At 61.3% G+C, this 56,456-nt stretch carries 55 protein-coding genes, 1 tRNA gene and 1 pseudogene (2 of these 57 running past the window's edge); 16 read left to right on the forward strand and 41 right to left on the reverse strand.

What is annotated here, in order from left to right:
• Positions 1 to 737, forward strand: the 3' end of a protein-coding gene (locus GGR13_RS03805; protein WP_183212103.1) for a phospholipase D-like domain-containing protein. The gene continues 775 nt to the left of window position 1, outside the view; 737 of the gene's 1,512 nt are visible here — the last part of the coding sequence; its start codon lies beyond the left edge, outside the window; the stop codon is at positions 735 to 737.
• 57 nt (positions 738 to 794) lie between these two features.
• Here the strand turns inward: GGR13_RS03805 and GGR13_RS03810 are convergent, their stop codons facing one another.
• The gene (locus GGR13_RS03810) at positions 795 to 983 is read right to left on the reverse strand and encodes a hypothetical protein (protein WP_183212104.1); all 189 of its coding nucleotides are present in this window, start codon (positions 981 to 983) and stop codon (positions 795 to 797) included.
• Positions 984 to 1,355: 372 nt separating this feature from the next.
• On the opposite strand from GGR13_RS03810, the gene GGR13_RS03815 reads away from it, so the two are divergent.
• Positions 1,356 to 2,633 carry a pilus assembly protein TadG-related protein gene (locus GGR13_RS03815; protein WP_183212105.1) on the forward strand — a complete coding sequence of 426 codons (1,278 nt, stop codon included), beginning with the start codon at positions 1,356 to 1,358 and terminating at the stop codon, positions 2,631 to 2,633.
• A 335-nt stretch (positions 2,634 to 2,968) separates the two neighbouring features.
• Here GGR13_RS03815 and GGR13_RS03820 read toward each other — a convergent pair whose 3' ends face one another.
• Positions 2,969 to 3,364 (reverse strand): response regulator, encoded by a 396-nt coding sequence (locus tag GGR13_RS03820; RefSeq protein ID WP_183212106.1) that lies wholly within the window; start codon positions 3,362 to 3,364, stop codon positions 2,969 to 2,971.
• Between the two features lie 545 nt (positions 3,365 to 3,909).
• Between GGR13_RS03820 and GGR13_RS03825 the strand changes: the two genes are divergently transcribed.
• Positions 3,910 to 4,887, forward strand: a complete 978-nt coding sequence (locus GGR13_RS03825) for a pentapeptide repeat-containing protein (RefSeq protein ID WP_183212107.1) — start codon at positions 3,910 to 3,912, stop codon at positions 4,885 to 4,887.
• 246 nt (positions 4,888 to 5,133) lie between these two features.
• Entirely contained in the window at positions 5,134 to 5,853 is a 720-nt protein-coding gene (locus GGR13_RS03830) for a cytochrome b/b6 domain-containing protein (RefSeq protein WP_183212108.1), read from the forward strand.
• Between the two features lie 26 nt (positions 5,854 to 5,879).
• Here the strand turns inward: GGR13_RS03830 and GGR13_RS03835 are convergent, their stop codons facing one another.
• The 5 genes from GGR13_RS03835 to GGR13_RS03855 are packed head-to-tail and all read right to left on the reverse strand — an operon-like array spanning position 5,880 to position 9,182.
• Positions 5,880 to 6,581, reverse strand: coding sequence for a VIT1/CCC1 transporter family protein (locus tag GGR13_RS03835; RefSeq protein ID WP_183212109.1), 702 nt, complete (start codon positions 6,579 to 6,581; stop codon positions 5,880 to 5,882).
• On the reverse strand, positions 6,578 to 7,606 hold the full coding sequence (locus GGR13_RS03840; RefSeq protein WP_343060289.1) for a sensor histidine kinase: 1,029 nt from the start codon (positions 7,604 to 7,606) through the stop codon (positions 6,578 to 6,580). Before GGR13_RS03840 ends, GGR13_RS03835 begins: the two co-directional genes overlap by 4 nt.
• Positions 7,603 to 8,253 carry a response regulator transcription factor gene (locus GGR13_RS03845; protein WP_246347651.1) on the reverse strand — a complete coding sequence of 217 codons (651 nt, stop codon included), beginning with the start codon at positions 8,251 to 8,253 and terminating at the stop codon, positions 7,603 to 7,605. Before GGR13_RS03845 ends, GGR13_RS03840 begins: the two co-directional genes overlap by 4 nt.
• 7 nt (positions 8,254 to 8,260) lie before the next feature.
• Positions 8,261 to 8,875 carry a cytochrome b/b6 domain-containing protein gene (locus GGR13_RS03850; protein ID WP_343060290.1) on the reverse strand — a complete coding sequence of 205 codons (615 nt, stop codon included), beginning with the start codon at positions 8,873 to 8,875 and terminating at the stop codon, positions 8,261 to 8,263.
• A 4-nt stretch (positions 8,876 to 8,879) separates the two neighbouring features.
• Positions 8,880 to 9,182, reverse strand: coding sequence for a PepSY domain-containing protein (locus tag GGR13_RS03855; protein WP_183212111.1), 303 nt, complete (start codon positions 9,180 to 9,182; stop codon positions 8,880 to 8,882).
• Between the two features lie 197 nt (positions 9,183 to 9,379).
• Between GGR13_RS03855 and GGR13_RS03860 the strand changes: the two genes are divergently transcribed.
• Both GGR13_RS03860 and GGR13_RS03865 read left to right on the forward strand, forming a co-directional pair.
• On the forward strand, positions 9,380 to 9,847 hold the full coding sequence (locus GGR13_RS03860; RefSeq protein WP_221230385.1) for a ferritin family protein: 468 nt from the start codon (positions 9,380 to 9,382) through the stop codon (positions 9,845 to 9,847).
• A 195-nt stretch (positions 9,848 to 10,042) separates the two neighbouring features.
• Positions 10,043 to 10,657 (forward strand): dual specificity protein phosphatase family protein, encoded by a 615-nt coding sequence (locus GGR13_RS03865; RefSeq protein WP_221230386.1) that lies wholly within the window; start codon positions 10,043 to 10,045, stop codon positions 10,655 to 10,657.
• 138 nt (positions 10,658 to 10,795) lie between these two features.
• On the opposite strand, the gene GGR13_RS03870 is transcribed toward GGR13_RS03865, so the two are convergent.
• Complete coding sequence (locus GGR13_RS03870) at positions 10,796 to 12,214, reverse strand: alpha-amylase family glycosyl hydrolase (protein ID WP_221230387.1); 1,419 nt, start codon at positions 12,212 to 12,214, stop codon at positions 10,796 to 10,798.
• A gap of 336 nt (positions 12,215 to 12,550) precedes the next feature.
• Between GGR13_RS03870 and GGR13_RS03875 the strand changes: the two genes are divergently transcribed.
• Positions 12,551 to 13,099: a sugar O-acetyltransferase gene (locus GGR13_RS03875; protein ID WP_183212112.1), complete on the forward strand. Its 549-nt coding sequence runs from the start codon at positions 12,551 to 12,553 to the stop codon at positions 13,097 to 13,099.
• A gap of 1,001 nt (positions 13,100 to 14,100) precedes the next feature.
• On the opposite strand, the gene GGR13_RS03880 is transcribed toward GGR13_RS03875, so the two are convergent.
• The 3 genes from GGR13_RS03880 to GGR13_RS03890 form a co-directional block, all read right to left on the reverse strand.
• Entirely contained in the window at positions 14,101 to 14,247 is a 147-nt protein-coding gene (locus tag GGR13_RS03880) for a hypothetical protein (protein WP_183212113.1), read from the reverse strand.
• A gap of 633 nt (positions 14,248 to 14,880) precedes the next feature.
• Complete coding sequence (locus GGR13_RS03885) at positions 14,881 to 15,171, reverse strand: hypothetical protein (protein ID WP_183212114.1); 291 nt, start codon at positions 15,169 to 15,171, stop codon at positions 14,881 to 14,883.
• Positions 15,172 to 15,182: 11 nt separating this feature from the next.
• Positions 15,183 to 15,374 (reverse strand): hypothetical protein, encoded by a 192-nt coding sequence (locus GGR13_RS03890; protein ID WP_183212115.1) that lies wholly within the window; start codon positions 15,372 to 15,374, stop codon positions 15,183 to 15,185.
• A 308-nt stretch (positions 15,375 to 15,682) separates the two neighbouring features.
• Here GGR13_RS03890 and GGR13_RS03895 point away from each other — a divergent pair, with 308 nt between their 5' ends.
• Complete coding sequence (locus GGR13_RS03895; protein WP_183212116.1) at positions 15,683 to 15,994, forward strand: TonB family protein; 312 nt, start codon at positions 15,683 to 15,685, stop codon at positions 15,992 to 15,994.
• A 79-nt stretch (positions 15,995 to 16,073) separates the two neighbouring features.
• Here the strand turns inward: GGR13_RS03895 and GGR13_RS03900 are convergent, their stop codons facing one another.
• Complete coding sequence (locus tag GGR13_RS03900; RefSeq protein ID WP_183212117.1) at positions 16,074 to 16,559, reverse strand: Ros/MucR family transcriptional regulator; 486 nt, start codon at positions 16,557 to 16,559, stop codon at positions 16,074 to 16,076.
• 317 nt (positions 16,560 to 16,876) lie between these two features.
• On the opposite strand from GGR13_RS03900, the gene GGR13_RS03905 reads away from it, so the two are divergent.
• The 3 genes from GGR13_RS03905 to GGR13_RS03915 all read left to right on the forward strand — a co-directional run bounded on the left by GGR13_RS03905 (position 16,877) and on the right by GGR13_RS03915 (position 19,185).
• On the forward strand, positions 16,877 to 17,332 hold the full coding sequence (locus tag GGR13_RS03905) for a response regulator (RefSeq protein WP_183212118.1): 456 nt from the start codon (positions 16,877 to 16,879) through the stop codon (positions 17,330 to 17,332).
• A 47-nt stretch (positions 17,333 to 17,379) separates the two neighbouring features.
• Positions 17,380 to 18,582, forward strand: coding sequence for a pilus assembly protein TadG-related protein (locus GGR13_RS03910; RefSeq protein WP_183212119.1), 1,203 nt, complete (start codon positions 17,380 to 17,382; stop codon positions 18,580 to 18,582).
• A gap of 387 nt (positions 18,583 to 18,969) precedes the next feature.
• Positions 18,970 to 19,185, forward strand: coding sequence for a hypothetical protein (locus GGR13_RS03915; RefSeq protein WP_183212120.1), 216 nt, complete (start codon positions 18,970 to 18,972; stop codon positions 19,183 to 19,185).
• A gap of 235 nt (positions 19,186 to 19,420) precedes the next feature.
• Here the strand turns inward: GGR13_RS03915 and GGR13_RS03920 are convergent, their stop codons facing one another.
• The gene (locus tag GGR13_RS03920) at positions 19,421 to 20,188 is read right to left on the reverse strand and encodes a recombinase family protein (protein ID WP_183212121.1); all 768 of its coding nucleotides are present in this window, start codon (positions 20,186 to 20,188) and stop codon (positions 19,421 to 19,423) included.
• A 582-nt stretch (positions 20,189 to 20,770) separates the two neighbouring features.
• Between GGR13_RS03920 and GGR13_RS16915 the strand changes: the two genes are divergently transcribed.
• Together GGR13_RS16915 and GGR13_RS03930 are read left to right on the forward strand one after the other, a co-directional pair.
• Positions 20,771 to 21,325, forward strand: coding sequence for a hypothetical protein (locus GGR13_RS16915; RefSeq protein ID WP_425486066.1), 555 nt, complete (start codon positions 20,771 to 20,773; stop codon positions 21,323 to 21,325).
• 254 nt (positions 21,326 to 21,579) lie between these two features.
• Positions 21,580 to 24,093, forward strand: coding sequence for a DEAD/DEAH box helicase family protein (locus tag GGR13_RS03930; protein ID WP_183212122.1), 2,514 nt, complete (start codon positions 21,580 to 21,582; stop codon positions 24,091 to 24,093).
• A 772-nt stretch (positions 24,094 to 24,865) separates the two neighbouring features.
• Here the strand turns inward: GGR13_RS03930 and GGR13_RS03935 are convergent.
• The 3 genes from GGR13_RS03935 to GGR13_RS03945 all read right to left on the reverse strand — a co-directional run bounded on the left by GGR13_RS03935 (position 24,866) and on the right by GGR13_RS03945 (position 29,913).
• Positions 24,866 to 25,354, reverse strand: coding sequence for a hypothetical protein (locus GGR13_RS03935; RefSeq protein WP_183212123.1), 489 nt, complete (start codon positions 25,352 to 25,354; stop codon positions 24,866 to 24,868).
• A gap of 137 nt (positions 25,355 to 25,491) precedes the next feature.
• Complete coding sequence (locus GGR13_RS03940) at positions 25,492 to 28,362, reverse strand: DNA polymerase (RefSeq protein ID WP_183212124.1); 2,871 nt, start codon at positions 28,360 to 28,362, stop codon at positions 25,492 to 25,494.
• Between the two features lie 621 nt (positions 28,363 to 28,983).
• Entirely contained in the window at positions 28,984 to 29,913 is a 930-nt protein-coding gene (locus tag GGR13_RS03945; RefSeq protein ID WP_183212125.1) for a hypothetical protein, read from the reverse strand.
• 150 nt (positions 29,914 to 30,063) lie between these two features.
• Between GGR13_RS03945 and GGR13_RS03950 the strand changes: the two genes are divergently transcribed.
• Positions 30,064 to 30,348, forward strand: a complete 285-nt coding sequence (locus GGR13_RS03950) for a helix-turn-helix domain-containing protein (protein WP_183212311.1) — start codon at positions 30,064 to 30,066, stop codon at positions 30,346 to 30,348.
• 10 nt (positions 30,349 to 30,358) lie between these two features.
• On the opposite strand, the pseudogene GGR13_RS03955 reads toward GGR13_RS03950, so the two are convergent.
• The 25 genes and pseudogenes from GGR13_RS03955 to hemC all read right to left on the reverse strand — a co-directional run.
• Positions 30,359 to 30,999, reverse strand: a pseudogene (locus tag GGR13_RS03955) (magnesium chelatase domain-containing protein); the annotation flags it as partial.
• A gap of 94 nt (positions 31,000 to 31,093) precedes the next feature.
• Complete coding sequence (gshB, locus tag GGR13_RS03960; RefSeq protein ID WP_183212126.1) at positions 31,094 to 32,038, reverse strand: glutathione synthase; 945 nt, start codon at positions 32,036 to 32,038, stop codon at positions 31,094 to 31,096.
• 104 nt (positions 32,039 to 32,142) lie between these two features.
• Entirely contained in the window at positions 32,143 to 32,958 is an 816-nt protein-coding gene (locus GGR13_RS03965; protein WP_183212127.1) for a transglutaminase family protein, read from the reverse strand.
• Entirely contained in the window at positions 32,955 to 33,386 is a 432-nt protein-coding gene (locus tag GGR13_RS03970) for a YraN family protein (RefSeq protein WP_183212128.1), read from the reverse strand. The genes GGR13_RS03965 and GGR13_RS03970 overlap by 4 nt, the downstream gene beginning before the upstream one ends.
• Positions 33,383 to 34,264, reverse strand: coding sequence for a 16S rRNA (cytidine(1402)-2'-O)-methyltransferase (rsmI, locus tag GGR13_RS03975; protein ID WP_183212129.1), 882 nt, complete (start codon positions 34,262 to 34,264; stop codon positions 33,383 to 33,385). Before rsmI ends, GGR13_RS03970 begins: the two co-directional genes overlap by 4 nt.
• A 102-nt stretch (positions 34,265 to 34,366) precedes the next feature.
• Positions 34,367 to 36,610 carry a polyribonucleotide nucleotidyltransferase gene (gene pnp / locus GGR13_RS03980; protein ID WP_183212130.1) on the reverse strand — a complete coding sequence of 748 codons (2,244 nt, stop codon included), beginning with the start codon at positions 36,608 to 36,610 and terminating at the stop codon, positions 34,367 to 34,369.
• 245 nt (positions 36,611 to 36,855) lie between these two features.
• Positions 36,856 to 37,125: a 30S ribosomal protein S15 gene (gene rpsO, locus GGR13_RS03985; RefSeq protein WP_077353982.1), complete on the reverse strand. Its 270-nt coding sequence runs from the start codon at positions 37,123 to 37,125 to the stop codon at positions 36,856 to 36,858.
• 89 nt (positions 37,126 to 37,214) lie between these two features.
• On the reverse strand, positions 37,215 to 38,147 hold the full coding sequence (gene truB / locus GGR13_RS03990) for a tRNA pseudouridine(55) synthase TruB (RefSeq protein ID WP_183212131.1): 933 nt from the start codon (positions 38,145 to 38,147) through the stop codon (positions 37,215 to 37,217).
• Positions 38,147 to 38,632 (reverse strand): 30S ribosome-binding factor RbfA, encoded by a 486-nt coding sequence (gene rbfA, locus GGR13_RS03995; RefSeq protein ID WP_183212132.1) that lies wholly within the window; start codon positions 38,630 to 38,632, stop codon positions 38,147 to 38,149. The genes truB and rbfA overlap by 1 nt, the downstream gene beginning before the upstream one ends.
• Positions 38,633 to 38,743: 111 nt before the next feature.
• Entirely contained in the window at positions 38,744 to 39,439 is a 696-nt protein-coding gene (locus GGR13_RS04000; protein WP_183212133.1) for a DUF2459 domain-containing protein, read from the reverse strand.
• 9 nt (positions 39,440 to 39,448) lie between these two features.
• Positions 39,449 to 39,967: a hypothetical protein gene (locus GGR13_RS04005; protein ID WP_183212134.1), complete on the reverse strand. Its 519-nt coding sequence runs from the start codon at positions 39,965 to 39,967 to the stop codon at positions 39,449 to 39,451.
• A gap of 227 nt (positions 39,968 to 40,194) precedes the next feature.
• The gene (gene infB, locus GGR13_RS04010) at positions 40,195 to 43,197 is read right to left on the reverse strand and encodes a translation initiation factor IF-2 (RefSeq protein ID WP_183212135.1); all 3,003 of its coding nucleotides are present in this window, start codon (positions 43,195 to 43,197) and stop codon (positions 40,195 to 40,197) included.
• A gap of 80 nt (positions 43,198 to 43,277) precedes the next feature.
• Positions 43,278 to 43,985, reverse strand: coding sequence for an RNA-binding protein (locus GGR13_RS04015; protein WP_183212136.1), 708 nt, complete (start codon positions 43,983 to 43,985; stop codon positions 43,278 to 43,280).
• Positions 43,986 to 44,003: 18 nt separating this feature from the next.
• Positions 44,004 to 45,779, reverse strand: coding sequence for a transcription termination factor NusA (nusA, locus tag GGR13_RS04020; RefSeq protein ID WP_183212137.1), 1,776 nt, complete (start codon positions 45,777 to 45,779; stop codon positions 44,004 to 44,006).
• Complete coding sequence (gene rimP, locus GGR13_RS04025) at positions 45,779 to 46,369, reverse strand: ribosome maturation factor RimP (protein ID WP_183212138.1); 591 nt, start codon at positions 46,367 to 46,369, stop codon at positions 45,779 to 45,781. Before rimP ends, nusA begins: the two co-directional genes overlap by 1 nt.
• A 117-nt stretch (positions 46,370 to 46,486) precedes the next feature.
• The gene (locus GGR13_RS04030) at positions 46,487 to 47,071 is read right to left on the reverse strand and encodes a hypothetical protein (protein WP_183212139.1); all 585 of its coding nucleotides are present in this window, start codon (positions 47,069 to 47,071) and stop codon (positions 46,487 to 46,489) included.
• A gap of 18 nt (positions 47,072 to 47,089) precedes the next feature.
• Complete coding sequence (gene trmB / locus GGR13_RS04035; protein ID WP_183212140.1) at positions 47,090 to 47,779, reverse strand: tRNA (guanosine(46)-N7)-methyltransferase TrmB; 690 nt, start codon at positions 47,777 to 47,779, stop codon at positions 47,090 to 47,092.
• A gap of 176 nt (positions 47,780 to 47,955) precedes the next feature.
• On the reverse strand, positions 47,956 to 49,143 hold the full coding sequence (metK, locus tag GGR13_RS04040; RefSeq protein WP_183212141.1) for a methionine adenosyltransferase: 1,188 nt from the start codon (positions 49,141 to 49,143) through the stop codon (positions 47,956 to 47,958).
• 67 nt (positions 49,144 to 49,210) lie between these two features.
• Positions 49,211 to 49,660: a hypothetical protein gene (locus GGR13_RS04045; protein WP_183212142.1), complete on the reverse strand. Its 450-nt coding sequence runs from the start codon at positions 49,658 to 49,660 to the stop codon at positions 49,211 to 49,213.
• Positions 49,661 to 49,709: 49 nt separating this feature from the next.
• The gene (locus tag GGR13_RS04050; RefSeq protein WP_183212143.1) at positions 49,710 to 50,180 is read right to left on the reverse strand and encodes a helix-turn-helix domain-containing protein; all 471 of its coding nucleotides are present in this window, start codon (positions 50,178 to 50,180) and stop codon (positions 49,710 to 49,712) included.
• Between the two features lie 232 nt (positions 50,181 to 50,412).
• Positions 50,413 to 51,354: a hypothetical protein gene (locus GGR13_RS04055; RefSeq protein ID WP_183212144.1), complete on the reverse strand. Its 942-nt coding sequence runs from the start codon at positions 51,352 to 51,354 to the stop codon at positions 50,413 to 50,415.
• Between the two features lie 196 nt (positions 51,355 to 51,550).
• On the reverse strand, positions 51,551 to 52,852 hold the full coding sequence (locus GGR13_RS04060) for a radical SAM protein (RefSeq protein ID WP_183212145.1): 1,302 nt from the start codon (positions 52,850 to 52,852) through the stop codon (positions 51,551 to 51,553).
• Positions 52,853 to 53,346: 494 nt separating this feature from the next.
• Positions 53,347 to 53,422: transfer RNA gene (locus GGR13_RS04065), tRNA-Thr, on the reverse strand.
• A gap of 41 nt (positions 53,423 to 53,463) precedes the next feature.
• Entirely contained in the window at positions 53,464 to 54,150 is a 687-nt protein-coding gene (locus tag GGR13_RS04070; RefSeq protein WP_183212146.1) for a uroporphyrinogen-III synthase, read from the reverse strand.
• A gap of 2 nt (positions 54,151 to 54,152) precedes the next feature.
• Positions 54,153 to 55,115 (reverse strand): hydroxymethylbilane synthase, encoded by a 963-nt coding sequence (gene hemC / locus GGR13_RS04075; protein WP_183212147.1) that lies wholly within the window; start codon positions 55,113 to 55,115, stop codon positions 54,153 to 54,155.
• 62 nt (positions 55,116 to 55,177) lie between these two features.
• Between hemC and tsaD the strand changes: the two genes are divergently transcribed.
• A complete protein-coding gene (tsaD, locus tag GGR13_RS04080; protein WP_183212148.1) occupies positions 55,178 to 56,320 on the forward strand; it encodes a tRNA (adenosine(37)-N6)-threonylcarbamoyltransferase complex transferase subunit TsaD in 1,143 nt (380 codons plus the stop codon).
• A 9-nt stretch (positions 56,321 to 56,329) separates the two neighbouring features.
• Positions 56,330 to 56,456, forward strand: partial view of a YdeI/OmpD-associated family protein gene (locus GGR13_RS04085; protein WP_183212149.1) — the 5' portion only. It continues 470 nt past the right edge of the window; 127 of the gene's 597 nt are visible here — the first part of the coding sequence; it begins with the start codon at positions 56,330 to 56,332; the stop codon falls past the right edge of the window.

The following is a 56,456-nucleotide window of genomic DNA, read 5'->3' on the forward strand; positions in this document are numbered from 1 at the left end:
TCGCGAGCGCTCGAACGAGCCTTTATCTCGAGAACCAGTATTTCACGTCTCCTCTTGTGGCTGAGGCTCTGGCTCAACGCCTGGAGGAGACGGACGGTCCGGAGGTCGTGCTGGTTTCGACCCAGCATTCGCCCAGCTGGTTTGATCAGATGACCATGGACAAGACGCGTTCCGTCTTTCTGCGAAGACTGGAGGATGCGGATCGTCATGGGCGGCTACGGGCCTACAGTCCTGTCACCAGGGACGGGATGACGATCATCGTCCACGCCAAGCTGGCCATCGTCGATGACCGTTTCATCAGGCTGGGGTCCAGCAACATGAACAACCGGTCTGAGGGGTTCGACAGCGAATGTGATCTGACCCTGGATGCGCTTGAAGCCAATGACGGGGAAGGGCAGACCTGCGTGGCGGTGTTTCGTAGCAGGTTGGTCTCTCACTGGCTTGGCTGCACAGAGGAGCAGATCGCGCAAGCAGAGGGACAGACGCTCGGGGAGCGGATCGAAACCCTGCGAGCGGCAGGCTTTGAACGATTGAGGCCGCTGCGGTCCCAGCCGCTGGGGGCTGCGGCCAAGTTCATCGCCACGTACCATCTGGGTGACCCCATCTCCGCAGCCGACAGCCTGAGACCCTGGAAGCGCCGCGCGCAGATGCGCCACAAGCTCGCCGCGACCGTGCATCGTCTTGAGCGTGGAAGGATCGCGGCACCAGAGGTGCGGCTTGAGGAAGGCTCGCTATAGCTGGACGCCTTACTAGCAGCGCAAAGTCACGCTGGTCGTTCTTGCTGCAAACTCGATTTAGCCGAGATCGAAGGCGCGTCCGCGATCGCCCAGGAAGTTCCAGCCGGCTTGGGTTGGCCAATAACCCTTCTTGCCACGACGCTCGGCATAGCCGAGCACGACAAGTTTCTCGCTGCAGTCGCGATTTTCACTTCGTGATTCATCCACGATGTCGAGAAGAGCTTCGATGCGGTCGGCTTCCGTCATCAGCCCACGATAGCGATGCGCGCTTGAGTGGCAAAGTCAAAAAACTGCGCCTCGGCCGGCGGTCGAGCTCCACCAATCACCGGTAACCGCACGCGGCTTTGGTGTGGACAGTTCGCTTTTTGGGCTCAGGGTCGAATGTCAGGTTTGCGCCGGCTAGATCATAACTGATCTGGTCAATAACGACACTTTTGAACCTCCACCTTCGAGCCGTCGGGCGAGTGTCCTGTATTGGACCTCAATCACCTGCAGTTAGCGGGACACAAAAATACGCCGCACCCACCGAGATCCAATCCTACAGGTCAATAATACAAAGTCTTTTCGCTAACACAGATATTCATCATTTCATAAATCGCGTCGACCCAATCTGGAGACATGTACTGTCTAAATACATTTAGTAAGCTTTGCATTAAGCGTTACGTTTCGGATCAGCGCGGAAGCGTTGCCATATTCTTCGCAATTGCCTTGCCTGCCGCTTTAGTCATTGGCCTCGGGGCCATCGAGCTGATGAACCTGACAAAGGACCGGTCGCGCCTGCAGGACATGGCGGATGCAACAGCGCTGAATGCCGCCTCACAGATGCGCCTTGCCGCAAATGACCAACTTCTGAGCCGGGCCGCTGCATTTGCGATTGCCAGCGACTCCGGCCTGACCGCCCGGATGGATGCGCCGGCGGTCAAGTTCATTCACGAGCGCGGTATACCCAGAGGCATCGAAGTGGCGCTGACAGCCCGGCGTCAATCCTTCTTCGGAAACCTGCTGCCCCCTGGCGGTTTTGTCATTCGGGCCGTCGCCCGGGCACAGCAACTAGGACGCACTCCGCTGTGCGTACTTGGAACCTCGGCCTCGAGGAGCAATGTTCTCAACTTGCCTTCGGGCTCGATCATTGCACGCGCATGTATGGTCTATTCGAATAAGGATATCTCGCTCGGTGTGGGAAGTCTGATCGATGCAGCAGCCGTCCAGGCGGCCGGGGCCATCAGCGGTGCCAACGTTGCGAATTCCGGGACCGGCGCAACGCCGCTGGAGGACCCTCTCAATGGGATGTTCATTTCCTCCAATCCCGGAGCGTGTCAGCACAGCGGAGGTGTGAAGGTCGATAAGGTCGGCCAGTCGGTACAGGTTGATCCTGGCATCCACTGTCGTCACTTCGACATCGAAAACGGCACGCTGTTCTTCCGTCCTGGTGTTCATCACCTGAAAAGCGGTCAGTTGCAGCTCAAGAAGGGCGCGAAGATTGAAGGCGAGAACGTCACGCTCGTGATCTGGAAGAATCTTGAAGTGAAGTTCGATGACGGACAGGTCCCTCTTCTCAGCCTGACAGGCTCGCAGGGCGGTGCGGGCGAGGCAGGTCACTGGGCGGGGTTTGCCTTGGCGATTGACCCAGCGAGGGGCGGAGACATGAGCCTTAACTTCCGGGAGATCCGAAAACTGGAGGGCGTCGTTTATGCACCCACGACTCGTCTCATCGTGCCGGGGGGTATCGACCCGGCGGAGGTCACGCCCTGGACCGTCATCGTTGCGCAGGATCTTCGGGTCGAAGGCGGGCGGAGGCTGCAGATCAACGCCGACTATGCATCGTCTGCGGTTCCGGTCCCGGACGGTGTCGGCAACAAGGCGGATGGCGGGGCACCCGTTCAGTTGACACACTGACAAGGTCCCCAAATTCTGATGGGGACGTCATCGCCTTCTCTTCGGAACCGCACGTAACGCAGTCTCACCTATGTCAGGGGTGGTTAAAGTTGGGGGCGAGGCCAACCCTTTCGAAGCCACACCGCAACCACGCTGCAGCTAAGTTCAACCCACCAATCGGCGAGGGTCTGGTCGATCCTTTTGCGGCGCTGCTGCTTCGGCTTATTCGCCTTCCGAAGAAGCACCATGCCTAGCTCTGTGCCTGCTGAAATCTCACGACCTAAACGAGTAAATGGAGAAGGCGTTGCGGCAATCCAGAAACTGATCAGTTCAATCGGCCGCTTCCAGCTCTGGTGTTAATGAGCGGTCGCCCGCGGCTCGGTGACACTGCCGGTGAGCTCCATGATGATATCGTGCAGCTTGCAGTGATTGACTGGCTTTCGAATAGTCGCCGTTGCACCGAAGGTTTTCGCTGCACCCAGGTAGTTGCCATAGCCGCTAGCCTCGGCTGCTGAAACGGCAACGATTGGGGCTGTGCAGTTCATATCTTTCAAGGCGAGAATTGTTTCCAGCCCATCCTTCTCGGGCATATGGATATCCAGGATGATCAGATCAAACTTGCCTTGTTTGGCAAGCTCGATCGCCCCAACTCCGTTCACGGCTGTCGTGATTTCGTGACCCCGGATCATCAACGCTAGGCTGATAATCTCCAAAAAGACTGGGTCATCGTCTGCGATAAGGATGTTGGCCATTCGAACTTCATGCAGCAGCTCGCGTGAAAAAAGATATAAGAAACAATGATATATATCTTTGTAAAGTCGGTTTTTCGAGTTACAGTGTCAGGCGAAAGTGCGAGACTTAGTTCTTTCAATAACTCCTAGCTGATCGACCCTTTTGGCAATGCCTCAGTCGTCTCCTGCGCAATCACGCATGCGAACCGGCATGAAATCGCCTGGGGAGAAATTTTTGCGCCGATAACACACCCGCCTACAGGTCCAGAACTAGAGCGCACATTGCGGTTATTTCTCTGCCCATAAGAAAAAAACCGTAGCCGCGGAAAATCTACCCAAAATGATGCGGACCAATCATTCTTTAAGAACGCTGCTTTACGGTCGATTTCTGTAAGAACTACGTACGGCGAAAGCGTGCCGTAGACGGACAATAAAAAGTGCCATCAGTCGCCCTCGCTGCCGAGAGAGCCAGAGCCGAGGTTCCGCCTTTTACACAAGCGATTCTTGATCGCTATCTGGACGCTCACGAGCGTTACGTCCGCCGAAACCCTGGCGGGCGGCGAGCTATGGTCAAGTATCTCCAAGCACCCCGCTTGGACTTCAGAAGCCGCCAGCTTTCTGAGGCCGACTTTACTGGAGCCAACTTCGAGCGCGCTGTCATGCTCAAGGTCGGTTTCGAGCGTGCTTCCCTCTATTGCGCAAACCTACGAGGGGTTGATGCACGGCAGGCTGATTTCCAGCGCGCGGACCTACGAGGGGCAAGCCTCCGTGCAGCAAACTTGTCTGGAGCAAACCTTGATGCCGCTGACATGCGCCAAGCCATGCTCGCACGTGCCGACTTGCCTGGGGGGTTCCACCTTTGGTTTGAAGGCCAAAATCCAGAGGCAAGTGAACAGCGTTTTTCGGTAGACCTGTCAAATTGCTCCATGAAGGGCGTCAAACTAAACAGCGCAAAGTTGAAGTGGGCGAACTTCAGCGGAGCTTTGCTCCAAGGCGCGGATCTCAGCGGCGCTGATTTGACCGGCGCCCAGTTTGCCGGGGCAGTTTTGACGAAGGCGAAGCTGGACCGGCTCAAGATTGATCCAGCAGCTTTTGCACATTCTGTCCTCGACCCTTCGCCGGTAGCGCTGGATAGGGTCCCGCTTCTGGAAAGAATGATCGTGGCTAATGCCCAGTGGGTCGAGACCAACGGAAAATCCGGAAAACCTGCAATCCTCAACGAAGAGGATCTCCGCCCGCCGAGCCTTTTGTTTAGCGGCCGAGCTTTAACTGCCATGTCTGCCAAGGGATCCTGCGCAATCGGGGTCGATTTCACCAAAGCGCAGCTTCAGGGTGCTTGTTTCGATAATGCCGATCTGCGAGACGCCAATTTCACGTCGGCAGATTTGCGAGGAGCATCGTTTAATGGTGCGCTGCTCTGGCACGCAAAGTTTGATGCTGCGGATATTCGTCCGCTCACGCTCGCTGGAGGTTTGGCGAGGCCATTTTCGTTCGCAGGTGCCCGATTTGCGCCTGGCTGTTTCCAGAACTGCGTTAGGAGTTGAACGCGTCCATAGTTCACCATTTGAGCAATGATTGCCCCAAAATGGGGAACGCTAAAGGCGCGCCGGGCACATGCGACGAACAATCAGCGATCAGAACTCGAACATAACGTCCACCTCCCATGACTGAGCATCTGGTATAACAGCGATTGCGGAACTTTGGCCGACGTTGAGAGAGTTGGCATCATTGAAGCTGTCAGGTCGGCGTCAGCTTCAGGGCGCAGATAACTCTGGAAACGGAGATGTCCCATGTCAGCCACGTCAGTTGCCCCCATTCGTACCATCAAGACCTGGGACCTCGGCGTCCGCCTGTTCCACTGGATCCTCGTCGCCAGTATCGCCGTAGCATTTCTCTCTTCGGAGGAAGGGAGTGGGCTTTCGGCCTGGCATGTACCGGCCGGCTGGGTCGCGGCCGTCCTGATCGCCTTTCGATTGGTCTGGGGGGTTATTGGCGGCGAACATGCCCGGTTCGCCAACCTGATCCGCCCTTCGAGAATGGCCGGGCATGTGAAGGGCCTCTTTGTCGGCAGGGTCCACGCCTCAATCGGTCACAATCCGCTGGGAGGCATCGCTGTCATCGGACTTCTCGTTCTTACGGCAGCTACAGTCTATTCAGGCTTAACCGGCGGCGAGGACATCCACGAGACAATCGCCTATGTCTTGCTGGGTATGATCGCTCTGCACGTGGCGGCCGTCATCGCCATGTCAGTCATGACGAGGGATAACCTGATCGGCGCGATGATCACCGGCAACAAGAAGACTACGCACTTCCCGAATGCACAGGATGCAGCACCGCCCGTTCGCCTTGCTGTGCCACTGGCAGCCTTGGCTGTTATCGGCTCGTCCTATGCCGCCACCCGTGTTGATCCTAGTGCCTTCACACCCGGTGTGCGGACTGAGGATGGCGAGGCCGGTGAGGGTAGAGTGGGCGCATCCGCTGAAGAAGGCGAGGAAGCCGGAGACGATTGAAGCCCTATCGCCGGATCGAGGCGCCGCTAGACGACGGTTCCAAAGATCCGGCCAATGCCGGCCGTGAGACCCATGGCGAGAGCGCCCCAGAAGGTGACCCTCACGACAGCCTTCCACGCCCCGGCTCCGCCCGCTTTGGCACCGAGCCAGCCTAGCAAGGCCAACCCTGCGAGAGCCGAGCCTGAGACGAGGCCAACCAGACCGGAAGCGGGCACAACAATGACGACAATCAGCGGGACTAGTGCGCCGATCGCGAATGTCCCCGCCGACGTCAGGGCCGCCTGGATCGGGCGTGCTGTCGTGTGTTCAGAGATTCCCAGTTCATCACGGGCATGGGCCCCTAGGGCGTCATTAGCCATCAATTGCCGGGCAACCGCTAACGCTGTTGCGGGATCGATCCCCCGCTCGCGATAGATCGCCGCAAGCTCTTCGGTCTCCGCTTCTGGATCAGCTTTAAGTTCGGCAGTCTCGCGTTCGAGGTCCGCCGTCTCGGTGTCCGATTGCGAGCTGACAGAGACGTACTCACCGGCTGCCATCGACATGGCCCCTGCAACAAGCCCGGCCACACCGGCGATGAGGATACCCGACTTGCTGGTCTGGGCGGCCGCTACACCCACGATTAGACTGGCTGTCGACACAAGCCCGTCATTGGCTCCCAGGACAGCAGCGCGAAGCCAACCGATCCGCGCGACCAGATGACGTTCGGGATGGCGCTCAAGCCTGCTCACTGTGTCTCCTTCGGGCCATCGGGGAAAATGAGGATCAGTTCGGACCGCTCAGGGCAGCTTTCGACACGCCCTCGATGGGCCGCCATGATGCGGGACACGATGGCCAGGCCAAGACCCGCACCGCTGCTGCTTGCGTGGTCGCCCCGGCGATAGCGCTCACTGAGTTCAGCCAGTCGCTGAGGCATCAGCCCAGAGCCGCCGTCTATGACTGAAAGTCGTCTTTCAGGCCCAGTCTTTACAGTGACCGTCCCACCGGGAGGGGTAACCCTCAGCCCGTTCTCGACTAGGTTTCGCAAGGCTGCCGCTATGGCTTCCCGGCGACCATACACCGTCAACGCCGCGTCGGTCTCAAGGGCGACAGACTTGTCAACGTCAACGGCCAGCGGGGCATACTGGGCAACGATCTCTGCAGCGACCTCTGCCAGATCGACGGGACCACCGGCTCCCGGAGTGGCTGCGTAGGCGTCCAACTGGGCGAGGACGAGGAGTTGGTCGACAAGGCGGGACATTGCAGAGACATCAGCCTTGAGGCGCTGGCCATCCGGAGAATTCAAAGCATCAAGTTCGAGGCTGAGGACGGCAAGCGGTGTTCGAAGCTCATGCGCAACATCGGCGGCAAATGCTTCCTGTCGTGTCGCTGTTTCGTCCAGGCGGGCGAGAAGGCCATTCACGGCGTCCGCGAACCCGGTTGCCTCCTTGGGGAAGTCATAGGCCTGCACCCGGAACCCCTTGTCGGCCACCTGTGCTTCCTCGATGCGCTGGGCAGCTGCCGAGAGTGGGCGGAGGGAGGATCGGATCACCCAGACGGCAGCGAGCGTCATGGGCAGGATCAGCACTAGAAGCGGTATCACCACATGGTCAGCGACCTCATTGGCGATGCCTGCAAACTGGATCTCGTCGCGTCGCGAGCGCGACGAAAGGCCGTATTCAAAGCCGACGAAGACCAGCAGAACCATGCCGCCGAAGAAGCTCATCAAGGCAAAGCCGACCATGAGCCGCCTGAAGATGGATGTTGAGCCGGTCACCGGGTCACGTCCTTCATCAGATAACCAAGGCCGCGCACTGTATGCAGCATGCCATCGCACCCTGCGTCGTCGAGTTTCCTGCGCAACCGCGACACAGCCGCTTCCACGGCATTTGGTGTGACTGGCTCGTTGAAGGCGTAGAGAGACTCTTCAAGCGCCGCCCGCGTAACGACCGTTCCCGCGCGCCTCATAAGCAGTTCAAGAAGATCACTCTCGCGGCGCGAAAGTTCGATTTGCGTATCCCGACAGCTCGCCTGCCGAGAAGCGACATCGAACGCAAGTTCGCCCACTGTCAGGACGGGCGTGATCCGCTGTCCGGGCCTTCGAAGGATCGCACGGCATCGAGCTGCAAGTTCGGATGCCTCGAACGGCTTGACCAGATAGTCATCTGCTCCAGCATCCAGACCGGTGACACGGTCGTTCAACCCGCCGCGAGCGGTGAGCACGAGGATCGGTGTGGACACGCTGGACCGCCTGAGCGTCTTGACCCAGTCTAGTCCGTCCCCGTCTGGCAGCCCAAGGTCGAGGAGGATAAGGTCGTAGGTCGCGCTTCCGACAGCTTCTTCGGCATCGCGAAGGTTCTGCCGCCAGTCGACGACAAAGCCGTCACGGATCAGACCCTCGCTCAGCAGCGCGCCGAGTCTCATGGAGTCTTCAACGAGTAGGAGGCGCATGATCGACGTCCGTTCCGATCGCCGCGCGCTTCGACCCGGTCACCATCGACAGGATCAGGTTTTCGCGGTGACGCCAGCTTTCGACAAGGGCCGCAAGCACATGAAGGATTGCAAGAGCCATGATCGTATTGGCGGCAACCTCGTGTGTCGCTTCCAACCAAGGCGCGCCCCAGAAGGCATCCAAACCCATCATCCAGCCCGTAACCCCACAGAATAGAGAGAGCATCACCAACGCGATCATCATCAGGCCGCCAGCCGGGTTATGCCCGATGTATCGAGGCTCGCGTCGCTGGAACATTGCAGCCATGTAGCTAACGAGGCGACGGGGACCTGTCACGAAGTCAGTGAACCGGGCATGGCGTGAACCGATAAAGCCCCAGATAAGTCGCACCGCAATGGCGGCAACGATCACATAGCCGACGTAGCGATGGACCGATTTGACCTCACGCAAAAAGGTCAGGTTCGCGACAATGCCCGTCACCAGGGTCCAGTGAAACAGCCTGACTATCGGGTCCCAAACCTTGGTGCGTTTGCTAGTGCCTATTGGCGAACGGGCAATCGCCCGCTCGCCGTCGTCCAACATGTGCTCGGTCACCAGATCAGTCCTCGTTGTTCTCGACAACGGCTGCGGTCACCGGATTGAAATAGACTTCCGCGCGCCGGCCATTCGGTGCCCGGGCGTAGATCTCGTAACAGCTGCCACTGACTTGGAAGACGCGGATGTTCGTGTAGCCCATCTGGGTGATACGGGTCCGCATCTGAGCTTCGGTAAGCCACTGGCTGCGTGGAGCCGTTGTGCATTTCGGACCTGCTGCAGCGGGCTCTGCGTAGAAAAGGGCCGTTGAGGCTGCTGCGGCTGCGAGGCTGAGGGCTAATGCTGTTGTTACGATGAACTTTTGCATGGGTGTCTCCTTGAAGACCTTCGGATTGCCGAGCGACCTTGCCCGGTGATGCAAAACTGGTCTTCGAACCTGACAGGGGCCTGACCGATCAGAAAAAAGCAGACGTATCGGATCTAGCTTCCGTCAGGCTGGCGTCAGCAAAGGCTGTCATCTCCGGAGTGCGCAACAGGCGCAGGCCCATTTCTCGGAGAACTCCAATGATCACGAAGTCCATCTTAGCCACCGTTCTCGCCGCCTTGACGTTGTCAGCCGGCGCTGCCTCCGCAGGCGAGCTAGCGCCTCGAACGCGCGCCAATCTCGAGGCAGCGATGCACGGCGAGGCCTTCGCTAACCTGAAGTATCTCCGCTACGCCGAAGTCGCACGCGAGAGCGGCAAGGAAGAGCTTGCCCTGCTATTCGAGAGCTCTGCCAACGTTGAAGCCGCTGAACATTTCGCCCGTGAGGCGGATGCATTGGGACTCGGCGGTACAGACGAGGCCAACCTTCTGGATGCGATGGCTGGTGAGCAGTACGAGAGCGTTACGATGTACGTCGATTTTGCCAAAGAAGCCGATGCGGACGGGGACACGTGTTCTGCCGCACTATTTCGACAGATCGCTTCGGACGAAGCTGACCACTACGAGCGGTACCGTGAAGCTGCTGATCGGCTACGTGGTTCGCGATAGCCGTCTGACAATCCCCGTCCAAGGACAGTAGCCCGCGCCTGGGCCGACGATGCTCGATCATCAAACCCAACATGCTCGTCGGCCAATGGGTCACCGCTGCCCATCCAGCTTTGAATAATAACAGTGTTTGGCTCACGGTTCCGAGTGGACCGCGCTTTGATGCCCGTAACCTGTATCTGCGAACGAAACACCGCCATGACACTGCTGCCTTCAACACGATCACGATCACGACGGCTTCGAAAAGCCCTCTCAGGCCTTGGCGCTGCAGTCGTCTGGACCCTGGCTGCGGTTGGCTTATTCGTCGTGGTGTTCATCAGCTTCACGATGGCAAACGGAAACTTCCACACAGTTGCTCGAGGCGAGGCATTCCGATCGGCACAGCCGTCGCCGGCGAAGCTGGAGCGCTATGTCCGGGACCATGGCATCCGCACAGTCATAAACCTTCGAGGGGCCAACCCGTCCGACGCTTGGTATCAAGAAGAGGTCGCGGCCGCTGATCAGCTCGGCCTAAACCACATCGACTTCCGCATGTCTGCTAGGCGCGGGATCACAAACGGCGAAGCATTGCAGCTGATCGAGATCATGCGTGACGCACCAAAGCCTCTCCTGATCCATTGCGAATCCGGGGCCGATCGTACCGGCCTGGCGTCAGCTCTGTACGCTGCTGCGATTGCGGGCCTCGGGGAAGAAGCAGCTGAGCGCCATCTTTCAATCCGCTACGGCCATGTTTCCGCACCGTTCGGCAAAGGTTGGGGGACAACCCTAACCTGGGAGAGGATGGAGCGTGCACTTGGGTTCGTGGAAGGCTGATCCTTCGCCGGATGGTCCGCGAACGTCGGCTTTGGGTCGCACTACGACATTGGCCCCAGGGCGAGAAGCGGACATTCGCCCCAAGGCCCAAAAGCGGACCTTCCGAACCGCCGTTAGGGGTGGGAAGCGGACATTGGCTTAGTGAACGAAAACTCGCCAGCCCCAAGCAGGCAGCGCCACTTCGGTTGTTACATTCACAGTAACAGGTTCATTGCTCAAGAAGTCTTTGTAGTCTCCAAAATGATGGATCCCTGAAAAGGTCGCCGTCTGAGCCTCGTTGCTGAGGTTCATCACAACGAAGACTTTGTCGCCATCCCTCTCTCGAAAAAAGCTGAAAACCTTGTTCGCGTTCGAGTTAACGACCTGATGCATTCGGCCGCCCCACTGGCCGTTAGCGAGCGCGGCGTTAGTGTGTTTGAGCTGGAACAGCCGCTGATAAAGCAGTCCCTGTTCGTCCAACCGGTAGTCTGCGGGCCAGACGATAGGATCCTTCTCGAAGAATTTCAGCCGGCGTGTATTACCCACTTCCTGTCCGTTGTAGATCATCGGGATACCCTCGCCGACTACGGATAGGACTGTTGCGGCCTCGCGCATCGGGCCGTACCGCTCGTATTCCGTGCCTTCCCAGGCGTTGGCATCATGGTTAGTGGTTCCCACCAGCCGCATGGCCTCACGCGGATATGCACTTTCGTTCCAGGAGTAGAAGGTGAACAGGGCGGAGGTCCCGGCATGGCCCTCGGCGATCTTCGTCATCGCCTCGCTCCAGCTCCAAGCATAGGTGGCGTCAAAGGCGGCGTAGTGCATGTCGCGCATCTCCCACTCCGCCAGTAGAAAGACAGGCTTGATAGTCTCAAGCTGTCGTCGCGCCGTCTCCCAGAAGTCCAGAGGGACGAAGCCGGCAACATCCGCTCGGTACCCGTCAATGCCCGCTTCTCTCACCCAGAACATGAGCGCCTCCGTCATGTATTGACGTAGACCGGCGTGGGCGTAGTTCAGGTTAATAATGTCTGACCAGTCCCACCAGGGCGTGGGCCTGAAGTTGCCATCGAGGTCGCGCTCGTACCATTCGGGATGCGTGCGGGTCAGCTGATTGTCCCAGGCCGTATGGTTCGCAACCCAATCCAAAATGACGTGCATACCCTCTGCATGGGCTGCATCGACGAAGGCCTTCAGGTCATCCATGGTCCCGTATTCAGGATTGACCCCGAAGTAATCCTTCACCGAGTAGGGACTTCCGAGCGACCCCTTTCGGTTTATCTCTCCGATCGGATGGATTGGCATCAGCCAAATAATATCGACTCCGAGGGTCTTGAGGCGCGGGAGCTGTAACTGAGCGGCGCTAAACGTTCCCTCGGGCGTAAACTGGCGAGTATTCAACTGATAGATGACGGCGTTCCGCGACCAATCCGGGTGGGTCAGGGTCACCATGGGTCGAGGTTGATAAATCGCGGCTGCGGTCTGGTCAGAAATCCGCTGGTCTGGAGTTGCGTCACCGCTCTGCGCCAAAACGGGCAAGGCTAGCGAGAGCATCGCCAGCACCAGAAAAAACCACCGCATACGAGCCTCCGCAGGGACGTTCCTTTTAGATGAGTGGCGACTGATTGGGTGTTGTGGTCAAGGTGTGATCGCCATCCTAGATCAGGAGTCAAGCCGACTTGCTCGGCGCATCGCTCCGTTGTGAGGCCAGCAGCACCAACCCGTTTCGGTGTTTGGACAGTTCCCAAAGGCAATCTGGACGGCGAGAATAATCTAAGTCTCCCCATTATTGCTGCTGAACGCAGAAGACATGCCGGCGGAGAGCGATATCCTTGCGCTTAGAGGTGGACAGGCTGCGAGGCGGATGCCGAGATCAGAAACCGCCTAGACACACCCCCACCACGAGACAGGCACCTCATGTTGTCCGAAAAAGAAAAGATGCTTTCTGGGTTGCCCTACAGGGCCGGAGATCCCGCGTTGAAAAAGGACATGCAGGCCAATCGAGCATGGCTCGACCGGTATAATCGCGCTCTCTCTTGGTCCCCGGCTGACCGACACGCCCTTCTGTCCGAACATCTTAAAGCGGTAGGCCCAGACGCCGTGATCCGGCCACCTTTCCATTGCGATTACGGGTTCAATATCACTCTGGGGGCTGGCACGTTCCTGAACTTCAACTGTGTGATCCTCGATGTGGTTGAAGTGGTCATCGGTGACGGGGTGCAGATCGGTCCAGGCGTGCAGATCCTGACAGCTGATCATCCACGTGACCCGGCCGAACGCGCGTCCGGTCTGGAGTTCGGGCGACCCATCATCATCGGTAACAATGTTTGGATTGGTGGCGGCGCTATCATTTTGCCGGGCATTTCGATTGGCGACGACGCTGTTATCGGCGCCGGGAGCGTCGTCACGCGCGACGTGTCCGCTGGCGTGACCGCGTTAGGCAACCCAGCCCGCACACGGGCTTAAGGTCCGCTATGGGTCGAAAGCGGACATTCGATCTGATGCCAGAGCAGACCTCCCGAACCATCGCTAGGGGTGGATAGCCGCTCGCGCCGTCGTTTGGGCGGTATTTATCCAGCGGTAATGGGGTGAAGGTCGCGACTGGACATCGACGAGACCGCGCTTCTTGAGGTCAATCGATCAGGGCCCACAGCAATCTGAGATCTCGAAACCAACGCACGGGCTCTTGCAGGGCGGCAATGACGTTTCGGCGGTGGTGGCGTTTACGGTTCATCGAGCGACAATATCAGACCGCAGTTAACGATGGCCTGTGACCGGAAGCTGCGAGGTAGCGGCCCGAACCCCGTCGAGTCCGGACCGCCGTGACCGCCCCATTTGGCGCAGAACGATCAGCAGCACTTAGCTCCGCAGCGGTCCAGAATCCAAGTCGCCTTCCGCCGCGATTGGCTACCTCCCGTCTATCGAACTTAGACGAGGGTGGCGGCCCGGGTTGGGCCGGTGGGGGAGACGCCCATGATGCCCACGCTTGGTGAGAGAGCAGCATTGATCGGCAGCGCAGTCGGAGGCGGTGCCTTGGTGAAACTGGCGCGAGCGTGGCTGGAGACAGGCAGCAAAATCCCATCTCGCTCTACTGGTAAGGCCGAGCTGATCGCCGCCACGGCAGCCTTTCAGATCGCATTGAACTCAGCCGCGGAGGGCATAGTCAGCGAATGCCCCCGCGTCTGTCCCGTGCTTCGTCCCGCGGACTGAAATGACGTGGACATCCGGGCGACAGGCGAACACCTCAATCACGTCGAGATCGTGCTGGGTGCGCTGGCCTTTGATCTGGCCCAGAGGGATGCTGAACCCGCCTCTCAGATACCGGTAGGCGGAACCGGATCGCTCCCTGACCCAATTAGACATTCGCGGCCCGTCCCGGAGCCAGATGTGTTTGATGGAAGGTTCGGGGCGGGCCGCTGGACGACGTACGCAGGGGCCGCCCAGGGACAGAGACTACGTATAACTACTTATCGATCGATAAAACGTTCTGTCATCTGCATCACAGCCTCAGCTTCCTCCAAAATTGGGATCATCAGATCCGCATCGATCAGGGTTGGTGCTTCTAGGAACTGGACGATCCAACGGCGAACCAGCTCGTCATTATCGGTCTGCATATCAAGCCTGGGTACTAGGCCCTTCCAAGCTGATAAAACCCCGGGTCAAAATCGAGTTCAGCTTGGCTTTGCGCGGTCTTTTTGAGGCATGGTTAATCGAAGGATGCGGCTGGGTTTATTGCGGCCCCGACCAAACAACCCATGCCGCCACCACGATCAGAAGTACCGTGATGACCATGAGCAGGGCTCGCCCTAGGCGTTTTGTGGTCATTGACCTTAAGGCGGCCTGCCGTTGATTGGTTGCGTCTCGTCGAGCCTCGCGCTCCGTATTGAGAGCCCCTCGAGCTTCAGATCGGAGGCTCTATTCGTTTTGGAGCTTCTTCCAGATCAACGATCCAACGAGGAGTCGCAGCTGATCGACCGCTTCGGCTGTATCGACGGCAGTTCCCAACCACACGGCAGCGTCGTAGCCTAAAGCAAGGAGCTAATCGCCAAAAATTCCGGCAAGATGTTCCTTCGTATCGCCGCGGCCTACGGCTTATCCAATGGCTGAGAAAGCGGACTCTTAGGCCGACGCCCGTTGGCATCGGCCTAAGAGTCCTCGCATTGGAGTGGTCGCCCGCGGGCGCCGTCATGGCTTGAGCCTGATAGAGGACGATCAGCAACCGCGGGGGATCACGGATCGTCCTTGTTTCACTGTGCCGGAGCGGGGCTTGGCAGCTCTGGCAGTCTTGGTGCGTCTGGCAACTCAGGCACGGACGGGGTCGGGACATCAATGTTGACGTCCAGATTTGTATCGCCCGCTTCCTGGCTTGGCGCGTTGTTCAAGAACAACACCGCTGCAATGATCAGGGCGATCACGAAAAGCGCACCGATGATTAGCGCTGCGCCACCACCACCGCCCGATTTTTCGGGGGCAACATTTACCGTGGTGTGATGTACCTCAGTCGGGCGTTCGGGGGGAACCATATTGGGATCGGTCATACTTAGTATCCTCAGTTCGAGCCGGGGACGGCGGGGGCGGAGACCTCGGGCAGTTCTACCTCAACATTGATATCGCTTGTGTTGTCGATCGCGCCGCCACGACCGAACATGAACCAAGCTAGGACTGCCACGACGACCAGCAAGCCCCCGACGATGAAAGCGAGGCCGACGTTGCCGCCGCTACCGTTTGTATTTTCAGTCATTTGGTCCCCTCGAAGATCCGCTGTTTGTCCGGCACGAAACGACGCGCGGCTTTCACGGTTCCGTGAAAACGTGAGTCATGGTGTTGTTCCTGCCGGGCGTTAGCGCTGCGGTTGTACGGTGCTCATAGGGCTGCCCCGCGATGGGGTCGCTGGCAGGGGCCGAATGTAGTTCTACTGCATGCCGCCCAAAGTAGGGGCTGAGGTTGAGATGTACTGAAGCCTCACTGCGGAAGACCGACTCATCTGCGGCCAAGTTTGGGAACCCAGGCCTCGATCCATCATTGAATGATCAAGAACGAGGGTTAGACATGATCGAACTCATTATTGCTGTAGCTCTTTTTATCGATCCAGCGGTTACGGCCGCGACCACGCCCGCAAAAGGCCAGGTCAACGCGGCCTCGTTTCGCGAGCGGTCGGAAGAGCCAGTTCTCCAAGGCGTAGCTGTCACCCTTGAGTGCACTGCTCGTGTGACCGGTCGGGTCGAAGCCTGTAAAGTGCTTGAAGAGACCCATCCGGGGATGGGCTTTGGCCAAGCAGCCTTGACCTTGATGCAAGACGTCGAGGTGGAGCCCCCCCGAACAGACATACGGTTCGCCAGGACAATCGTCTTCACCCCCTAAAGGCTGCTGGCACCTCTGTCGGTGCCGTCTGCCCGCCAAGCAGAAGCTAGATCGGCCAATGCGGTCCCTAACCCTGTTCTCAGCCTTCGGCCTCAACAGGGCTATCGCTAACTTTGGAATTTTTGACTCGCTTGGCTCTCACCGGCAGCCCGTCATCATCAGCCTTCCTACCACCGACACCGAGGCCCATCGCTTTGGCAAGTTCAGACCGTCTTGCAGAGTAGGTCGGCGCTACCATCGGGTAGTCGGCACGCAGGCCATAGCGCTCCCTATACTGGTTCGGGGTCAGTCCATTCTTAGTCAGATGGCGTTTCAGGCTCTTATAGGTCTTCCCATCCAGGAAGGACATGAGCCCGCCATCCGAGACCGAGCGTCTAATCTGAGCCGTAGTCGGCTTGTCGTAGGTCACCTCAGTTTCAGCTTCTGCAGGGCCAGCCTCAACAGTGTTTAATGCGTCAGAGATCGACTTCACCAGCTTAGGAAGCTCATCCGGCGAAACACGATTGTTGGCGACAAAGTTGGCGATAATGCCGGTGGTCATTTCGAGAATACGGTTGTCGGTCATAGGTCCCAAATCGAAAGCGTTGAGTATGGCAGTTTAAGGATAGTCCTTCGCGAGATCGCTTACCCCATTGTGCGGCGGCCGTCTGCGCTGATCCATCTCATCGCTATGGTGTCTTCACCCTGCCGTTGGACGGGTGCAATTCGAGCTGTCCTGCCATGAGCGGCTTAGCTGCCTCTGGCGATTAGTTTCGATTTCCCATCCAACTCGACATCTCTGCGAAAACTAACGTTATCGCAACCCCATCTTAAACACCGAAGGTCTAGAGAGGCCTACGGTCGCAAGATCAGAAAGGTCTTTTGAGTGATGAGCACGGATCTATGAGTGGTTTCTTCTATGTGCTGACCGAGGACGCGCGCATTCTGTTCGTGGATGACGATCCGATCCTGCGGGAGTTCGCCCAGGTCAATCTTGCCTCAGACACCGCCCATGTGGACACCGCCAGCGATGGTCTCGAAGCCCTCGAAGCCGTCGAGCGTCAGACCTATGATCTGCTTCTGGTCGATCTGGAAATGCCGCGGATGGATGGCTTCGAACTGCTGCGCCGACTGCGGGAAAACCCTTCCACAGAACATCTGCCGATCGTCGTCGAGACAGGCCGCGAGGATGTGGACGCGATCGACCGCGCCTTTCGGGCTGGAGCCACAGCCTTTGTCACCAAGCCGCTGAACTGGCGGCTCTTGACCTATCAACTGCGGTTCACCCTGCGCGCTGCGCGGTCTGAGGCTCGGCTCAGGGCTCAGGCCGTAACCCCTGCCTTGCAGGCGACCTTCTGAATCCGGGCCCTCTTTTTCGGGCGATCGCCACCCTCACCTCGCGCCTGATGGGCGACGACAAGGGGGTCATTGCGCTCAAATTCGCGCTCGCGGCACCAGCCGTGATCCTACTCGGCGTCGGGGCCATCGACCTGAACAATGTCCAGTCCTCCGAGTCCCGCCTGCAGGACGTGGCAGATGCAGCCGCCCTGGCCGGGGCGTGGGAACTGGGGCTGGCGATCGATGACGGCGCAGCCATCGCGCGCGCCGAGGATTTCGTTAAGGGCCATGTCTCCGAATGGGCCGAGGCACCAACCATCATCAGCGACATCACGGTCGAGGAAACACGGGCCCAGCGCATCATACGGGTGAAACTGAACGGCCATCGGCCGTCGTTCTTCGGAAGCATGCTGCCGCCCGGAGGCTGGCGTTTCAACGCAGACGCCGCCGCAACCACTGTGGGCATGACCCCGCTCTGCGTCCTGGTTAGCGGCGACTCTGGGTCCAAACTCCTGAACGTGAAGGACAGGGCTGCAATTTCCGCCCCAGCCTGCTTGGTCCACTCCAATCGCGATATCGAGGTGGAGGGCGGCAGTATCCGGGCCGCGATGACTCAAGCCGTGACCCGGGCCACTGGTGCCATTAATCCGGCTCCAGGTACTGGCGCAGAGCCGATCGAAGACCCGTTTGCCCAGCTACTGCTGGTGCCGCCTTTGAATTGTAGTGCAGGTTTGTTCGGTATCGACAAAAAGTCGGGGATCATCCGTGTCCCGGCGGGCATTCATTGCGGCGGGATCAAAGTTGGTGGCGATGCGCAGCTGATTCTTGAACCCGGCGAGCACTGGTTTATTGCCGGGGCGCTAGAAGTCAATGAGAACGCCACGCTCAGCGGTGACGACGTGGTGCTGATGTTCGATCTCGCCTCAAAATTCGTGTTCGACGACAACGCAAAAGTCACACTCGACGGCCGCAGGTCGGGACGTTTCGCAGGATTTGTCATGGCCGCGACAAGAAACAATACTCAGGACTTCATCATCTCGTCAGACAATGTCGAAAGCTTGTTGGGTGTAGTTTATGTACCTAATGCAACGCTCCTAGTTGATGGCACGGACGACGTGGCCCGCGACAGCGCCTGGACTGTGCTTGTGGCCAAGGCAATAGAACTTAAGGGCTCGCCCTCGCTGATCATCAACGCCAACTACGCGGGTTCGACCGTGCCCGTCCCGCAGGGCGTCGGCCCTCGGGCCGGCGGATCCACGCTGGTCAGGTGAACTGCAGTAACTTGATGTGCGGGAAACGAACGCATTGACCTGCAAATGTGACTTGTGTTGGTTTTTGCAATTATTAGATGAGCAGTTCGGCACTGTTGGGTCGGTACCCTCTACTGAATGTCTTTGCGCTTTCGCGGAACAGAACTGCGCAAAGTCTTCTCAGGGTAAGGGCAGAGCCATGCGATGGCCGAAGCTGGATATGTGCCCACGATACGAAAGCTGAATTTCTGAGCCGCCGTTGAGGGTGTGAAAGCACTCGCCTTTAATGGCGTATCGATGAAGGCCTTGATGCCAGCGGTCAGCGCTGCCCGTTGCGCTGGAAATGGTCAGAGTGACGCAGCCTGGTGATTGTGCGAGTTAGATTGCTCCAAGTAAGGAGCGTATCTTTTGAACTTCGTCGAATTCGTTGGTGGGCCGGGCTCACCTCAGGCCGGAAAACCCATCTTTGTTAATCCTGAAATGGTTGGCATCGTAGTCGAAAGCGAGTCGTCTCGGCCGGGGAACGAGACGACCGCCATTGAATGCGGAGGGTTTCCGGTTCTTGTGGCGGGCTCCGTACAGCAGGTGCTTTTTGCACTGATGACCCACCAAGGTCAGATCTGACAAGGCCCGGAATATTCAACACCGCTAGGGCGGTTCTTCGGAGCCGCCCTTTTGAGTTCGGAGAGGTCCAGAATGACCGACCTGGCCACTGGAGAAGTTGGATTGCTGACCAGTTGCACCCTCAATCGCCAAAAGTAGAACGCAATGTCCCTTGTGGGTCGAGATCGGCCATGACCAGGCGGGCGGAAAGCGGACATTCGTTCCGATGCCCGGAAGCGGACCTTCCGAAGCGCCGCTACGGGTCGTATGCAGACCTTCGTAGCGAACGTTGAAACCGACGCTTCGCAGCGCCTCGGGCAGTAATCAGCCGACCAGCCGTCGAAGCGTGCCACTTAGCGCCACGCAGTGTAGCGATACCCTGTCGGTTGAGTTCAGCCGCCACGGCCGAGGCCTTTGTGTGTCCTGCAGACATGATTGCAGCGACGATGGGGGCGAGCTCGCGATACCGAGCAGCAGTTCGGCGTGATCGCGCCCGACGAGCGAGCGTCAAATCTCCAGCATACTTACCGAGAGCACCCTCTGCGTGAGGATTGCCCAGCGCTTTGACGAGCCGTCCACTTCGGCTGGATATGTGTGTCTCGCCACGAGCAATCTTGTGTTTGATCGCGGCTAAGGCTTCGGTCGTCCTGCGCGAAATCATTTCCCGCTCGGCTTGGGCAATCACAGCCAGCACGCCAATCGTCAGATCATTCGCGTCCGGAACGTCCGCAGCCAAAAATCGCGCGCCACTGTCTCTCAGCGTCAGCAAAAAGGCAGCGTTGCGAGACAACCGATTGAGCTTTGCGATCACAAGGGTTGCTTCGGTCAGCTTCGCTCGCCCTAAAGCCTTCTTGAGCACAGGGCGATCGTCCCGACGGCCTGTCTCGACTTCGGTAAACTCGGCCAAGATCGACAGACCGCGCTGCGCTGCAAGTTGCTGAACAGCGTGACGTTGAGCGTCTAGCCCTAGACCGCTGCGCCCTTGGGACGCTGTGCTGACCCGGTAATAAGCAATTGCCTTCATTGAGGTTTCCTCACCAGATCTCACGGCAAATGAACGTTTGCCGAAGTGGTCCAGGCATCGACTGAAATCTTAGTTAGGACAACGAGGCCGCAGCACCGACGTGTAGAAGGCAAACTCAACTCGAGCTGTCCGAGGCTAGAAGGCGTCTCGTTTTGCGGGCGGCGTCTAAGAGGCTTGGTTGAGCGCCCTTACGCGTTGTCTCCAGGGAGGGAACACTGTCCCCTGGCGACAATTGACGAAGAGCTCTCGCCGTGGTCGCGCATTTCCATGTCTGCGATTCATCCACCGCCATATTCCTACGTTGCCTACATCGATGAGGCAGGCGATCCAGGCCTCCGTCGGGTTAAGCCGGACGACACGCCGGGCTCAAGCGAATGGCTGATGGTGTCGGCAGTCGTGATTAGGGCCCAACAGGAGCCCCTAGTCTCGGGGTGGATCCAGGAATTGATGGCTTCGATGGGAAGCCATCAAATGCGAGACATTCACTTCGCGAAGTTGAGCCCGACAAGGAAACTTGCGGCGTGCGCCCGCTTAGCCGGGCTCCCGATCCGGTGCTTTGTCGTATGTTCAAATAAGCGAAACATGCGGGGCCATCGTAACCCGCTGGCGGAGCAAATTCCGAGCGATAACTGGTTCTATTGCTGGATGACACGGTTGTTGCTTGAGCGGGTCACGCACTTCATCGAGCGACGATCGCAAGTGGACTTTCAGGAAACGCGTCTTGTGAAAATGATCTTCAGCGAACGCGGCGGCCTCTCGTACTCGCAGATGAATGCATATTTCGACTGGTTGCGGGTAAAGGGTGACAACCAAGTTCTGAAAGCCGGGAATCTCTCTTACGGGACGTTCCACCGCCAACTGATGGAGATCAAGAACCACGCCGGTCACGATGGATTAAAGTTGCCAGATATCGTCGCCAGCGCTTTCTTCAAGGCAGCGGACATCTACGACACGAGGGCATGCGATCCGCGATTTGCAATCGCTCTGAGGCCACGAATGGCGACAGCTAACGACAAGGTGGGGGGTGTTATCGCCGGTTACGGAGTGAAGCTCATGCCTGGCTGGAAGGTCAAAGCAGAACCTGAGCAGCTCGAAGTGTTCCGCCAGTACGGCTATCCCGAACAGTGGTGGGCGTAAGCCCCCAAGCCCGTCTTCTCCGCCGCCTTGTAGCTCCACTCATGTGAAGCGTGCCGCACGGACGCCACGGGGATCAAACCCACAGCCCGAGCTTGGGAGCCACGTGAATCCTGAACCAAGCCGGTTAACCAATCAAGAAAAAACACGATAGATTCCAGCGCCTTCCTAAGTGACTGTGGAGACTCGAGTTTTGGAACGCCCGAGACGCGAAAAGACGCTAAGGGTTAGGAGTGCACTCATCGCGGGCCCTTTTGATGGACTTTTCTAAACTAGGCAGCGCCAAAAGGGCCAAGAGACCGACCGACCCGATCCGCATATTCGAAACGCTGCCGAGCCTGTCCGGAACGTTCAACGACCTGTGGCGCGGTCAAGACAAGGCGCTCACGGAGTGGAATGCCGCCCGCTCACGGCAAGACGTGCTGGTCTCGCTCAACACAGGAGCGGGAAAAACGATTGTTGGCCTGTTGATCGCACAGAGTCTCGTTAATGAGGGACTTCAGAATGTCCTATATGTCTGTTCGACGATTGATCTAGTGCGTCAGACGGCGGAAGAAGCTGACCGCATCGGCATCGATCATTCGACCCGATTCCGGAAGGAGTTTTCGAACGACCTATTTGAGACCGGCAAAGGCTTCTGCATCACAACATATGCGGCGCTTTTCAACGGTCATAGCGCACTTCGAAACCGCTTCTTCCCACAGGCGATCATCTTTGATGACGCACATGTCGCTGGTAGCCTGCTGCGTGACGCTTTCACGCTGCGCATCGACGTCCATAGCCACGAGGCTCTGTTCAAAGAAATCGCCGAGCTGTTCAAGCCGCATTTTCAAGAACTCGGCATCTCCGGGCAGTTCCGCGATGCACTTGATCTGTCGCGGCATTCGACAGCGTTCGTAGCGCCAAATGGCCTATACGAACGAAGCGAACGCCTGCTCGAAATCTTGCTGCGCCACGGCATTAAGGATCACGCCGAGCTAACTTATCCCTTCGCTTGGCTGGAGGACCGACTTGGAGCTTGCGCGGCAGTCTTCACGCGGGGTGCCTTCGAACTGACACCACCGTTTTTGCCGTCGCTCGCAATCGACATTTTCCAGCAAAAGGTACGACGCGTCTATCTGTCGGCGACGCTCCAGAGCCAGACCGATTTCATCCGAGCGTTCGGCCGCAAGCCCGATGTAACGGTCACGCCGTCAAACGATGCCGGTAACGGCGAGCGTTTAATAGTCAGCGGTCGCAAGATTAGCGGAGGTTTTGGTCCTGACTTCGCGGAAAAGCTGGTCAAGAAGCAGAAAGTAGTAATTGCGGTGCCGGACTATGAGAGGGCCAAGGATTGGGCGAAGGTTGCGCAACCGCCATCGCGGACTGAATTTTCTGAGCAGCTCGATGTATTCCGCAAGGCAGACGCGGGTGCCTTTGCCCTCGTATCGCGGGTAGACGGCATCGACCTGCCCCATGATACCTGCCGGGTTATGATTATGGAGGGCCTGCCCTCTGGGTCGTCCCTACTGGAGCGCTACCAGTGGGAATTCCTCAGGATGAACAACGTCCATGCAGTTCGCATAGCCAACCGACTTGCGCAGTTATTTGGACGGATCAACCGAGGCCGAAACGATTATGGTGCTTTCCTCGTCCAGGGCGACGATCTCGACAAATGGCTCGCTAACGACCGTAATCTCGCGTTGCTGCCGCCGCTTCTACAGAAGCAGGTGCTAATCGGCCGCGAGTTGCAAGAAGAGTTTGGCATTGAGACTAGCAAACAGGCGATCGAGCTAATCGAGCGTGTCATAGGACGCGATGATGGGTGGATCGATTATTATCAGCGCGAAGTTAAACTGGCTGAGCTCGACGAAGACCAGCTTGCCCGTCACAGCACGGCTGAACCATTTCTTGTCGCGGCTGCGCTAAGCGAAGCCAAATATGCCGAGGCGATGTGGCACGACGATCCGACAAGTGCGCGTCGCGAGTTGGAAAAGACTGTCGACACGACGGCGCAGCACGACACGCCGCTGGGAGGGTGGCACGCGCTGTGGCTGGGCGCAGCGTTCGAGCGCGAGGGGGACAGGGAGGCGGCAAGATCCGCTTTTGGGCACGCCATGCGTCGGCTAGGCAACGGCGTAACGCTGCCGCGTCCGGCACCGGTCACCGGTGCGAAGAAGTCCCCAGATATGAATGCCTTTGGGCGTTCGCTGCAGGGCCTGCTCAGGTACAGCCACGGTAACAAGTTTGAGGCCGAGTTGGACAAGCTTAGGCAGACGCTTGCGCTAATCGACGACGGCGACCCCAGTGAAACGGAAGCCGGCGTGCGTGCCCTCGGCGAAATTCTTGGATTCACCTCAACGCGGCCTGACAATGACGAGGGCACAGGCCCCGATGTGCTGTGGCGCGACGACTCGAAACAGCGACAGATCGGCTTCGAGCTTAAGACCGACAAGGACGATCCGGCGACCTATTTTAAAAAGGATATTTCGCAGGGTCACGACCATCTCGTATGGATGGCGCAGGCCTATCCGGATTATGAAAATCTCGGCTTGGTTTATGTCGGCCCAGCAGGGAGAGCGCACGGCCAAGCCAATCCTTCGGCGCAAATGAGCCTGTGCCAGCCAACGGCTCTGACGGCATTGCGTGAAGAACTCCTGGCGTTGATTGAGGATTTGCGCAGGCACACGCCTATGGAGCGCTTAATTGCCATCGGAAATGAAACGGACAAGGAGCGGTGGGACATTGAGGCGGTATTGAAGCGCATCGATTCCACCCCGTTCAGCAAGTAGCGATGAGCAGTGGATGATAACGTCGTGGTATCCGAGGCGGAGCGTTCAACGTCGCCTCCGAGCAGCCGCCGCAGCCAAACATCCTCTTACTGAAGCGCGGGACTCGCTCTCTAGGTGCTCTCCCCCCACCTAAGCGCATCAAAAAGGTGCACTTGGAGCCCACTGGAGCCCGTGGTGCAAGTCAGCCGCGCGAGCGTCGTTGCCCGCGATACACGCTCCAACTTCCAACTGCCTATCTGAGCTCTGCGGTTGGGTCATTTCCGTCATATTTGGTTATCGAGGACACTGGCGGTCAGAGCTGTCCAAAGACCCGGAGCTAAGTCCGTCCACAAGCAGAAAAATCAAGAAGGCGCCGCCGATCAGCAGCGTCCACATGAAAATGTTGAACCACCACTTTTCGCCGTGAGAGTATTTTCAAGCGCTCGTGGAACGCCAGAAAGTGACCGCCAGAACGACTAGCCAAATAATCAATGCTTGCATATTCCGACCCAAGAGTTGGCAAACAATCCCAGATCCAAACTTCGCGATCTGAGCTTTTCTAAGGATTATGAAGTGGTCTCCTCGCGTCGCTCGTCGACGCTCCTTCGGAGCAGTTGTTGATATGTTTTGGAGCCTTTTTCCTTAGCCATCCGGTACGCTCGATGAGCATTAGACAATACTCTAAGATCAAGACAGAACAGGTATTCAGCCAAGCGTAAGTTGTTGCGAAGTTCCCAAAAGAGCGGCTGCCGCCGAGTTTATGATTTATCCCGGACAATGCCGGGACAGACGCTCACAAGCAGGGAATGATAGTGTTGTGGACATCGAGGTTGTCGCAGTCCGCGTCAGCCCTGATGCCCTTGTATATATAGCGCCGCACGCCCGAAAAATCGTAGACATCGCGGACATCCTGACCATTTGCCCGCCGGTGCTGAGGGTCACCAGCGACCCATGTGTTGACGATCAGATCGGAAATCGCGATCCGGCATCGGTTAGCCTTCAGAGTCAGCGAACCTTCAGGGACACCGACGATCAGATGGGTATGGATGCCCTGGTCATACGTCAGTTCCTGAACGGCTAGCGTCGCGAGCATCGCCTTTCGCCCCCGTTTGTAATGGGTTCCGAACAGCGCTCCGTTGACCCGGTGAAGGGTCTTTGAAACCTCGCTTGAAAAGGCAAGGGGGTCGAGGCGTCGGCCAGAAGTTAAGCTAACGAAATAGCGATCCGGGCAGCCGGCAATGTAACCTTCAACGCTTGGAAGTATAGATAAACGATCAATCATCTAATATTTAGATGGAATAACGCAAATTTACTCATCACCTCAAGACATATTTGACCAACAATCTATCAAGCGCTTTAAACATATTTCAAATAGGATCGCCCCCTTCTAACAGATCGTTGCTAAAAGGGGGCGGGAAATCACGCTGCTTTTGGATACTTCCAGAGTCGCAATCCTATCGTTCGGCCGTCTGAATAAAGTGATCCAAGAGTCTTCAGAAGATCAAGTTTTATATCGGTAAGCAACTCTTCAGGGCGTAAGTCCGGCAGATCGGCTTTTAATTTTTCCAACGCCGCCTGAACCGGTTGTGACGCAGTAACGCTGTATGGGGTAAAAGTCACCTTCTGCCCGTTTTCAACGTCAGTCTGCTTACATGGTATGACACATTTGGTAAGAACCGCGGCAAACTGCCTTGCGGTCAAACCATCAGAGTGTTTACTCAATCCCGCCTCAGAGCGATGACGGGCCGCGCAGAGCATTTTACGCAAGAGCTTGATATCTGGGTTTTCCGCATGGACGTAATTAGGGATGCCGTCGCTGGATTTCAGAGCCACACGCATTGCAAAGTTTATGTAATCCGCCTGTGACATGATGCATCCTCTTAATGGGACCACGTCAGTCGCTGATGCTTTTCCATCATCTTTTCTCACGTCGCGATAATCATCCAGAACATCTCGAACGATGTTGAACTGTTCCGCCGTTTCCCACGGCACAGTGCTCCACGAAACATGGTGACGATTTCCAACTACCTGCGTGCCTATGGCAGCAGGTTGCCGTTTAAAGTCGTACTCCATGCCCAGCCGCCGCGTGATGTCCCGTCGGACAAGATCGTTCTTGTCTAGGATTATATCGCGAATGCCAGTTAGCGATTTTATCGTGACCTTGGTTTCGGGGGTTCGATCGAAAAACAGATTAATGATGTAATCGTTCTGTTCCGGGACTGTCTCACAGTAGACGGGGGCCTTTATACCGGCTTTGGCCAGAACGTAGCTGAAGTTGGGATCATTACTGACAGGTTCGCCAGGCTTCAAAGTAGCCTGTCCTCGCGTGCGCCAACCCAGCAGCTGGCCAGTTTGGTGCTTACATTCGATGATTTGGTCGGAACCAGCAATTTGCAAGCGCGACTTTCGGAAGGCCGTCGCCAACGTCCCTTTCGTTGCAGCGTCAATCTCGGATTGGCTTGCGTTGGACAAGAAACCATCCGTGGTGCAGCTGAAGATTTGGACATGGCGCGGCAGGGCATTCATGATCTCGGCCAATAGGGCCCGGACATAGCCTGTGACGAAGGCAGCAAAGTAAGCGTTGGTGATTGGACTAGGTCCCAACGGGTCCATAGTCTTGTCAGCCACGTTGAAAATCCGCCTTTCGCGTAAGCCCTGTGCGAGCTTGCCGTAAAGCGAGTTGACTAGCTCCTTCCAGAACCGGTTTTCTAGGGACTTCGGAGCGGCTTCGTTCCTGCAGCGGATGGCATCTGTGACGAATGAGCCAAACGGACGGATGGCGTCTGACAACAAGGGGACCGTAGCGCCCTCGATTATGGAAACTTTGGCACCTAAACTCATGGCGACAGAAATTTCAGATGCGGCGCAATAGCTACGACCACGTCGCGGGAATATAATCCCTCGGCGCGTTCGGATCGGTAAGCTTGGGTATCTGACATCGCTAGGAAACTCGAAATCGACCAAAGCCACGCCGAGGGTATCAAAACGGAAGTCAGATAGGTCGGGCCTCAGATTCATGTTGTCCCAATCAGGATAGCCGATCAGAGACATGGCAGTGGGATAAGCGCTTGATAGATCGAAGTCATTCCAGACCATCGGTAGCCGGAGCGCTTGCGGGGTTGGTTGGGCGGAGGGTGGGCTGAACCATTGGACAGGTTGGCCCTCGATTGGACCTGGACCGAACCAATACTGCTCGTTTCGCCCCCCATGATAGGCTTCGATTGCCAAAGACCTACGTAAGTGAACACGTTCCCGATCCACGACGGTCACCCGATCGTAGACTCGCCCAGTTCGATCGTCGAAGACCTTTTCCTTGACTTCCTCGACGCCGAGCACCTGCAGAGGATCGATTTGCGGATCAGCTTTCCACATCCTTTGGAGGCGTTTGACGCCAATGCCGCTTAGCGTCAGAGGCACTTGTGACGACTCAATCGTCTTACGGCAGAGCGTCCGCATTTGTTCATAGTATCGAACGCATATCTCTGCGTCAGCCAGAGCGTACCGTTCGAAAAGGATCGGTTCGGATTGCAGAAGCAGATCCATCCGAGACTTGATGGCACTCTCCTCTGCCGGCGTGTTGGCCAACCTGATTTTCGGAACGCCTACGAAAGCGCCTAAATCCTCGAGACGCTTCGCTCCCTCGGCAGTCAAAAGAATGGTGTCACGCACCAACACTTGGAGGTCGATCGGGCCGTCAGCTAGGTCGTAACGCAGCTTGATCGGCTTCATAGTGACGAACACCCCTCTGATAGCGCTCAAGAAGGGGGTCAGCTGATCGAGGTCCTCAAGAAGAGGCATGTCAGCTCTGCTGAAATGACTAATCAGTTCCACTCGGCGTGGGACTCTGCCGACGAAGCCCATTTCGACTCCATAGCAGATTGCGAAGCTTATGATTTCGTCTAGGTTAAACCTTTGACTTTCCGACGTAGGATAGAAAACCGCACCCCACTCTGCACCGTTGTTAGGGTTTCTGAGGTCGTTTAACTTACAGTACACTTGATATGATACAGGCTTTACCTTGCCTTTTCCGGCTTTCAGATCATCCTTCGACGCGGGTTCAGTGGGCTGAACATACTCGGTGTCAAACCCAATCGTGATGCAAGAGTCTTCGTCAGGCCCATCATTGGATTGACTGACACCTTTCTTGGAGCTTTTACGGAGCTTCGGAGACACAGGATTTAAGTGGTCGCCCGTAAGTTCGATTTGAAATTTCACGAACTCACCATCGCTGTTGCGGATGATGACTTCGGACTTCGGGCAGGCGGCAACAATGTATCGGTCTTGGCTCATGGGGTAGCTCCTGATTTTCGCTGTGAGGGGGTGGCGCAGTCTCCTGGTTATCGGCACGCAAATTTGGAGGGTCGGCCCAACTCGAAGCCAACTGTTGCCAAATAGAATGGGGGAAGACGCAGTTACCGGACGATCAACACTGAAGCGCTGACGGCAAAATCCTTAAGGGATTGCATTTCGGAATATAGTAACTGTAGCACAAAGCGGAGCAATAAGCAACATGCATGTGACCGGACGGCAGGCGCAGCTTCACAGCGACAGTGCCGACAAGCGCTAATCACCGCCTAGCCTGATCGATCGAACAGGATCAGGGGCAGCAGGAACATCGTCTCCTAGGCATCAGTAAGTTTTTATACCTCTCTCCCCAATGGGGATTTTACTGAGGCAGATCAGGGTCCGGTGCTGGCTCCGTAAGTTTCTGTACCTCTCTCCCCAATGGGGATTTTACTGAGGTGGCAGACGGACAGCCGCTCGGCAGAAGCGGGTACTCTTGTACCGCTTCAGAATGCCGGGATTTCTCCGGTCTTATCGGCCATCCACCGAGGGCGGGCTGACATGCCAAAAATGCCTGACCCTCGGTTTAAATCGCCGGAGTATCGATTTTACGGCCGACCGATCCGCTTAGGAAAAGTCGGCATCCGATGTGGCTGAGGTTTCGACCTGCACCCGCATGAAGCCGCAATTCGACACATTGACCCGAACGTTCGGCAAGCCGGTTCCACGATAGTCGGTACAGTAGCCATCGAACCCCAATGTTCGCAGCCGCACCTGTTGAGGTTCCAGGTTGTCGACCTCATGATTGTCCACGATGGCTTGGGCAAAGTCCTCAATGGTGATGCGGTCGAGGTTGAAGCCAGCTGGCGTGACGTAGAAGGCCTTCACGACATTGTCCGCATCGTAAAAGACCCGTCCAGCGAGACGGCACCCCACAAGCAACATACCAGCTAACGAGTTCGCCTCTCCCGGCGTCTGATTTGCTTTTTTCTCGAGAGCTTCTCGGCATTCTGACTCATCGAGATACATTGTGTCAGCGGCCTCATGGCGAGGGATGGCGAAATGAAGCTCCATCATTGGTGAGCTATCAGGTCCGATCATCCACCCCCGAGAGATTATGGAGGGTGCCACTTCCTCTCGGTACTGACCGATGTGAAGGCCTCTTACATCCATGTAGGTGGGAGCTTGGACATCTTCGGCGGGCGGCGGCGGTAGGGTTGTGTCGCCGAGCGATGAGGGCTCCGACGTTGGAATGTTGGCAAAGGCCAACTCACGCTGTTGGCGAGCGTCCTTGGCGTTATCCCAAGCGATCAGGATCCAAGGCGTGCCAGCAACTCCAACCGCAGTTATCACAATCAGTGCTCCAACGATCCAGAGGCCACGACGCATTTTGCGAGCGGGCAGCGGTAGATCGTTGGCTAGCCGGTTCAGTTCATCGATTTCATCTGCCGTGTAACCATCCGGCCGATCTTCGCTCCGATGATGGATGGTGGCGAACAATGCCGGGATCTGCTGCGGCTCGTTAGTGCTGGCATCGGAGTTCTTCTCGTCGGTCATGCAGTGCCCCACCCTATTGATTGCCCGCTTTCCGGCTATCTTGGAGGCAGGACAACGATGCCCAGCCTGGGCACGACTGCCGTTGTCCTTATGACGCCAAACGACGACGCCGCCGGTAGGGGCTGATCGACAGCCGGTCGGAGGCTGCCCATGTCAGACGAACCTACAGCGAGCGATTTATTGAAAGCAGCGATCGGCGAGCGGCTAATGATCTGGCGCCTGGCGCTGCGCATGAGCAGAGAGAGTGTCGCTCGTAAAGCAGACGTGTCGGTGGACTACGTTTACCGGCTTGAGCAGGGCTGGGAGGACCCCACGGTGACGACCCTTCACGCCTTAGCCTTGGCTTTGGAAACCAATCTGCATGAACTCCTAGAAGTCTCTGGCGAAGAGCTCGGGCTGGCGGCCGACAATGCCGCAAAAATGCGTCCTGTTTAAAAAATAACTTCAGAAGATTGTGACCGCCGGCGGCTGCGACCTCGAGTGCGCGCTTGGCGCTTTCCTGTCCCTTGACCTCGCGCAGGTCCGGCCCCGCGCCCGCCGCCGTCACAGGCCCCGGCAGGGGTGCCCGCAGGACCTGGGTTCCCTTGAAGTGGTTGACGACCGAGATCAGTGACCGCGGGGCCAGAAGGGCCACATCACCAGCCCAGGCCGCCTCGGGTCCGTTGGCCTCGGGACAGATCAGGCCCAGACCCATGCAGGCCGCAGCAACGGCGGCAGGCAGGGTGCCACCGACGGCGGCGATCCGGCCATCCAGTCCAAGCTCGCCCAGCGCCGCCCAGCCCTGCAGCACGTCCGGAGGAATGACCCCCATGGACGCCAGAAGGGCGAGAGCGATCGGCAGGTCGAAATGACTGCCCTCCTTGGGCAGGTCCGCCGGAGCCAGGTTCGCAATGATGCGGCGGGATGGCATGGCCAGACCGATGCCGGCAAAGGCCCCCGGACCCTCTCACGGCTTTCGGCTACAGCCTTGTCGGCCAGTCCCACAATGGTGAAGGATGGCGCATCGCTGGACAGTTGCTGCACCTGAACATCGACGCGACGGGCATCGACACCCTCGAAGGCGACCGTTGCGACACTGGCGAGCATGCGAGGCTCCGACGATCACGCCCGCGAAACCCTTCGTTTCGCTACCATGGCGCGAATGGAACGAACCACGAACCCGCTCCTTTGGCAACCTGCGTTACGCGGCGCGTCTGGCCTCGATCACGTCCCACATCAGGGCCGACGCATCGACGCCATTGAACGCCTTCAGCTGCTGGGCTCCGGTCGGCGATGTCACATTGATCTCGGTCAGGTAGTCGCCGATCACGTCGATGCCCACGAACAGCAACCCCCGCGCCCTGAGGGTCGGTCCAATCGCGGCGCAGATCTCGAGATCCCGGGGCGTCAGATCAACGGCTGCCGCCGTTCCCCCGACCCGCAGGTTAGACCGCACCTGTCCCGATGCCGGGATGCGGTTGATCGCGCCGACAGGCTCGCCGTCGATCAGGATGATCCGCTTGTCGCCCTTCTCCACCGCCGGAATGAATTTCTGGATGACCAGCGGATCCCGCGAACCCGTCGCATGGATCTCGATCAGGGCCTCGAGGTTGGGATCTCCAGCCTTCAGCCGGACAACACCCGACCCCGCCGCACCATGCAGCGGCTTAAGCACGACGTCGCCATGCCTTTCATGAAAGGCGACCAGAGCGACCGGATCGGAACTGATCAGGGTCGGCGGCTGCAGGCCGGGAAAACGGGTGGCGAGAAGCTTCTCGGGCGCCGAACGGACCTCGGCCGGATCGTTGACGACCAGGGTGTGCGGATGGACCGTCTCCAGCAGATAGGTGGCCGTGACATAGGCCATGTCGAAGGGCGGGTCCTGACGCATCAGGATCACGTCGACATCGGCCCCCAGATCCAGCCGGACCTCCTCACCAAAGGTCACATGATCGCCTCTGACCTGGCGCAGCGTGATCGGCCGGGCGCGACAGGACAGCCGCCCCTCTTCCAGCGCCAGGGTCCGGAAATCGTAGACCCACTGACGATGTCCACGCGACTGGGCGGTCATCATCATCAGCCAAGTCGTGTCGGATTCGATGTCGACCGCCTCGAGGGGGTCCATCTGGATGGCGACTCTCAACATGGCGTTCTCGTGCTACCGCTTGCGCCATGGGCGCTGGCCTGGGGACGCGACCGCGCCCGACCCGCTTCAAGTAGCGTGATGTACGCCCGGTGCAACCGCGGCCGTCAATTCAGCCGCATCCTCAGCCGGTCGACCGTCCCGGCATGGACCCGTTCGTCCTGCCCACCGACCAGCCTTGCGCGTGACAGGGCCTCCAGCGCACCTGACAGCGCTCCCTGCTTTTCCCGGGCTGAGGCGACGTCGAGCCAGGGGCGGTGATCGTCCGGGTCGAGCAGGGCCCGCCTGAGGGCGCAACGTTCGGCCCCGCTGAAGTCTGCGGCCCGGATCGAGCGGCTGAACTGCACGTTCTGGAGCCGGATCAGGGCCTGGCGGTCGCTGACCGGTGCCATCAGAAGATCCAGACGGTCGGCAACATGCGGCGTCAAACCCGCCCGGAGAGCCCGCCGCGTCAGTTCGGACGGCATCACGACCCGCCCCTCACTGAAGGGATCGAGCGCGACCGGCCCACTGGATGTGTCGACCCGCAGCATGAAATGGTTCGGGAAATCCACGCCCTGGGCGCGAATGCCCACCCGTCGAGCGGCATCCAGATAGAAGACGGACAACGTGGCCGACAGTCCGCGCCGCCGCTCGGCCACATCAATGATGTCCGTGTTCCCCGGATCGTCATAGGTCAGCAGATCGCCGTTCAGACGGAAGTCGGAGGCGAGGGTTTCTGCAAGTGCCTCGTCCGGTTCCTCGCTGCCCATCCGCTCGGCGAGGCGTTTCGCGGCCTGACTGGCCAGAAGCCGGACGGGGGCTGGGTCACGCGACGGATAGTCATGGATCGCACAGGCGATCGCTGCTTCCAGAAGCGGAAAGTCAGCATCTTCGCTCGTTCCGGCCTCGACCAGAGTTTTTTCGGCCTCGTCGCGCGTCACGGAAATCGGCCTTCCTGCGTTCGTCGTCCAGGAAGATGACGCGGAACTCGCCCCGGGGCCATAGCTACCACATCGATTCGCAGAGAAAGTCCGGCCAGCCCCGGGCGGCCCTTCAGGATCGCGCGGCCGGCTGCCAGCAGCCGCCCGTACTGTTCCGGCCCCAGAGCATGGATCGCCGCCTCCATGGTGGCGCGACGCTTGACCTCCACGACCGCCAGAATGCGCCCCCGCCGGGCAAGGATGTCGATCTCCCCGACCCGGCTGCGCAGGCGAAATCCGAGGATCTGATAGCCGCGCAGCATGAGCCATAGCGCAGCGATCCATTCCGCGCCGTGTCCCTGGCGGCGGGCCCGGTTGCCAAGCGCCTGTCGCCAGGCCGCCTTGGGCCGGACCAGGGGCTTCGGAGCGCGGACCCGGTCGGGTTTCATCCCCGTCCCTGAAGCTCCAGGGCGCGGCGATAGAGAGGCTTGCGCGGCAGGTCCAGCGCCTGGGAGACCTCGGAGGCCGCCTCGCCCGGGGCCAGTCGGGCCAGGGCCTCGATCAGGGCCGCATCGGCGTCTGCGGCACTGGCGACCTCGAGCGCGCCCGGACCGATAACAACCACGATCTCGCCCTTGGGCCCGTCGAGACGCGGGTCGACGGCGAGTTCGGTCAGAGTCCCGCGAACGCATTCCTCGAACATCTTGGTCAGTTCGCGAGCGACTGCGGCAGGGCGGGGCCCCAGCACCTCGGCCATATCGGTCAGGGAGGCCCGCAGCCGTGGCCCGCTCTCGAAGACGACAACGGTCTGTCGACCCGGTTTCAGCTCGGCCAGCATGGTCCTGCGCGCAGCCGATTTGGCCGGAAGGAAGCCGGCGAAAAGGACCCTGTCAGCGGGCTGCCCGGCAAGCATAAGGGCTGCGAGCAGGCTGGATGCGCCGGGGATCGGATGGACCGGCAACCCGGCCGCGATCATGGCTCGCGCGACGACGAAACCCGGGTCTGACACCATGGGCGTGCCCGCGTCGGACACCAGGGCGACGACCTCGCCGGCCTGCACCCGCTCGATCGCCACTTCGGCGGCGCGGGCCGAGGCATGGTCGTCGCACCGCTCCAGCCGGGCCTTCAGCCCATAGGCCGACAGCAGCTTGGCCGACACCCGGGTGTCCTCGGCCAGCACCAGATCGGCAGCGGCCAGAACGTCTAGCGCCCTCAGGGTCATGTCCCGCAGATTCCCGATCGGCGTGGCTACCAGATACAGGCCTGCCGACACAGGCCGGGGCGGCGGGGCCGTCGGTGGAAAGGGAGAGGCTGGGAGTTCGGTCATCGCGGCGGACCGTGCCAGCGGGGGCCCGCCGGCTCAAGCACCAAGAAAAAGGCCCCGCTGTTTCCAGCGGGGCCCTTCCTGTCGTCAGCGGTGAGGCTGAACCTAGTCGCGACGCGGGCGGCTGCGGCCGCGATCGCCACCGCGGTCGCCGCCTTCACGCTTCTTGCCGCCGCCGCCGGTGTCTTCGGTCAGGGGGGCTTCGCCGCGCTCGGCACGTTCCGCATTGATCTTGTCGGTCAGGTCCTCGCCGGTCGTCTGGTCGACGACCTTCATCGACAGCTTGGTCTTGCCGCGATCGTCAAAGCCGAGGAATTTGACCTTGACCTCCTGGCCTTCGGACAGGACGTCCGCCGGGTTGGAGACGCGCTCGAGAGCGATCTGCGACACGTGGACCAGGCCGTCCTTGGCCCCGAAGAAGTTCACGAAGGCGCCGAAATCGACGACCTTCACGACCTTGCCGGAGTAGATCATGCCGGGCTCGGGCTCGGACACGATCGACGAGATCCAGTTCTTGGCGGCGTCGATCTTTTCCTGGTCGGAGGCTGCGATCTTGACCGTGCCGTCGTCCTCGATGTTGATCTTGGCACCGGTCTTCTCGACGATCTCGCGGATGATCTTGCCGCCCGTGCCGATGATGTCGCGGATCTTGTCGACCGGGACCTTGATGGACTCGATCTTGGGCGCGTATTCGCCCAGTTCGGTGCGGGCACCGTCGATGGCCTTGTCCATCTCGTCGAGGATGTGCAGGCGGCCGGCCGAAGCCTGGGCGATTGCCTTGCGCATGATCTCTTCGGTGATGCCGGCGACCTTGATGTCCATCTGCAGGCTGGTGATGCCCTCGCGGGTCCCGGCCACCTTGAAGTCCATGTCACCGAGGTGATCTTCATCACCCAGGATGTCGGACAGGATGGCGAACTCGCCGGACGGCTCGAGGATCAGGCCCATGGCGATGCCCGAGACCGGGCGAACCAGCGGCACGCCCGCATCCATCAGCGCCAGCGACGAACCACAGACCGTGGCCATCGAGGACGAACCGTTGGACTCGGTGATCTCCGACACCAGACGGATGGTGTAGGGGAAGTCTTCCGAGGTCGGCAGCATGGGACGGATTGCCCGCCAGGCCAGCTTGCCGTGACCGATTTCCCGACGGCCTGCGCCGCCCATACGACCGGTCTCACCGACCGAATAGGGAGGGAAGTTGTAGTGCAGGAGGAATTTCTCCTTGTACGTCCCCGACAGGGCGTCGACGTACTGCTCGTCCTCGCCGGTGCCGAGCGTGGCCACGACGATGGCCTGGGTCTCGCCGCGGGTGAACAGGGCCGAGCCATGGGTGCGCGGGAAGACGCCGACTTCGGAGACGATGTCGCGGACCTTGTCGAGGGCACGGCCGTCGACGCGGTGGCCGTTATCGATGATGTCGCGACGCAGGACGTGGGCCTCGCATTCCTTGAAGGCGACGCCGAACCGGGCGGAGTCGACACCGTCCGGGTTTTCGTCAGTCTTCACCAGCTTGGCGGCAGCGGCCTTCTTGGCGACGTCGACGCCATTGCGGCGCTCGTACTTGCCGGCGTGGGTGTAGGCGGCCTTGATGTCCTCGCCGACCAGCGACTGGATCGAGGTGACGATGTCGGAGACATCGTCGGCCTGGAAGTCGAACGGTTCCTTGGCGGCATGCTCGGCCAGTTCGATGATGGCGTCGATCACCGGCTGCATGCCGCGATGTGCGAACATCAGGGCGTTCAGCATGATCTCTTCCGACAGCTCCTTGGCTTCGGACTCGACCATCATCAGAGCGTCCTGGGTGCCGGCCACGACGAGGTCGAGGTGGCTGTCCGGCATCTGGTCCAGGGTCGGGTTGAGGACGTATTCGCCCTCGACATAGCCGACGCGCGCAGCGCCGATCGGGCCCTGGAACGGCACGCCCGAGATCGTCAGGGCGGCAGAAGCGGCGACCAGGCCGACGATGTCCGGGTCATTTTCCAGATCGTGCTGCAGCACGGTGATGACGACCTGGGTCTCGTTCTTGAAGCCCTTGACGAACAGGGGGCGGATCGGACGGTCGATCAGGCGGGAGACGAGCGTCTCCTTCTCGGTCGGACGGCCTTCACGCTTGAAATAGCCACCCGGGATCTTGCCGGCGGCGAAGGTCTTTTCCTGGTAGTTGACGGTCAGCGGGAAGAAATCCAGGCCCGGCTTGGGCGCGCGGCCGTAGACGACGGTGGCCAGAACCACGGTCTCGCCATAGGTGGCCAGGACAGCGCCATCGGCCTGACGGGCGATGCGGCCCGTTTCCAGCGTCAGCGGGCGGCCGGCCCAGTCGATCGTCTTGCGTTTGATATCGAACATGTTTCGTCTTTCGTGTTCCGGCGGGCGTATTCCCGGCGGAGTCCCATCAGTGGGTGTGGATGCGTCGGGCGTTCAGTCCTTCGATCCGTGAACCGCCGCGCCATCGCGATCGGTCCGGGAGTAGAGAGGACCGGTCTGGCCCTCGCGTCATGCGCCGAACGTACTGCGGCGCGCAGCTTGGTCTCTGGATGCGGAAAGAGGCGCGGACATGGCCCGCGCCCCGAAACTGTTCCGCAGAACTGCGACTAGCGGCGCAGGTTCAGCTTGGTGATGAGGGCGGTGTAACGCTCCTTATCGACCTTGGTCAGGTGGTCCAGAAGGCGACGACGCTGCGAGACCATCTTGAGCAGGCCGCGACGCGAATGGTTGTCCTTCTTGTGGGTCTTGAAGTGTTCGGTGAGGTTGGCGATGCGCTCCGAAAGGATCGCGACCTGGACCTCGGCCGAGCCGGTGTCGCCTGCAGTGCGGGCGTTCTCGGCGATGACTTCGTTCTTACGCTCTGGCGTAATCGACATCGTAAGCTTCCTTTCTGTGGGTCACTGCCCGGCCTGCGAGGCCGTGCGGGTGAGCCCGGAAGTGCCCCTCCGGTCCCTTTCGGGGTGCGTCAGGGCAGGTTGAAAACACGGTCCGGTTCGAGCCGGCCGGCCCGCATCTGACCAAGAGCGACGAGGGTCTGACCCTGAAAGGCGGAAACGGTGCGCGAGCCGTCCCGGAGGCGGCTCTTGAGCGTCTCGACCTGTCGGGGGAGCAGAACGATCGGTCGTCCCTGACGAAGCGAGAAGGCATCCTGATCCGTGACGGCCAGCTCCGGGATGTCGTCCAGGGCGGTCGCCACGGGAAGAAGACCTTCCAAGGCGGCGTCCCTATGCACCAGATCGGTCAGGAAATCCAGTGTGACAGCGTTCTCGGTCGAAAACGGCCCCACCCGCTCGCGTCGCAGGGCCGAGACATGCCCTTCGGCTCCCAGCATCAGGGCCAGGTCACGGGCCAGAGAGCGCACATAGACGCCCTTGCCGGTCCAGATGGTCAGCTCGACATGGTCGGCATCCGGCGCGTCGGACACCGTGGCTTCATGGATGGTGACCTTGCGGCTGGCCAGTTCGAATTCGACCCCGTCACGGGCGAGATCATAGGCGCGCTGGCCGTCGACCTTGATGGCGCTGAACTGGGGGGGCGTCTGGTCGATCTCGCCGACGAAGGCCGGCAGGGCGGCCCGGACGGCCTCGACATCCGGCCGGACATCGGAACGACCGATGATCTCGCCCTCGCGATCCAGACTGGCCGTGGAAATCCCCCAGTGGATGGTGAACCGGTAGACCTTCTGCGCCTCCATCATGAAAGGCACGGTCTTGGTCGCCTCGCCAAGCGCGATCGGCAGGATACCCGAGGCCAGGGGGTCCAGGGTTCCGGCATGGCCCGCCTTCTGGGCGTTGAACAGCCGTCGCACCGCAGACACGGCATCGGTCGAGCCCATCTCGAACGGCTTGTCGAGACAGACCCAGCCGTTGACGATCTCGCCCCGCTTGCGACGGGCCATCAGTTCCGGTTTCCGGCGTCCGGAAGCTCGGGATCGTCATCCTCGTCCTCGACCGGCGGAACATAGGAATCCGCCCGGACGCGCGGGTCGTCCAGCAGGCGGTTCAGCCGCGCGGCAGCCTCGAAGCTCTCGTCGTGCCGGAAGCGCAGGTCGGGGGTGAAGCGCATGTCGATGTGCCGGCCCAGCGCCCCGCGCAGGAATTTGGCATGGGCATTGAGGGCCTTGATGATCTCGTCGACATGGCCTGCCGTATCTGACGTGTCGACGCCCGCGCCGAGCGGTTCGACGAAACAGGTCGCATGCTTCAGGTCCGGCGACAGCCGCACCTCGGCGACCGTGACCGAAACGCCGACAAGGGCCGGGTCGCGGATCTCGTTCTCGCGCATGACCTCGACCAGGGCGTGGCGGATCATTTCGGCGGCGCGCAGCTGGCGCTGGCTGGCCAGTCCGGCGGTGGCTTTCGACTTGGGTTTGCGGTTGCTCATGTCTGTTGTCCTGTTCGCCCTCCGGGGATCGGACCCGGCTGGAAGCGACTGGGCCGCGTCGGCTCGAAAGGACTCTGCCTGTCGATCGCGGCCAAAAAGAAGAGGCGCGGTCTAGTCTTCCCGGGGCCCGGTGTCCAGTTTTGCCGCGCGGTCGAGGGTCGCGACCACCTCGCCGGCCGTGACCGCCCGCAGCGGCCGGACCGGCAGGCCGCCTGCATTCAGCACCCGCGCCGTCCAGCTGTTGCACAGATAGCCGATCCAGAACGTCTCGTGGCTGCGAAAGAACCGGGCTCCATCGCCGGGACGGGCCGTGGACACGACCGGTGATCCGTCCTTGAGGATCAGCGAGCCTTCCACTCTGCCCAGCAGGGCCGACAGAGCCGCTGGCGACAGGCGCAGCGAACGTCTCCGGTCCGGCGGAAAGCGACGGCGGGGGTCTCCTGTTTCCGGATCCAGCATCACGACAGAAGCATTGCCCGGCCAGAAGAAGGCCCGCAGTCCGTCAAGGATCCGGGTCTCCATCGGGGTCTGGTCCACGAAGAAGGTCGCGTCCCCCCAACCGATCAGGATCCAGTCCCCCTGCCCCAGGGCCCGGCTGGCCTCGGCCAGCGGTCCGCCCTCAGCTTCGAGAGCCTGTCGCGGCACCGCCAGATCGGTGTGAAAGCCGTTGTTCAGGATGTGGACGGTCACCGCCGCCTGACCGGGACCGGCGGGGAACAGGGCCGGGTCACCCGGCCGGGTCCAGGTCCACAGGGCGACGATCAGGCCTAGCAGGCCCGCAAGGAGAATCCGGATCAGCCCCCGCATGACCCGTCCCTATTGCCGGGTGGGCGCGAGCGACCCTTCGGTCCCGCCAACGGTCGAGCGGGACGGCAGGGCCCATTCGCCGCGATAGTCGTAGCTGAGGGCAACACAGTGCCGGTACTGGTCGCCGGGCCAGCGACCGACCGCGTGCATGGTCACGGGCCGCGCGGCCCTGACGCGGCCGAGGACCAGAAACGTCGCATCCGATCCCGGACACAGCGCTCGTGCAAGGCCCCGACCGTCCCCTTCCTGAACGATGGAATAGACAGTGGATTCGCCGGCCCCCTCGGGCAGGGCGCGCCGGGCCTCGTCCGGTCCGCCCCGCGTGATGCTGGCAGAGCCCCGGGCGCTGGTCGAGATGATCCGCCGAACGCTGACCGCACCGAACAGGCCCCGGTCGACCTCGAGCGTGACACCGCGGGTCAGGGCCGTGGTGATCCGGTCTGACGCATCAAAGGCGAGATAGCGCGTGTCGGCAATCGCCGGTGTGGCGATGAGGATGGCGGCGAGCGGGATCAGAGAGCGGCGCATGCGGCACTGATACCATGCGGAGTGTCCAAAACGAGGCCTGTCCTCCCCGTCGCATAGCGATGGGGAGGTGGCGCGGCGCGGCTTCGCGCCGTGACGGAGGGGCCGGTTCAGCAGGTCTCGGTCTTGTCTGGCGGAGACGCGGAAAGAGCCCCTCCACCGCCCTTCGGGCGGTCCCCCTCCCCATCGCTCTGCGATGGGGAGGAAAGGCGCGAGCGTTAGCGCCCTTCTTACAGGGTGCGCTTGACCTCTTCGACGGTGAAGCACTCGATGTAGTCGCCGACCTTGATGTCCTGGAAGCCCTGGAAATGCATGCCACATTCCTGGCCCGACGGGACCTCGTTGACCTCGTCCTTGAAGCGCTTGAGCGTGGCCAGCGTGCCCAGTTCCAGAACCACGACGTCGTCGCGGATGATCCGGACCTTGGCACCCTTGCGCACGACACCTTCGGACACGCGGCAACCGGCGATCTTGCCGGTCTTGGAGATGTCGAACACCTGCAGCACCGCCGCGTTGCCGAGGAAGGTTTCGCGTTGCAGCGGGGCCAGCATGCCCGACAGCACGCCCTTCATGTCGTCCAGCAGGTCGTAGATGATCGAATAGTAGCGGATCTCCACACCCTCGCGTTCGGCCAGGTCGCGCGCCTGTTTCGAGGCACGGACGTTGAAGCCGAGGATCGGGGCACCGGCCGACTTGGCCAGGGTGACATCGCTTTCGGTGATGCCGCCTGCGCCCGAATACACGACCCGGGCGCGAACCTCGTCGTTGCCCATCTTCTCGAGCGAGCCCTGAATGGCCTCGCCCGAACCCTGGACGTCCGACTTGATGAGGACCGGGAGTTCCGAGACCTTCTTGGACGCCAGCTTGGACATCATGTCGACCAGGCTGACCTGGTTGATGCCGCCGGTGGCCTTTTCGCGACGCTGACGCTCGCGATATTCGGTCAGTTCGCGGGCGCGGGCCTCGTTCTCGACCACGGCGAAGACGTCGCCGGGGGACGGGGTGGAGTCCAGACCCAGGATCTCGACCGGAACCGAAGGTCCGGCCTCGGTCAGCTGGGCATTGCGCTCGTCGAGCAGGGCACGGACGCGACCGAAGGCCGAGCCGGCCACGACCAGATCACCGCGCTTCAGCGTGCCGCGCTTGACCAGGACGGTGGCCACGGGGCCACGTCCCTTGTCCAGCTTGGCTTCGATAACGATGCCTTCGGCCGAGTGTTCGGGATCGGCCTTGAGGTCCATGACCTCGGCCTGCAGCAGGATGGCTTCCAGAAGGCCATCGAGGTTGGTCTTCTCCTTGGCGGAGACCTCGATGATCTGGGTGTCGCCCCCCAGGCTCTCGGCAATGACTTCGTACTGAAGCAGTTCGTTGACGATCTTGGTGACGTCGGCGCCGGGCTTGTCGACCTTGTTGACGGCCACGATCATCGGCGCATTGGCCGCACGGGCGTGCTGGATGGCCTCGATGGTCTGGGGCATCACGCCGTCGTCCGCCGCCACCACTAGGATGACGATGTCGGTGACATTGGCACCGCGGGCACGCATGGCGCTGAAGGCCGCGTGACCGGGGGTGTCGAGGAAGGTGACCTTCTGATCATCCGGCAGGCGAACCTGGTAGGCCCCTATGTGCTGGGTGATGCCACCCGCCTCGCCCGAGGCAACGTCGGTCGTGCGAAGGGCGTCCAGCAGCGAGGTCTTGCCGTGGTCGACGTGGCCCATGATGGCCACCACCGGGGGCCGCGGCGTCGTGGCCTCGGCATCGTCGGCGTCGGACAGGAAGCCGGCCTCGACGTCGGACTCGGACACGCGACGGACGGCCATGCCGAATTCGTCGGCGACCAGTTCGGCCGTATCGGTGTCGATGACGTCGTTGATCTTCATCATCAGGCCCTGTTTCATCAGGAATTTGATGATGTCGACGCCGCGCACGGCCATCCGGTTGGACAGCTCCTGCACGGTGATGACGTCGGGGATGACGACCTCGCGCGGACGGTTCGGCGCATCGGTGGACCCACCCTTGCGCTTTTCCTTCTCGCGTTCGCGCGCCCGGCGGACCGAAGCCAGCGAACGGATACGCTCGGCGGTATCTCCGTCACCGGCCAGGGCCGAGATGGTGAGACGGCCTTCGCGGCGCTTGGGTTCACCACGTGTGCGGCTGACAGCCTTGCCGGCATCGGAGAAACGCTTGTCGCGATCGTCCTCGGGCTTCAGCGGACGGGCAAAGCCGCCGCCGGGTGCCCGGCTCGGACGGGCCACTTCGGCAGCGACGGGCGGCGTATTGGGGGTCGCACGACCGCCGGGACCCGTGCGGGGTCCACCCGGACGCGCGGCACCGGGAGCCGGACGGGGGTTGAGCGCCGAATAGCGAACGGGCTCGGCCGGCTTGGTCGGCCGGGGCGGAGCGCCCTGCGGACGGTCGGTGTAGGATTTCTCGCCCCCGCCCATGGCTTCTTCGCGCGCCGAGCGGCCACCGAAGGCCGGGCGATCGATCGGAGCCCGGGCCGGGTTGGGGGCCTTGGGCACGCGTTGTCCGAAATTGACCACCGGACGGGCGGGCGGGGCCGGACGCGCCGGAGCGGCCGGCGCAGCAGCGACAGGCGCCTGGGCCACGGGTGTCGGTGCCGGCGCGGGTGCCGCAGCGACCGGAGCGGCGGGCTTTGCGACCGGTTTGGCGACGGGCTTGGCCGGAGCGGCCTCGGCCAGCTTGGAAGCTTCGGCACGGGCCGCTTCAGCCGCAGCGCGGGCAGCGGCGGCCTCGGCCTGGGCAGCCTGGGCGGCCTGAGCTGTGGCGGCAGCGGCGTCACGGGCGGCCGCATCGCGGCGAGCCTGTTCGGCCGCCGCAGCCTGGGCGCGCTGGGCCTGGGCCTGGGTCGCCGTCTCGATGGCGCGACGGCGGGCTTCCTGTTCCTCACTGGACAGGCTGCCACCGGCCGGACGCGGCTGGGGCGGACGCGGCTGGGAGCCCGCCGGGGGTGTATTGTCAGGGCGCGGACGCGCGACATCGAAGCCCTGCGGGCGCTGATGCCCGCCAGGGGCGCCAACACGGCGCTTGGTCTCGACGACCACGGTCTTGGACCGGCCATGGCTGAAGCTCTGCTTCACCGTACCGGTCGGGACCGATCCGATATTGCGGGGCTTCAGGCTCAGCGGCGCGCGCGGCCCCGTCGTGGAAGGGGTACCGGTCGGGGCCGATGGAGTCTGGCCGTCCTGGGTCTTGTCGTTCTCGTCGCTCATCCGGTCGCTTTTACTCGGGGTGGAGAATTCCACCATCGCCTCGTCAAACACAAAAAGTCGTGCGCCGCTCCGCTCCCCTTTCAGGAAACGGAACCCCGCCCGCCAAAAGCCAAATCTGGGTCCTCGTCCGACCCGCCGCCTGCACCGGAACCGGGATCGCCGGCTGCGGGCCGGTAGTCCTGGTCCCATTCCGGGGGACGAAGCGGTCGAAATCCCGCCAGTCGTTCAACCTCGGAGGTCCAGCGATCAGCCCGCCCGCCTTTCAGCAGGACGACGTGTATCGCATTTTCCAGCCCCAGGGCCAAACTCAAATCGTCGGCGCTGAAAACGCCGCAGACTTTGGTGGTCTGGTGGCGGGCCAACGCCAGCAGCTTCCCGCGCCCATCGGCGGCCCCATCGGTCGCCTCGACCAGCCAGGCCGCCTTGCCGGAGCGGATCGCCGCTGCCGACTTTTCAAACCCCGAGATAAGCACGCCTTCGCGCCGGGCAAGGCCCAGCTGATCCAGACAGCGCCGAACAAGCAGATTTTCCACGGTATTTGCCAGATCGGCTGCCGCAGAGAGCTTTGTCTTGGCGGATCGGGAGAACAGTCCCTTGCGCGCTGCGGTCTCGATAGACTGCCGATCCGCCGCCACCCACATGCCTCGGCCCGGCAGCTTCCTGCCGAGATCGGGCGCGACCGAACCGTCCGGTCCTGCGACGAAGCGGATCAGACAGGATTCATCCATGACCTGGTGCGTGACCAGGTCGCGGCGCTCCCTATCCGATGTGGCGTCTCGCAGGCTCATGGACGGTCCCGGCTTCCATCACGCGTCGCGGGACTGTGCGAGGTCTTCGGCGAAGACCTCCGCGTCGCCGTTCTCGAGGGCGGCTTCTTCGAGCCCCTCGTCACCATCCAGCGCCACTTCCGGAGCGTCACCAAATACGGCGTCGGCGTCATATTCACCTTCGGCGTAGCCCGTGTCGTCGTAATCTTCCTCAGGGGCCTGCGGCAGTTCCGAAGCGTCGATCCAGCCAGCCGCAACGCGGGCCTGAAGGATCAGCATCTCGGCGTCTTCCTGGCTGAGGTTGAAGCTTTCCAGCACGCCGGGCACCTTCACGCGCTCGCCGTTCTTGACCTCGTAACCGCCCCGGATCTCGTCCGTGGCCAGATCGGCCAGATCCTCGACCGTCTTCACACCGCCTTCGCCCAGGGCGACAGCGATCGCGCCGGTCACGCCCGGAACGGCCATGACCTCGTCCAGCACGCCCAGGTCGACGCGCTTGGCATCCAGTTCGGCGGCCTGCTTCTGAAGGAAGTCACGGGCGCGGGCCTGCAGCTCTTCGGCCGTGTCCTCGTCGAAGCCTTCGATTTCGGCGACTTCATAGGATTCCACGAAGGCCAGATCCTCGACCGTGGCGAAGCCTTCTGTCACCAGCAGCTGGGCGATGACCTCGTCAACGTCCAGGGCCTCCTGGAACAGGGTCGTGCGCTCGGCGAATTCCTTCTGGCGGCGTTCGGAGTCCTGCGATTCCGTGATGATGTCGATCTGCCAGCCGGTCAGCTGAGAGGCCAGGCGAACGTTCTGGCCGCGGCGACCGATGGCCAGCGACAGCTGCTCGTCCGGCACCACGACTTCCACGCGGTCGGCTTCCTCGTCGATGACGACCTTGGAGACCTCGGCAGGAGCCAGGGCGTTGACGATGAAGGTCGGTTCGTCAGCGTTCCACTGGATGATGTCGATCTTCTCGCCCTGCAGCTCGGCCACGACCGCCTGGACGCGCGAGCCGCGCATGCCGACGCAGGCGCCGACGGGATCGATCGAGCTGTCGTTCGAGAGCACGGCCATCTTGGCGCGCGAGCCGGAGTCACGGGCGGCGGCGCGGATCTCGATCACGCCGTCATAGACCTCAGGCACCTCCTGAGCGAACAGCTTGGCCATGAAGCCCGGGTGGGCGCGGCTGAGCATGATCTGCGGGCCCTTGGCCTCGGGCCGGACGTCGTAGATGTAGGTGCGGATCCGGTCGCCGATGTTGAACACCTCGCGCGGGATCGACTGGTCGCGGCGCATGATGCCCTCGCCCCGGCCCAGATCGACGATGGTGTTGCCGTATTCGACGCGCTTGACCGTGCCGTTGACGATCTCGCCGACGCGATCCTTGAACTCTTCATACTGGTTGGCGCGCTCGGCCTCGCGGACCTTTCCGGTCACGACCTGGCGGGCCATCTGGGTCTGGACGCGACCGAATTCGAACGGCGGCAGGGTCTCGACATACTCCTTGCCGACCGTGGCTTCGGGATCGCGCTTGGAGGCGTCGGTCAGGCGGACCATGGCCGAGTCATTGAACTCTTCCAGCTCGTCTTCCGGCTGCCAGTCGTCGGCCACGATGGTGACGTGACGGGTCAGGGCCAGTTCGCCGGTCTTGGGATCCAGCTTGGCGCGGATGTCGTGATGCGCGCCATAGCGCGACTTGGCGCCCTTCTGGATCGCTTCCTCGATCGCCTCGATGACGATCTCGCGATCGATATTCTTCTCCTGGGCGACCGCATTGGCGATCTGGAGCAGTTCGAGACGGTTGGCGGAAATACCGGTGACGGCCATCAGGCGTTGTCCTCAGAAGTCGGGGTGGTGTCGGTATCGGGCCCGCCCTCGGGCAGGCCGTCATCTTCGGGTTCGCCCCGCGCGGCGCGAAGCTCGGCGCCCCGCTTCAGCAGGGCATCGGTCATGACCAGCTTGGCATCAACCAGCCAGTCGAACGGGATCAGGGCCGTGTCTTCCTCGCCGTCCAGGTCGATGGCGATATTGTCGCCCTCGACCCCGGCCAGCAGACCCTTGAACCGCTTGCGGCCCTCGATCATGCGGTCGGTCTCGAGCCGGGCCTCATGGCCTTCGAATAGTTCGAAATCGATCTTGCGCGTCAGGGGCCGATCGATCCCGGGCGACGACACTTCCAGCAGATATTCACCAGCGATCGGGTCCGCGGCGTCCATCACCTCGGAGACGGCGCGGCTCAGACGCGCGCATTCCTCGACAGCAATGTCGTGATCGCTGGGTCGCTCGGCCATGATCTGCAGCCGCCGACGCAGCGTTCCGCCCATCAGGCGGATTCGCACGATGTCGAGGCCGACCGACTCCGCAACGGGGTCGAGCAGTTCAAGCAGATCGCGGTCTTCAGGCGTCTTTCCGCGCAAGAGGCGAAAACTCCAATAAAAAAGCGGCAGGCCATCCGCGGCCGCCGCTTTGAAACGACGCCGTTGGACGCCGGTCTAACGATGTTGAAGGCGATATAGGGGAAAGGAAGAGGCTTGTCAGCCCCGTTCGTCATTCGCGGGAATCTCTGCCCTTTTTCCAGCGGCAGGTGGTCGCCGCACCGAACGATCATAAATCAAACCAGCGACCACCCCTGCGGCAAGGATACAGCCTATGATCCAGAGTAGGGTCCTGCCGCCTGCCAGCGACCTTTCCTGGCTCGCCAGGGCGAAGTCGGCCCAGGGTGCGGTTGAAAACATGAAGCCTGTCGCTCTGGCCATCTGCCTCCCGGCCAATGCGACGCCGACATAGACCCCAGCCACCCCGGCACCCGACGCAGCAAAAATCCATGGCGCAAAGACCCGTCCCTTTCGCAATGACTCGAACAGCCAGAGACCGATCGCCCCGAACAGGCATGCCGGAACGATTCCAAAACCCGCGACAACAACGGTGAGAACTAGCGACATGCCGAGAAAGACCGAAAGATCATTCACTGGGACGCTCTCTCCTTGCACGAGGGCGTAACCCACTCCCGTAACGAGGAAGAACCAGAACGAAATTGGAGACACAAAGATCGCAGCCAGCAAAAACCCCCGAATATCGATCCGGGGCTGGCTCGATTGGCGTCTGGCCTTGCGCTTCATGGCGGGAACGGTAGCGGATTACACGCTTGAAGTGAACTCCAGAAAGATCGGCGCGATGTCACCGAGCTTCTTTTCCTCATAGCGGGTGGTCACATGATCGTTCGGCGCGGCGTGCCAGTCGGCGACGTTACCCGTGCGGACGAGACCTGGCGTCCGCTCCAGCCGCTCCAGCGCCCAGTCGGCATAGTCCTTCCAGTCGGTGACGAACCGCAGGGTGCCACCCGGCTTCAGCAGCCGGGCGATCTCGACGGCGACGGCATCGCTCAGCAGGCGGCGCTTGTTGTGTCGCGCCTTGTGCCAGGGGTCGGGGAACAGGATCATGATCCGGTCCAGCGAACGATCCGGCAGGGCTGCGATCACGTCGCGCGCATCATCGGCATGAAGCCGTACATTCTCCAGTCCGCCCTCATCAATGTGCCGCAGGGCCGAGGCTACGCCGTTCAGAAACGGCTCGCAGCCGATCATCAGAATGTCGGAGTGCCGTGCTGCCTGGGCCGCCAGATGTTCACCGCCGCCGAAGCCGATCTCCAGCCAGACGCCCCTGGCAGCCGGCATCAGGGCCAGCGGGTCGATTGGCCCCGCCTTCGGATCAGGCAGGGCGATACCGGGCATCAGGGTATCGAACAGGACAGCCTGTTTCGCCTTGATCGGCCGCGACTTGATGCGGCCGAAGGTCCGGAGCGGGCGGTGTTGGGTTTCGTCGGACATGGCTGCAATCCAGGTCCTTCTCCCGGTGCGGGAGAAGGTGCCCCGGAGGGGCGGATGAGGGGTCCCACGGGCCTGCGGGGTCGCCGTTGAAATAGAGCGACCGACAAGGGGGCGACCCCTCATCGGTCACGCTTTGCGTGCCACCGTATCCCGAAAGGGAATAGGGCCACTGATGCCTAGGCAAGTGCCTTGAGTTGATCCACCAGATCGGTGCGTTCCCAGCTGAAGCCGCCATCGGCGTCGGGCTCGCGCCCAAAATGCCCATAGGCCGCCGAGCGGGCATAGATCGGCTTGTTCAGGCCCAGATGCTCGCGGATCGCGCGCGGCGTCGCCCCGCCGATCAGGCCCAGGATCTTGTCTTCGAGGACGCTCTCGGAAATCTTGCCGGTGCCATGCAGGTCGACGTGGATCGACTGGGGCTTGGCCACGCCGATGGCATAGCTGATCTGGATGGTGCAGCGGTCGGCCAGACCGGCGGCCACGACATTCTTGGCCAGGTAGCGGCAGGCATAGGCGGCCGAACGGTCGACCTTGGTCGGGTCCTTGCCACTGAAGGCACCGCCACCGTGGGGCGAGGCCCCGCCGTAGGTGTCGACGATGATCTTGCGCCCGGTCAGGCCGGTGTCGCCGTCGGGACCCCCGATCTCGAAGATACCGGTCGGATTGATGTGCCAGACGGTGTCCGCGTCGGTGAAGCCCTCGGGCAGGACCTCGAGGATCAGGGGTTTGACGAAGTCAGCCACATCGGCGGCGCGGCCTTTGGCATGCTGGGTCGACAGCACGATCGAGGTCGCACGGACGGGCTTGCCATCCTCGTACTGGATCGTGACCTGACTCTTGGCATCGGGCTCCAGAAGCGTGCCGCCGGCGTGGCGAACCTCGGCAAGCTTCTTCAGGATATTGTGGCTGTACTGAAGGGTCGCGGGCATCAGCTCCGGCGTCTCGTTCGAGGCATAGCCGAACATGATGCCCTGGTCGCCGGCGCCTTCATCCTTGTCACCGGCTGCGTCGACGCCGACAGCGATATCCACTGACTGCCCGTGGAGCCGGTTGATGAACTCGAAGGTGTCCCAGTGAAATTGGTCCTGCTCATAGCCAATGTCACGCACCGCGGCGCGGACCGCGGCCTCGATCTCGGCTTCGATGCCGGGAGCCCAGCCGTCGTTTTCCCAGATGCCCTTGCCGCGGATCTCGCCGGCCAGCACCACCAGATTGGTCGTCGTCAGCGTTTCGCAGGCCACCCGGGCTTCGGGATCGCGCGCCAGGAACAGATCAACGACCGTGTCCGAGATGCGGTCCGCGACCTTGTCGGGGTGGCCTTCGGAAACGCTTTCCGAAGTGAAGAGGAACGACGAACGGGACAAGGGCAGGCTCCAGAGGGAGGATCAGCGGACGTTATGCGCGCAGACATATAAAGATATGCTTATATGTTCAACCCGTCTCGGCCCCTCGAGGTTGCAGACCCGGGGAGGCCGCAGGCTCGCCTGCCAGCCAGCGCTCGACCACTCCCCCGGCCAGGGCGTAGAGCTGGATCAGTCCGAAGAGCCACCGCGTCACCACATTGGACCGGAGGCCGATGTCCGGATTCAGCCACAGGGCCCCGTGAGCAATCATGGCCAGGACCTGACAGGCGACCGCAACCAGCAGCCACCAGCGATCGTATCGCAGGGCCATCCAGATCAGGGCCAGAAGAAGGACCCCATCGACGATTGCCACGGCGATCTGATGGGCGGCGCGGTCGAGATCCTGGACGAACAGGGCCGCGACATAGGCCATGAGCAGGACGAGCACGGCCTGTCGCTCGATATGGCCGCCCTTCAGCCAGCCGATCGCGAAAATCGCCAGGGTCGAAACGAGAAAGAAGCTCTGAAGAGGCGTCACTGACGACCGTTCGCTTTACGGTGGAGCAGGCCGCACCATGCATGGGGCATCAGCGGAAGACCGTAACCGACGGCGAAGGCGAGTCCGGCAGGGTCCCGAGAGCGGCCTCGATCGAGCGGACTTGCCGGTGTTGGCTGGCAACCAGGCCCGTCAGGGTCGTGACCAGCACGGCACAGACAACTGTCGCCACGGCGATCATGACCGCCCGCACAAGAGGATCTCGCGGAGGCGGTCTATAGCCGAGCCGGCCATCCGCGATTGAGGAAAGAGACTCCGTGGACGGATCCAGGGTCCCCGATACGCCCGCAACCGGGTCTGAGACTCGGGCTTCCGCGTCAAGGTCTTCGAGGATCGCAAGCGCAGCCTTGCGCCGGTTGACGCCGAGCCGCTGGCAGGCCTCGAGCACATGCTTCTTTACCGTCGGCTCGGACACGCCGAGTTGCGCTGCGATCTCACGGTCGGTCAGTAGCCGCGTCAGACGCAGGCATTCTTCCTGGCGCGGCGTCAGGGCGGTCGGCATGCAAAAATCCTACAGGTACAACGCACAGACTATGATGACGCTTGCCGAACGTCCAGCGGAACCCCGCACAGGTGAGTCAAGCGTGGGTCACATCCTATCCACGGAATGGGATGAGATGGGTGCAGCTGCTGCACACCCAATATCCGGTGCTCGCACCACCAGGACAGCATCGCCGGCTATCGAGGCGTGAAGCGGTGATCAAGGCCTTGGGCCGGCCCGCACGAGGCTCGCTCTAGAATCCCGTGATTCCCTCCTGCTTCTTGAGACGCGCCGCCGTTTCCTGAAGCCGTGCACGCGCAAAGTTCGAGGACTTTTCAAGGATGTCCACGATGTCGGCGTCAGATTTCGAGGGCGAACGAAACCGGCGGAGTGTGCCTGAGAGAACCTCCACAGCGACCCCTTGCAACGCGTTCAGATGGTCTTCGGGACTGGCCTGCGCCTTCGATCCCAATGCGCGCTGCAGTTCCTCGGAACCCAGTGCACTCGCCCAGTTCTCGAACACAGCGATGGAACGCACCTGGCGCATCTGGTCCTCGATCTCGGAAAGCGGAGCCGAAATGAAGATGGCGTTCTCGGACGCCATGTGCTGGCCATCCGTCCCGAGCACGAAGGTCGCATCCCCCAGAAATTCCGGCAGTATCAGGTCGGGGTATCGCTGGGAGGCGACGGCCATGATGTCCATGTAGCCGCGCATTTCCTCACCGCCCTGGAAGGTCTCTGCGCCGAGCCCCAGAGTGAGAGCAGCCAGATGACATTGCGGGTAGGCAACCTCGGCAAGCGACGGGGTGCGCGCAAGGCCGAGTTCGGCGCGCTGATACGTGGACAGCAGTCCGGCAAAGGACTCCCGGTAGAGGGCCTTGGCCCAGCCAAAATCCATGCCCATGGACAGAAAGAAGGCGGTCTCGTGGGCCTCGGGAGCCATGGACGTCAGAAGGATGTGATGTTCCCCGCTGAAGTCGATGTTCATGGCCAGGCATTCGCGGACGACGGCCAGGGTGCGTTCCTGGATCGCGTCGCGCGCTCCGGGGTAAAGGAGCGCCGGAATCAGGTCGTCAATGACCGCGACGATCTGATGGTCCGAGGAGAGCTTTTCCCAGCCGGACAATGTGCTGGCGTAATGGCCGAGGTGTCGTGGGCCCGTCATCGGATTATGGGCACTAACCAGAAGAGACATGGTCTAGTTCTCCCGGGCTTGTTTTGGAGGGCCCCCGTAGACGATGACGGTCTCATCGACCATGCGGAGTCCCCGCAGCATGCCGACAGTGATCTCCATGGGCCGGTCAAAGATCGGTTTAGGCCGCTGGAAAGGGGGCACCTTTGAGATCTGTTCCCAGGTCTGACCCTGATTTCCAAGGTCCTGCCTTGAAGATTTACGAATATACTCGCTCATTGACGGCTCCTTTTCTGCTCTGAGTGATCAAGACGTTGCCATAATACTCGTGCTCTGAAGCCTGCTGACGAAGCGCATTCAGAGTGGTCGATTCGTTCCAGATACGGTCGATCGAAGACTCGAGGACATTTCCAACATTCACCTCTTCACCGAGCATTTCCTTGGCCTGAATGCCGGCATAGGCCTGGCCATGAGGGGTGATCCTGAGGATGCGATCGGGGCTGCGGATCAGCCACGGCTGACTTCGCCAGAGCGTCTCACGGGCAGCCGGGCTGGCGCTTTCAGCGATGGCCCGCCATCCCGGGTCCGCCGGTCGGACGAGCCCGTCCGACACGGCCCGGGCGAACTGTTCGTAGGCTTCCGCAAGATCAGCGTTGGACGGGATGAGCGCTTCAAGCATTCGGCCTCGCCCCGCGCTGTAGAGGGGCGAGACGCAGTAGCTTACGTCGAAGGGCTGCAAGGCGAGGGCGGTCTCATAGATTCTCGACTTGTTCACAGACGTGAGGACCGTCCCGACCATCACGGGGACGCCCGATTGCCTCAGCCGTCGAATACCCGAAACCACACAGCGAAAACTGCCATGGCCTCGCTGCATATCGGCTGTTTCAGGGTCCGGGCCGTCCAGGGTCGTTTGCAGAAAGGTCAGGTTGGGCAGGGCTGCAAGGCCCGTGATCTGGGCATCGGTAATCAGACTGAGGTCGGATGCGACGGCAACCGAGAACCCCATGTCACTGGCGAGGGTGATGATCTCGAGGGCATCTGCACGCAGAAGAGGATCGCCGCCCGTGAATCGAAGATAGAAGACACCTGCGGCTCTCGCCGCTCGAAACGCATCCTCGTATTGGGCCAGGGCCAGTTCGCCCCTGGGGCTCACACCGGGGTGAGAGTCATAGGCGCAGTAGGTGCAGACCCTTCGACATCGAAGCGTGAGCTCGAACTCGATGGCCAGCGGCGCAACCAGATGCGAGCGGTGAAATCTTGTGCGGTCTGTATAGAATTGCTGGGCTGCAGGATGGGGAGCATTTCCCTCAACAAACATCCGACTCGCCACGGCACCTTCGACGAAGGTTCTGAGGGCCATGGAATCCTGAAACTGACCCGAAAGCCTTGTGATGGCGACATCCGGCCGGGTGGGCGAGAACAGGGCTTCGATACAGGTGGCCGCAGCGTGATCGAAGAAGCGCACGCTATGATCACTTGCGCAAAAGACCGAGGCGCCGAACGCTTCTCGCCGATAGCTGAAGTCCTCGGAGAGCACGAACGGCCCATCGTTCTCTGACATTGGCGCTCACCCATAAGATAAATGACGCTTGCTGACTTCGCGAACAACCTGAACGTGCTTACCCTGACAGTCTCCAAGCCAAATGCAAGCCGGAAAATACAATCCAGGGCTTAGAGCTCTGAAGCTGCGCCCTGATCCAATGTCCCCGGAAAGGCCCCCCACACGTGAACCAACCTCCGTCCAGGGGCACTGGAGATCAATTCTAGGTTGGGTAAAGCCGACCGCTATGGCAAGCCGAACGGCTGGGCGTTGGCATCGGGCTTCATCCGCATGCTGTGCGCTTCGCACGCGAGGCGAGCGCCATGAGGGGATCGACGCGGTTCTGAACGTTTCGGTCGCGGGTCTCACAGCTTCGCCGCACTGCTGATCGCGGCGGCCGTCAAGGCGGCCGGAGGTTTTCACTTCCCTGCCGCCGGCTGCACATCGCGGGATCCGCGCGCGTGAACACGCCCGGGCCTCAGCCTGTTCGTGACCCGTTACCGATGGAACCGAAGTGGTGCCGCTTAGGTGACTCGAACACCTGACCCCCGCATTACGAATGCGATGCTCTACCGGCTGAGCTAAAGCGGCCTTGACGTTTCGGGTCTTGGACCCGTCGCGAGAAGGGGTCTTTATACGGGCGAGCCGGGCTTGCCAAGCGCCGCTGTGACCGAAGCTTCATTCGGTTGAGCCGCGACCCTCAGCGACGCCAGCCCCAACGACCGTAGCGCAAGGGCGGCAGCGTCGGAAATCGCGACGGCCATGCAGCGACCGGCCAGATCGGGGGTCAGAAGGGTGGCCAGGATCCGGGCGGCCCGGGGCGAATGGACGAGAATGGCCTCGAATGCCTGAGGCGGCGTGCAGCCGGTCTCAACTGTTTCATAGGCGACCAGAGTCCGCACGGTGACACCGTCGCCGACATGGCTGCCCAGGTCAGCAGCCGCCACCCGTGCCGAGACGTGCAGGAGCGTGGTTCCCGAGCCGTGTGTCTCGCGGATCAGGGTCGCGAGGTCACCGACCGCGCCCGATGCCGAGGTGACCGTGACGAACCCCGCCTCCCGGGCCGCGACGGCGGTGGCGTCTCCGACCGTCAGGACGGGCCAGTGGCGATCGGGCGTGAGGGCCGCGAAGGCGGCGACTCCGTTTCGGCTGGTGAAGCCGAGGGTGTCGACGCCGTCCAGATAGAGCGGCGGCGCCAGGAAGCGGACGGCGAGCAGCGGCTGGACCACCGGCTCGAATCCCAAGGCCGTCAGGGCTTCGGCTGTCCGGGTCGCGCCCGGTTCAGCGCGGGTCACCCAGACGCGCCGGATCGGCGGCATGGTCAGGCGTCGACACGCTGGTCGCCGGCGACCGCCTGGATCTGCGAGCCGATCGTCTCGCCCAGAAGGGCCGCAGACGCCTCGGCATCGGCGGCTTCGATGTCCAGCAATTCGCCCGAACGCCGCCAGCGCGCCGATCCGTCCGGGGCCAGCATCTCGGCCGTCAGCAGCATCCGGCCGTCGGCGATCGTGGCATGGGCCCCCATGGCGGTGTGGCAGGACCCTTCCAGCGCCACCATCGCTCCGCGCTCAGCCGCAACGGCCAGGGAGGTCAGCGGGTGGTTCAGGGCCGCGACCCAGTCTGCATTGCGGATCCGGTCCGCCTCGCCCTCGCGGGTCTGGATCGCCAGGGCTCCCTGACCCGGAGCCGGCAGGAAGGTGTCCAGAGACAGACGTTCGCAAATGACCCCGGAGAGGCCCAGCCGGTTCAGGCCGGAGGTCGCCAGAAGGATGGCGTCGAAATCTCCGTCGGCCAGCCGCTGCAGGCGGGTGTCCACATTGCCCCGCAGCATCTCGATCTGCAGGTCGGGCCGAAGCGCGAGCGCCTGGGCCCCGCGCCGCAGCGAGGCGGTGCCGAGACGGGCCCCCATCGGCAGGTCGGCGAAGGTTTCGTAGTGGTGGCTGACGAAGGCATCGCGCGCGTCCTCGCGCTCGGGAATGGCGGCGATCATCAGACCGGGTGGCTGGATGGCCGGGACGTCCTTCATCGAATGGATGGCGACATCCACGCGACCGTCGAGCAGGGCCTCCTCGATCTCCTTGGTGAACATCGCCTTGCCGCCGATTTCCAGCAGCCGGCGGTCCTGGACCCGGTCACCGGTGGTCACGATATGGACCAGGGGTACGGCCGTCTCGACGTCGGCGGGAGTCACGCCCATGGCCGCGGCGATGGCCCGTTGCATCATCCCGGATTGTGTCAGGGCCAGTTTGGAGCGGCGCGTGCCGATACGCAGGCGTTCAGTCATGGCATTCCGTCATATGGGCCGCGCGTTTGCTTCTGGAGGACAGGGTCGCTACCTCGACCCCGATGGAAATGGTCACCGACTATAGCAGCGAGATACAGGCGGGCGGCAAGCCTCCGTTTCTGACCGTGCTCGGTCTGGAGACCAGTTGCGACGAGACGGCGGCCTCGGTCGTGCGGCTGACGCCCGATGGTCAGGCAACCGTTCTGTCCAGCGTGATCCATTCCCAGATCGAAGACCATGCAGCCTATGGCGGTGTCGTGCCCGAGATCGCGGCGCGCAGCCATGTCGAGATGATCGCCGGCGTCACCCGTCGGGCCATGACCGAGGCTGACGTGGGTTACGCTGGTCTCGATGGCGTGGCCGCGACCGCGGGACCGGGGCTGGTCGGCGGCGTCATGGTCGGGTTGAGCTTCGGCAAGGCCGTCGCCCTGGCGCGGGGCCTGCCGCTGGTGGCCGTCAATCATCTGGAAGGGCACGCGGTCTCGGCGCGGCTGGGTGCCCGGGTGGCCTATCCCTTTCTGTTGCTGCTGGTCTCTGGCGGCCATTGCCAGTTGCTGGACGTGCGGGGGATCGGCGACATGAGCCGGCTCGGCACCACCATCGACGACGCAGCAGGCGAGGCCTTCGACAAGATCGCCAAGGCCATGGGTCTGGGCTATCCCGGCGGGCCGGCGCTGGAGCGTCTGGCCGCCACCGGAGACGGCGCGAGATTCGACCTGCCCCGTGCCCTGCTGGGCCGCAAGGACTGTGACTTCTCGTTTTCCGGTCTGAAGACGGCGGCTTCCCGCCTCGCCCAGACCTGCCAGACCGATCAGGACCGCGCAGACCTGGCCGATGCCGTCCAGACCGCGATCGCGCGCCAACTGTCCGATCGATCCGAGCGCGCCATGATCGCTTATGCCGAAGCCGCACCCCCGGATGACAGGCAGCGACTGTTGGTCGTCGCCGGCGGCGTTGCGGCCAACAGGACCGTGCGATCCACACTCGAGGCCACGGCGGCCCGGCACGGATTCGGCTTCCTCGCTCCGCCGATGGCCTATTGCACGGACAATGCGGCGATGATCGCCCTGGCCGGCGCAGAGCGTCTGCAACGCGGGATGACATCGGATATCGACACGGCAGCCCGACCGCGCTGGCCGCTGGACGAGGCGCGCGCCCTGGCCGATCCTGTTCATCCCGCGAGTCGCAAGGGCGCGAAGGCCTGAGAGGGCGAAATGAGCAGAGAGCCCGAAACGGTCAAGGTTCGGTCCCGTGAGGCCTTGCGGGCCTGGCTGATGGCGAACCATGCCCGAACGGAAAGTATCTGGCTGATCACCTGGAAGGCGCACACGGCGCATCATC

The sequence above is a fragment of the Brevundimonas variabilis genome (genome assembly GCF_014199945.1).
GTDB lineage: Bacteria > Pseudomonadota > Alphaproteobacteria > Caulobacterales > Caulobacteraceae > Brevundimonas > Brevundimonas variabilis.

Bases quoted from the DNA above. Each gene is read 5' to 3' on its own strand.
- GGR13_RS03810 (WP_183212104.1), bottom strand. From the start codon at position 983: ATGACGGAAGCCGACCGCATCGAAGCTCTTCTCGACATCGTGGATGAA.
- GGR13_RS03815 (WP_183212105.1), top strand. From the start codon at position 1,356: ATGTACTGTCTAAATACATTTAGTAAGCTTTGCATTAAGCGTTACGTT.
- GGR13_RS03820 (WP_183212106.1), bottom strand. From the start codon at position 3,364: ATGGCCAACATCCTTATCGCAGACGATGACCCAGTCTTTTTGGAGATT.
- GGR13_RS03825 (WP_183212107.1), top strand. From the start codon at position 3,910: ATGGTCAAGTATCTCCAAGCACCCCGCTTGGACTTCAGAAGCCGCCAG.
- GGR13_RS03830 (WP_183212108.1), top strand. From the start codon at position 5,134: ATGTCAGCCACGTCAGTTGCCCCCATTCGTACCATCAAGACCTGGGAC.
- GGR13_RS03845 (WP_246347651.1), bottom strand. From the start codon at position 8,253: ATGAGACTCGGCGCGCTGCTGAGCGAGGGTCTGATCCGTGACGGCTTT.
- GGR13_RS03855 (WP_183212111.1), bottom strand. From the start codon at position 9,182: ATGCAAAAGTTCATCGTAACAACAGCATTAGCCCTCAGCCTCGCAGCC.
- GGR13_RS03860 (WP_221230385.1), top strand. From the start codon at position 9,380: ATGATCACGAAGTCCATCTTAGCCACCGTTCTCGCCGCCTTGACGTTG.
- GGR13_RS03865 (WP_221230386.1), top strand. From the start codon at position 10,043: ATGACACTGCTGCCTTCAACACGATCACGATCACGACGGCTTCGAAAA.
- GGR13_RS03870 (WP_221230387.1), bottom strand. From the start codon at position 12,214: ATGCGGTGGTTTTTTCTGGTGCTGGCGATGCTCTCGCTAGCCTTGCCC.
- GGR13_RS03875 (WP_183212112.1), top strand. From the start codon at position 12,551: ATGTTGTCCGAAAAAGAAAAGATGCTTTCTGGGTTGCCCTACAGGGCC.
- GGR13_RS03880 (WP_183212113.1), bottom strand. From the start codon at position 14,247: ATGCAGACCGATAATGACGAGCTGGTTCGCCGTTGGATCGTCCAGTTC.
- GGR13_RS03885 (WP_183212114.1), bottom strand. From the start codon at position 15,171: ATGACCGATCCCAATATGGTTCCCCCCGAACGCCCGACTGAGGTACAT.
- GGR13_RS03890 (WP_183212115.1), bottom strand. From the start codon at position 15,374: ATGACTGAAAATACAAACGGTAGCGGCGGCAACGTCGGCCTCGCTTTC.
- GGR13_RS03895 (WP_183212116.1), top strand. From the start codon at position 15,683: ATGATCGAACTCATTATTGCTGTAGCTCTTTTTATCGATCCAGCGGTT.
- GGR13_RS03900 (WP_183212117.1), bottom strand. From the start codon at position 16,559: ATGACCGACAACCGTATTCTCGAAATGACCACCGGCATTATCGCCAAC.
- GGR13_RS03905 (WP_183212118.1), top strand. From the start codon at position 16,877: ATGAGTGGTTTCTTCTATGTGCTGACCGAGGACGCGCGCATTCTGTTC.
- GGR13_RS03910 (WP_183212119.1), top strand. From the start codon at position 17,380: ATGGGCGACGACAAGGGGGTCATTGCGCTCAAATTCGCGCTCGCGGCA.
- GGR13_RS03920 (WP_183212121.1), bottom strand. From the start codon at position 20,188: ATGAAGGCAATTGCTTATTACCGGGTCAGCACAGCGTCCCAAGGGCGC.
- GGR13_RS16915 (WP_425486066.1), top strand. From the start codon at position 20,771: ATGCGGGGCCATCGTAACCCGCTGGCGGAGCAAATTCCGAGCGATAAC.
- GGR13_RS03930 (WP_183212122.1), top strand. From the start codon at position 21,580: ATGGACTTTTCTAAACTAGGCAGCGCCAAAAGGGCCAAGAGACCGACC.
- GGR13_RS03935 (WP_183212123.1), bottom strand. From the start codon at position 25,354: ATGATTGATCGTTTATCTATACTTCCAAGCGTTGAAGGTTACATTGCC.
- GGR13_RS03940 (WP_183212124.1), bottom strand. From the start codon at position 28,362: ATGAGCCAAGACCGATACATTGTTGCCGCCTGCCCGAAGTCCGAAGTC.
- GGR13_RS03945 (WP_183212125.1), bottom strand. From the start codon at position 29,913: ATGACCGACGAGAAGAACTCCGATGCCAGCACTAACGAGCCGCAGCAG.
- GGR13_RS03950 (WP_183212311.1), top strand. From the start codon at position 30,064: ATGTCAGACGAACCTACAGCGAGCGATTTATTGAAAGCAGCGATCGGC.
- gshB (WP_183212126.1), bottom strand. From the start codon at position 32,038: ATGTTGAGAGTCGCCATCCAGATGGACCCCCTCGAGGCGGTCGACATC.
- GGR13_RS03970 (WP_183212128.1), bottom strand. From the start codon at position 33,386: ATGAAACCCGACCGGGTCCGCGCTCCGAAGCCCCTGGTCCGGCCCAAG.
- rsmI (WP_183212129.1), bottom strand. From the start codon at position 34,264: ATGACCGAACTCCCAGCCTCTCCCTTTCCACCGACGGCCCCGCCGCCC.
- pnp (WP_183212130.1), bottom strand. From the start codon at position 36,610: ATGTTCGATATCAAACGCAAGACGATCGACTGGGCCGGCCGCCCGCTG.
- rpsO (WP_077353982.1), bottom strand. From the start codon at position 37,125: ATGTCGATTACGCCAGAGCGTAAGAACGAAGTCATCGCCGAGAACGCC.
- truB (WP_183212131.1), bottom strand. From the start codon at position 38,147: ATGGCCCGTCGCAAGCGGGGCGAGATCGTCAACGGCTGGGTCTGTCTC.
- rbfA (WP_183212132.1), bottom strand. From the start codon at position 38,632: ATGAGCAACCGCAAACCCAAGTCGAAAGCCACCGCCGGACTGGCCAGC.
- GGR13_RS04000 (WP_183212133.1), bottom strand. From the start codon at position 39,439: ATGCGGGGGCTGATCCGGATTCTCCTTGCGGGCCTGCTAGGCCTGATC.
- GGR13_RS04005 (WP_183212134.1), bottom strand. From the start codon at position 39,967: ATGCGCCGCTCTCTGATCCCGCTCGCCGCCATCCTCATCGCCACACCG.
- infB (WP_183212135.1), bottom strand. From the start codon at position 43,197: ATGAGCGACGAGAACGACAAGACCCAGGACGGCCAGACTCCATCGGCC.
- GGR13_RS04015 (WP_183212136.1), bottom strand. From the start codon at position 43,985: ATGAGCCTGCGAGACGCCACATCGGATAGGGAGCGCCGCGACCTGGTC.
- nusA (WP_183212137.1), bottom strand. From the start codon at position 45,779: ATGGCCGTCACCGGTATTTCCGCCAACCGTCTCGAACTGCTCCAGATC.
- GGR13_RS04030 (WP_183212139.1), bottom strand. From the start codon at position 47,071: ATGAAGCGCAAGGCCAGACGCCAATCGAGCCAGCCCCGGATCGATATT.
- trmB (WP_183212140.1), bottom strand. From the start codon at position 47,779: ATGTCCGACGAAACCCAACACCGCCCGCTCCGGACCTTCGGCCGCATC.
- GGR13_RS04050 (WP_183212143.1), bottom strand. From the start codon at position 50,180: ATGCCGACCGCCCTGACGCCGCGCCAGGAAGAATGCCTGCGTCTGACG.
- GGR13_RS04055 (WP_183212144.1), bottom strand. From the start codon at position 51,354: ATGTCTCTTCTGGTTAGTGCCCATAATCCGATGACGGGCCCACGACAC.
- GGR13_RS04060 (WP_183212145.1), bottom strand. From the start codon at position 52,852: ATGTCAGAGAACGATGGGCCGTTCGTGCTCTCCGAGGACTTCAGCTAT.
- GGR13_RS04070 (WP_183212146.1), bottom strand. From the start codon at position 54,150: ATGCCGCCGATCCGGCGCGTCTGGGTGACCCGCGCTGAACCGGGCGCG.
- hemC (WP_183212147.1), bottom strand. From the start codon at position 55,115: ATGACTGAACGCCTGCGTATCGGCACGCGCCGCTCCAAACTGGCCCTG.
- tsaD (WP_183212148.1), top strand. From the start codon at position 55,178: ATGGAAATGGTCACCGACTATAGCAGCGAGATACAGGCGGGCGGCAAG.